At 71.0% G+C, this 46959-nt stretch carries 36 protein-coding genes (1 of these 36 only partly in view); 25 read left to right on the forward strand and 11 right to left on the reverse strand.

Annotated features, from left to right (window positions below):
• From ACH4U8_RS31480 to ACH4U8_RS31490, 3 genes are all read right to left on the reverse strand, one after another.
• Positions 1 to 583: the 5' portion of an aldo/keto reductase gene (locus ACH4U8_RS31480; RefSeq protein ID WP_395781738.1), read on the reverse strand. It extends 410 nt beyond the left edge of the window; 583 of the gene's 993 nt are visible here — the first part of the coding sequence; its start codon is at positions 581 to 583; its stop codon lies off the left edge, out of view.
• A gap of 67 nt (positions 584 to 650) precedes the next feature.
• Complete coding sequence (locus ACH4U8_RS31485; protein ID WP_360315522.1) at positions 651 to 893, reverse strand: hypothetical protein; 243 nt, start codon at positions 891 to 893, stop codon at positions 651 to 653.
• On the reverse strand, positions 890 to 1165 hold the full coding sequence (locus ACH4U8_RS31490) for a hypothetical protein (RefSeq protein ID WP_360315521.1): 276 nt from the start codon (positions 1163 to 1165) through the stop codon (positions 890 to 892). Before ACH4U8_RS31490 ends, ACH4U8_RS31485 begins: the two co-directional genes overlap by 4 nt.
• 266 nt (positions 1166 to 1431) lie before the next feature.
• Here ACH4U8_RS31490 and ACH4U8_RS31495 point away from each other — a divergent pair, with 266 nt between their 5' ends.
• From ACH4U8_RS31495 to ACH4U8_RS31525, 7 genes are all read left to right on the forward strand, one after another.
• Positions 1432 to 2904, forward strand: coding sequence for an MFS transporter (locus ACH4U8_RS31495; protein WP_360315519.1), 1473 nt, complete (start codon positions 1432 to 1434; stop codon positions 2902 to 2904).
• Positions 2905 to 2972: 68 nt separating this feature from the next.
• Positions 2973 to 4505, forward strand: coding sequence for an FGGY family carbohydrate kinase (locus tag ACH4U8_RS31500; RefSeq protein WP_379991161.1), 1533 nt, complete (start codon positions 2973 to 2975; stop codon positions 4503 to 4505).
• Between the two features lie 95 nt (positions 4506 to 4600).
• Positions 4601 to 6319, forward strand: a complete 1719-nt coding sequence (locus ACH4U8_RS31505) for an FAD-dependent oxidoreductase (RefSeq protein ID WP_395781740.1) — start codon at positions 4601 to 4603, stop codon at positions 6317 to 6319.
• 79 nt (positions 6320 to 6398) lie between these two features.
• Positions 6399 to 7940 carry an FAD-binding oxidoreductase gene (locus ACH4U8_RS31510; RefSeq protein WP_395781742.1) on the forward strand — a complete coding sequence of 514 codons (1542 nt, stop codon included), beginning with the start codon at positions 6399 to 6401 and terminating at the stop codon, positions 7938 to 7940.
• A 28-nt stretch (positions 7941 to 7968) separates the two neighbouring features.
• Positions 7969 to 8640, forward strand: coding sequence for a glycerol-3-phosphate responsive antiterminator (locus ACH4U8_RS31515; RefSeq protein WP_395781744.1), 672 nt, complete (start codon positions 7969 to 7971; stop codon positions 8638 to 8640).
• Entirely contained in the window at positions 8637 to 8948 is a 312-nt protein-coding gene (locus ACH4U8_RS31520; RefSeq protein WP_395781746.1) for a putative quinol monooxygenase, read from the forward strand. The genes ACH4U8_RS31515 and ACH4U8_RS31520 overlap by 4 nt, the downstream gene beginning before the upstream one ends.
• Complete coding sequence (locus ACH4U8_RS31525) at positions 8945 to 10087, forward strand: zinc-binding dehydrogenase (RefSeq protein WP_395781748.1); 1143 nt, start codon at positions 8945 to 8947, stop codon at positions 10085 to 10087. The genes ACH4U8_RS31520 and ACH4U8_RS31525 overlap by 4 nt, the downstream gene beginning before the upstream one ends.
• A 131-nt stretch (positions 10088 to 10218) precedes the next feature.
• Here ACH4U8_RS31525 and ACH4U8_RS31530 read toward each other — a convergent pair whose 3' ends face one another.
• Positions 10219 to 10887: a DivIVA domain-containing protein gene (locus tag ACH4U8_RS31530; RefSeq protein WP_395781750.1), complete on the reverse strand. Its 669-nt coding sequence runs from the start codon at positions 10885 to 10887 to the stop codon at positions 10219 to 10221.
• Between the two features lie 695 nt (positions 10888 to 11582).
• Here ACH4U8_RS31530 and ACH4U8_RS31535 point away from each other — a divergent pair.
• Positions 11583 to 23180 carry a LamG-like jellyroll fold domain-containing protein gene (locus tag ACH4U8_RS31535; RefSeq protein ID WP_395781752.1) on the forward strand — a complete coding sequence of 3866 codons (11598 nt, stop codon included), beginning with the start codon at positions 11583 to 11585 and terminating at the stop codon, positions 23178 to 23180.
• The gene (locus ACH4U8_RS31540; protein WP_395781754.1) at positions 23158 to 23673 is read left to right on the forward strand and encodes an SMI1/KNR4 family protein; all 516 of its coding nucleotides are present in this window, start codon (positions 23158 to 23160) and stop codon (positions 23671 to 23673) included. The genes ACH4U8_RS31535 and ACH4U8_RS31540 overlap by 23 nt, the downstream gene beginning before the upstream one ends.
• A 318-nt stretch (positions 23674 to 23991) precedes the next feature.
• Here the strand turns inward: ACH4U8_RS31540 and ACH4U8_RS31545 are convergent, their stop codons facing one another.
• A complete protein-coding gene (locus ACH4U8_RS31545; RefSeq protein WP_395781756.1) occupies positions 23992 to 24783 on the reverse strand; it encodes a GNAT family N-acetyltransferase in 792 nt (263 codons plus the stop codon).
• Between the two features lie 145 nt (positions 24784 to 24928).
• A complete protein-coding gene (locus ACH4U8_RS31550; protein WP_395781758.1) occupies positions 24929 to 25747 on the reverse strand; it encodes a tyrosine-protein phosphatase in 819 nt (272 codons plus the stop codon).
• A gap of 369 nt (positions 25748 to 26116) precedes the next feature.
• Here ACH4U8_RS31550 and ACH4U8_RS31555 point away from each other — a divergent pair, with 369 nt between their 5' ends.
• From ACH4U8_RS31555 to ACH4U8_RS31570, 4 genes are all read left to right on the forward strand, one after another.
• Positions 26117 to 26911: a hypothetical protein gene (locus ACH4U8_RS31555; RefSeq protein ID WP_360315497.1), complete on the forward strand. Its 795-nt coding sequence runs from the start codon at positions 26117 to 26119 to the stop codon at positions 26909 to 26911.
• Positions 26908 to 27549 (forward strand): hypothetical protein, encoded by a 642-nt coding sequence (locus tag ACH4U8_RS31560; RefSeq protein WP_395781760.1) that lies wholly within the window; start codon positions 26908 to 26910, stop codon positions 27547 to 27549. Before ACH4U8_RS31555 ends, ACH4U8_RS31560 begins: the two co-directional genes overlap by 4 nt.
• Positions 27550 to 28124: 575 nt before the next feature.
• The gene (locus tag ACH4U8_RS31565) at positions 28125 to 28478 is read left to right on the forward strand and encodes an ATP-binding protein (protein ID WP_355529903.1); all 354 of its coding nucleotides are present in this window, start codon (positions 28125 to 28127) and stop codon (positions 28476 to 28478) included.
• Between the two features lie 194 nt (positions 28479 to 28672).
• Positions 28673 to 29272, forward strand: a complete 600-nt coding sequence (locus ACH4U8_RS31570; protein WP_395781762.1) for a hypothetical protein — start codon at positions 28673 to 28675, stop codon at positions 29270 to 29272.
• Between the two features lie 148 nt (positions 29273 to 29420).
• On the opposite strand, the gene ACH4U8_RS31575 is transcribed toward ACH4U8_RS31570, so the two are convergent.
• Positions 29421 to 30257 (reverse strand): undecaprenyl-diphosphate phosphatase, encoded by an 837-nt coding sequence (locus tag ACH4U8_RS31575; protein WP_360315634.1) that lies wholly within the window; start codon positions 30255 to 30257, stop codon positions 29421 to 29423.
• A gap of 378 nt (positions 30258 to 30635) precedes the next feature.
• Between ACH4U8_RS31575 and ACH4U8_RS31580 the strand changes: the two genes are divergently transcribed.
• The 3 genes from ACH4U8_RS31580 (at position 30636) to ACH4U8_RS31590 (ending at position 32936) form a co-directional block, all read left to right on the forward strand.
• The gene (locus tag ACH4U8_RS31580) at positions 30636 to 31613 is read left to right on the forward strand and encodes an aminoglycoside phosphotransferase family protein (RefSeq protein ID WP_360315491.1); all 978 of its coding nucleotides are present in this window, start codon (positions 30636 to 30638) and stop codon (positions 31611 to 31613) included.
• 64 nt (positions 31614 to 31677) lie between these two features.
• Positions 31678 to 32019 carry an STAS domain-containing protein gene (locus ACH4U8_RS31585; RefSeq protein WP_395781764.1) on the forward strand — a complete coding sequence of 114 codons (342 nt, stop codon included), beginning with the start codon at positions 31678 to 31680 and terminating at the stop codon, positions 32017 to 32019.
• Positions 32016 to 32936, forward strand: coding sequence for an anti-sigma factor RsbA family regulatory protein (locus ACH4U8_RS31590; RefSeq protein WP_360315487.1), 921 nt, complete (start codon positions 32016 to 32018; stop codon positions 32934 to 32936). The genes ACH4U8_RS31585 and ACH4U8_RS31590 overlap by 4 nt, the downstream gene beginning before the upstream one ends.
• A 159-nt stretch (positions 32937 to 33095) precedes the next feature.
• Here ACH4U8_RS31590 and ACH4U8_RS31595 read toward each other — a convergent pair whose 3' ends face one another.
• Positions 33096 to 33626 carry a hypothetical protein gene (locus ACH4U8_RS31595; RefSeq protein ID WP_360315485.1) on the reverse strand — a complete coding sequence of 177 codons (531 nt, stop codon included), beginning with the start codon at positions 33624 to 33626 and terminating at the stop codon, positions 33096 to 33098.
• A 125-nt stretch (positions 33627 to 33751) separates the two neighbouring features.
• On the opposite strand from ACH4U8_RS31595, the gene ACH4U8_RS31600 reads away from it, so the two are divergent.
• Positions 33752 to 34183, forward strand: a complete 432-nt coding sequence (locus ACH4U8_RS31600; RefSeq protein WP_360315483.1) for a DUF3995 domain-containing protein — start codon at positions 33752 to 33754, stop codon at positions 34181 to 34183.
• Entirely contained in the window at positions 34180 to 34587 is a 408-nt protein-coding gene (locus ACH4U8_RS31605; RefSeq protein ID WP_360315481.1) for a VOC family protein, read from the forward strand. Before ACH4U8_RS31600 ends, ACH4U8_RS31605 begins: the two co-directional genes overlap by 4 nt.
• Positions 34588 to 34653: 66 nt before the next feature.
• Here ACH4U8_RS31605 and ACH4U8_RS31610 read toward each other — a convergent pair whose 3' ends face one another.
• Positions 34654 to 35418: a ZIP family metal transporter gene (locus tag ACH4U8_RS31610; RefSeq protein WP_360315479.1), complete on the reverse strand. Its 765-nt coding sequence runs from the start codon at positions 35416 to 35418 to the stop codon at positions 34654 to 34656.
• A 488-nt stretch (positions 35419 to 35906) separates the two neighbouring features.
• Between ACH4U8_RS31610 and ACH4U8_RS31615 the strand changes: the two genes are divergently transcribed.
• The 4 genes from ACH4U8_RS31615 (at position 35907) to ACH4U8_RS31630 (ending at position 39572) form a co-directional block, all read left to right on the forward strand.
• Positions 35907 to 36110: a hypothetical protein gene (locus ACH4U8_RS31615; protein WP_360315477.1), complete on the forward strand. Its 204-nt coding sequence runs from the start codon at positions 35907 to 35909 to the stop codon at positions 36108 to 36110.
• Between the two features lie 210 nt (positions 36111 to 36320).
• Positions 36321 to 38336: a hypothetical protein gene (locus ACH4U8_RS31620; protein WP_395781766.1), complete on the forward strand. Its 2016-nt coding sequence runs from the start codon at positions 36321 to 36323 to the stop codon at positions 38334 to 38336.
• A gap of 84 nt (positions 38337 to 38420) precedes the next feature.
• A complete protein-coding gene (locus tag ACH4U8_RS31625; protein WP_395781768.1) occupies positions 38421 to 38993 on the forward strand; it encodes a cupin domain-containing protein in 573 nt (190 codons plus the stop codon).
• A 72-nt stretch (positions 38994 to 39065) separates the two neighbouring features.
• Positions 39066 to 39572: a MarR family transcriptional regulator gene (locus ACH4U8_RS31630; protein ID WP_360315471.1), complete on the forward strand. Its 507-nt coding sequence runs from the start codon at positions 39066 to 39068 to the stop codon at positions 39570 to 39572.
• 77 nt (positions 39573 to 39649) lie between these two features.
• Here the strand turns inward: ACH4U8_RS31630 and ACH4U8_RS31635 are convergent, their stop codons facing one another.
• Positions 39650 to 40198: a CGNR zinc finger domain-containing protein gene (locus ACH4U8_RS31635; protein ID WP_395781770.1), complete on the reverse strand. Its 549-nt coding sequence runs from the start codon at positions 40196 to 40198 to the stop codon at positions 39650 to 39652.
• Between the two features lie 265 nt (positions 40199 to 40463).
• Here ACH4U8_RS31635 and ACH4U8_RS31640 point away from each other — a divergent pair, with 265 nt between their 5' ends.
• Positions 40464 to 41348 (forward strand): DMT family transporter, encoded by an 885-nt coding sequence (locus ACH4U8_RS31640; RefSeq protein WP_395781772.1) that lies wholly within the window; start codon positions 40464 to 40466, stop codon positions 41346 to 41348.
• A gap of 65 nt (positions 41349 to 41413) precedes the next feature.
• On the opposite strand, the gene ACH4U8_RS31645 is transcribed toward ACH4U8_RS31640, so the two are convergent.
• Complete coding sequence (locus ACH4U8_RS31645) at positions 41414 to 42193, reverse strand: alpha/beta fold hydrolase (protein WP_395781774.1); 780 nt, start codon at positions 42191 to 42193, stop codon at positions 41414 to 41416.
• Positions 42194 to 42618: 425 nt separating this feature from the next.
• Between ACH4U8_RS31645 and ACH4U8_RS31650 the strand changes: the two genes are divergently transcribed.
• Together ACH4U8_RS31650 and ACH4U8_RS31655 are read left to right on the forward strand one after the other, a co-directional pair.
• Positions 42619 to 43155, forward strand: a complete 537-nt coding sequence (locus ACH4U8_RS31650; protein ID WP_395781776.1) for an excalibur calcium-binding domain-containing protein — start codon at positions 42619 to 42621, stop codon at positions 43153 to 43155.
• Between the two features lie 666 nt (positions 43156 to 43821).
• Positions 43822 to 45912: a restriction endonuclease gene (locus ACH4U8_RS31655; protein WP_395781778.1), complete on the forward strand. Its 2091-nt coding sequence runs from the start codon at positions 43822 to 43824 to the stop codon at positions 45910 to 45912.
• The last annotated feature ends 1047 nt before the right edge of the window (positions 45913 to 46959 follow it).

Genomic DNA, 46959 nt, shown 5'->3' on the forward strand with positions numbered 1-46959 from the left:
CCGACTGGTTGAGCAGCACCGGTGTGCCCAGATCGCGCAGGATCTCGACCGCCCGACGGTGCTCCTGCGGACCGTAGTTGGAAATGCCGGCGTACAGCGCGCGTCCGGAGCGAACCGCCGTGTCCAGCGCGCCCATCGTCTCTTCGAGCGGGGTCTCCGGGTCGTACCGGTGCGAGTAGAAGACGTCGACGTAGTCGAGCCCCATCCGGGCGAGCGACTGGTCCAGACTCGCGAGCAGATACTTGCGCGACCCGCCGTCGCCGTACGGCCCCGGCCACATGTCCCAGCCGGCCTTGGACGCGATGAACAACTCGTCGCGGTACGGCCGGAAGTCGGCCCGGAAGTGCACCCCGAAGTTCGCCTCGGCCGACCCGTACGGCGGCCCGTAGTTGTTCGCCAGGTCGAAGTGCGTCACCCCCAGATCGAAGGCCCGCCGCAACACCGCCCGTTGCACCTCCATCGGCTGGGTGTCCCCGAAGTTGTGCCACAACCCGAGCGACACGGCGGGCAACCGCACCCCGCTGCGCCCGGCCCGGCGATAGCGCATCGACTCGTAACGATCATCGGAAGCTTTGTGGATCATGGCCCCATCTTCGCCCGATTCCCTGGTCGGCGGCTATGCCGCCGCGCGGTCGGCATCCGACCTCGACTCACAGGCCGCGCACGTGGAGCATGGTGACCACGAGGACGCCGGAGCTGACCTCGTATTCGGTGATCACCCCGGCCAATACCGCGGTGCGCCGGTCGGGGTTGCCGCGGATCGCGTCCCCGTGGGTGCGCGGCGAGTGCGACATGGCATCGACGGCTCGGTCGAATTCCCGGCGAGTGGAGGCGGTCAGGGCGTTGTACCCGGCGAGCGCGTTGTCGGTGTACTGCACGCGGTATTTGCTCATGGCTCGACCGGTGTGCCATCGGGGTGGTACAGGCCGCGGTGGTCGCCGGTCGCGACTCGGGCGGCGACGGCGTCGTCGTGGTCACGCATCTCGGGAGTCTTGGCCCAGGCGGAGGCGACCGCCGGCAGGTTGTCGATGGCGGCGTGCTGGATGTCGTGGTCGAACGCGGCCCGCTCGTGCTCGGGGAGGGCGGCGCGGATGTCCGCCAGGGTGCCGGGCAGCTCGACCACACGGCCGTTGTGGTGGGCGTGGATGACTGGGCGATCACTCATGGCGCCAGCGTGACACGGGGCGGCGCGGCGCCGGTAGCCGGCGGGCGGCGGCGGACCCGGTGAGCCGGTCGCGCGCCGTGCCGCCTCGGGGGTGGGCGGTGGATCGGTCCTTTACGGACCCTTGACAGCCCAAAATGTCCCTCGTAGGGTCCAGATCATTCTTTGGCAGGAACAGACGAAGACCACCTGTCGGTGGCTTCGCTGTGCCCTCCTACGCGTTAGCGCTCGCGTGTCGCCGACTGGTCCTTTTTTCCGAGGACGGGTACATGGCACAGCAGCAGAGCGTCAGAGGCGTCAAGGACGTCGTCGCGCTCATCGACCGACTGGGGAGAATCTCCGGTCGGGCCAAGGTCATCTGGTTCCTCGTGTTCGGGGGCCTTTTCCTCGACGCGTATTCCAATGCCGCGCTCGGCGCCGGGCTCGCCCCGATGACGAAGCAGATGGACCTGAGCAGTACCCAGGTCTCCATCCTCACCGCCACCGCGCCGGCCCTCGCGATCCTGTTCAACCCGATCGGCGGGTGGCTGGCCACCCGGATCGGCCGGGTGCCCCCACTGTTGCTGGCCAAGCTGTTCGCGCTGGCCGGCGCGGTGATCGCGGCCACTGCGGACGACTTCACCGTGGTGTGGATCGGCCGGGTCCTGGTCGGCGTCGCCTACGGGATCGACTTCGCGGTGGCGATGGCGCTGCTCGCCGAGTACACCCCCAAGTCGCTGCGCGGCCGGCTCAACCTGTGGCAGGGCATCTGGTACATCGCCACCACCGGCAACCTGCTGCTCACCCTGATCTGCTTCAAGTTCGACGTCGGCGCGGACATCTGGCGCTGGTCGGTCGGCTCGGCCGGGGTGATCGCGTTGTCGTTGTTCCTGCTCCAGTGGGCCTTCCTCGTGGAGAGTCCCACCTGGCTGGCCACCAAGGGTCGGCTGGAGGACGCGGCGCGCAACCTGCACCGGATCTACGGGATCGAGGCCGTCGCCGCCAAACCGGCCGCCGCCGGCGCCGCGCACGACGACGCGGACGCGGACGAGGTGCCGCCGAACGTGGGCATGAAGCAGGCCGGAATCCTGTTCCGCGGCAAGTACCTGCCCCGCACCCTGCTGTCCTCGGCCATCTCGCTCGGCCAGTCCATGCAGTACTTCGCGGTCGGCTGGTACCTGCCGGTGATCAGCCTGGCGATCTTCGGCAACAGCTTCGAGAAGGCCACCATCGGCTCGATGGTGTTCAACGCCTTCGGCATCGTCGGCGGCATCCTCTCCGCGTACTTCGCCCGCAAGCTGGGCCTTCGGGTCAGCTCGGCGCTCGGCTTCGGCGGCGTGTTCGTGATGCTGGTCGGGATGGGGCTGACCTTCGACCGGGTGCCGACCTGGATCGCGTTCATCCTCCCGGCGCTGTTCATCTTCTGTCACTCGGCCGGCCCGGGCGCGAACGGCAAGTCGATCGCCGCACTGTCCTACCGCAGTGAGGTGCGCACCCTGGGCACCGGCGTCACCGGGATGATCGGCAGCTTCGGCAGCGTGGCGGGGCTCTACCTGTTCCCGCAGATCAAGGACGGCATCGGCCTGGACAAGACGTTCCTGGTCCTGGCGATCGTCCCGCTGCTGGGCCTGCTCACGTGCATCGCGATCAAGTGGGACCCGACCCGGGCGATCTCGCCGGACGAGGACCCGGACGTGCCCACGCTCACCGCGTCGCCCACCGATTCGGCCGGCCCCGCGAACCCCGCGTTGCTCGCCCGCTGACGCAGACCTCCCGCGAAAGACTCGCACGCGGAGATCGCAATCGCATATTTCGGACCGAAAGGGCTGTGATGACGAAGACGTTGCACGCTCCCGGACGGCGCCTCGGCATCCTGTCCGTCGACGAGGGCACCACGGGGACCCGGGCCGGAGTCGTGCTGGACTCCGGGACGGTGGGCCACGTGGCGTACCGGCAGATCGCGGTGCGGCATCCCGACGAACACTCGGTCGAACAGGACCCGGTGGAGATCTGGACGGCCACCCTGACCGTCTGCCGCGAGGCGCTGGCCTGGGCGCACGCGAACGACGTCGAGATCGCCGCACTCGCGCTGTCCACCCAGCGGGCCACCGCGATGTTGTGGGACGCGCGCACCGGCCGGCCGCTGGTGCCGGCCTGTGTGTGGCAGGACCGGCGGTACGCCCGGGACCTGCTCGCCTACGAGGCCGAATGGGACGAGCCGCTCACCGCCAGGCTCGGTCGCCCGGTGGGCAGCCGGGCGCCGTTCCTGTGGGCCGCCCGGCAACTTGCCGAGCAGCCCGAGGTGGCCGCCGCCCACGCGGCCGGGACGCTGCGGTTCGGCACCGTGGACACCTGGCTGGCCTGGAAGTTCACCGGCGGGGCCGCGCACGCCGTCTCGGCGAGCAACGCCGGTTCGGTCGGCGCCTACCTGCTCCGCGAACACGCCTGGGACCACGAGTGGGTCGGGCAACTGGGCTACCCGCTCGACCTGTTGCCCGACCTGTTCGCCGACGACGACCCCGGCTACGGCCGGATCGACCCCGAACTCCTGGGCCTCGACCTGCCGTTGGCTGCGGTCATGGGCGACCAGCACGCGGCGCTGATCGCGCTCGGCGGGCTGGCCGCCGGGCAGGGGATGTGCGTGTACGGCACCGGCACGTTCGTGGACGCGGCCACCGGGGACACCCCCGCGCTGCCGATCCCGGGCGTGACCGGGGTCCTGGCCCAACCCGGCTGGCGGCAGGGCGAGACCACGCACTTCAGCCTGGAGGCGTACTGCTCCACCACCGGGTCCGCGCTGCGCTGGTTGTGTGACGACCTGGGCTTCTTCGCCTCGCCCGCGGAGATCGGCGAACTCGCCGCGCAGGCCCGGGGAACGGCCGAGTCGGGCCGGCGCGAGTGGTTCGTGCCCGCGCTGGCCGGGATCCGCACCCCCGCATGGCGACCCGAGGCGCGCGCCGCGCTCAGCGGCCTGACCCTGGCCACCACCCGGGCCGATGTGGCCCGCGCCGTGCTGGACGGGATCGCCCACTCGGTCTGCGACCTGATCGACGGCGTCGCCGAGACCATGCGCGCCCCCTTCGGGCGGTTGCGGGTGGGCGGCGGCGTGGCCGGCAGCGACACGCTGATGCAGATCCAGGCGGACGTCGTCGGCCTGCCGCTGGAGCGCGCCGCCGACTCGGCGACCGCGAGCCTGCGCGGCACCGCCTATCTGGCGGGCGTGCGCGAGGGCCTGTGGTCCTCGCTCGAAGAGGTGGTCGAGGCGCAACCGCGCGGCCGGGTCTTCGCGCCGACCACCACTCCCGGACAACGCGAGGAACAACGGGCCGCCTGGCGGACCGTGCTCGCACCGCACCTCGACTGAGGCGCGGACCCGCAGTCGGCCGCGAGGCCACCCGCAACACGTACCACCCGGCGGCCGGTCATCGAACCGCCGGACAGATTCCAGGAGTTGATGTTGTGATCACCTTGCCCGCCCGCAAGCCTCGGCGTGCGTCAGCGGCGGCCACGAGAGGGAAGCCGCTGCTTCTCGACCGGAGCCGGGCCAAGCGCCGGCTGGCGGACCACGTGTTCGACGTGCTCGTGATCGGCGGCGGCGTCACCGGCGCGTACGCCGCACTCGACGCGGCCTCGCGCGGTCTGGACGTGGCCCTGGTGGAGAAGGACGACTTCGCCTCCGGTACCTCCTCCAAGTCGTCCAAGATGGTGCACGGCGGCCTGCGCTACATCGAGCAGGGCAACGTGAACCTGGTCCGGCACTCGTTGCTGGAGCGGCACCGCTTCCGCAAGAACGCACCGCACCTGGTGCACCGGCTGCCGTTCCTGTTCCCGATCCTGGAGAAGGAGGGCATCTTCGATGCCCGGCTGGCCAAGGGCTTCGAGGGTCTGCTGTGGACCTACGACCTGGTCGGCGGCTGGCGGATCGGCAAGCTGCACCAGCGGCTGACCGTCGACGAGGTGCTCGCGCACGCGCCCACGCTGCGGGCCGACCACCTCAAGGGTGGGCTGATGTACTTCGACGGCCGCGCCGACGACGCGCGGCTCGTGCTGACCATCGTGCGCACCGCCGCCGCGCTCGGCGCCACCGTGCTCAACGGTGCCAAGGTGGATCGGGTCCTGGACGAACGCGGTCGGGCGGCGGGCGCCCGGATCGAGGTGGACGGCGAGCGGTTCGACGTGCGCTCGTCGGCGGTGGTCAACGCGACCGGCGTCTGGAGCGACGCGGTCGACTCGATGGCCGACGGCACACACGAGCCGCAGGTACGACCCGCCAAGGGCGTACACATCGTGGTCCCGTGGAGCAAGGTCCGGATCGACTGCACGGTCACCGTGCCCATCCCCGGCCGGGCACGCCGCGCGACCTGCACCCGCTGGGGCGACTCGGTCGTGTTGGGCACCACCGACGAGGACTACCGCGGCTCCGTCGACGACGTGCACTGCACCCGCCCGGAGATGGAGTTCCTGCTCGAAGGCGCCAACACCGCCTTCGAGGGCAAGCTCACCCCGGACGACGTGGTCGGCAGCATCGGCGGGCTGCGTCCGTTGGTCGGCAAGAAGGAGGGCGCCACCCTCGACATGAGCCGCGACCACCACATCGCCGTCGGTCGCGGCGGCATGGTCACCGTCACCGGCGGCAAGCTCACCACCAGCCGGCACATGGGCGAGCTGGTGATCGACAAGGTGATGCAGGTGCTCGGCCGCAAGGGCCGCAGCCGCACCGCGAACCTGCCGCTGATCGGCGGCGCCGGCTACGACGCCGAGGCGGTCGCCGCCTCCGGCGGGCTGGCCGCGCACCTGGGCGAGCGCTACGGCACCGAGGCGCGCTTCGTCTCCGACCTGCTCGCCGAGGACGCCACGCTGGCCGAACCGGTGGTCGCGGGCATGCCGTACATCCGGGCCGAGGTGGTCTACGCGGCCCGCTCGGAGCTGGCCCGCTCGGTGGACGACGTGCTCTCGCGCCGGACCCGATCGCGCCTGTTCGCCCGCGACGCCTCGGCCGCCGCGGCGCCCGAGGTGGGCCGGCTGCTCGGTGCCGAACTGGGCCTGTCCGAGCCGGAGATCGAACGCCAGGTCGCCGACTACCTGGCCGCCGTGCGGCACGAGAAGGCGGTGCTGCTGGGCGACTTCGAGCCGGCCGAGGCAGCGCACGCGTCCGCCGGGGCCGGCCGACGGGCGTGACACACACGGCGGATCGTGCCGCCCGCCCCCACGACACCCGGCGTACCCCACAACTCGCTCGACCCGAAGGAGCAGACCAGTGATCAGCAGGCAGACCATCACCAACCCGTTCAACCGAGGCGACTACATCGTCGGCGCGCCCACGCCGCCCAAATGGGCCCGCAACACCCCCGTCGGCACCGGCGACGCTTCGCTGCAGGGCGCCGTGGTCGAGGTCCCCGCGTCGGTGATCACCGACCTGCAGGGCGTCGCCAAGGCCGTGTACACCGACCGCGAGGACGTCGTCACCCGCACCCGCGACTGGTGGGCCGGCACCATGATCGGCGAAACCGACGGCCGCCCGGCCACCCCGGACGCGGTCGTGGTCGAGGTCGTCGACGCCGACCAGGTCGCCGCCGTACTGCGGATCTGCAACGCGGCCGGCGTCCCGGTCACCGCCTCCGCCGGCCGCAGCAACGTCACCGGCGCGGCCCTGCCCGTGCACGGCGGCGTCGTGCTCGACCTGTGCGGACTGAACCGGATCCGCTCCTTCGACGCCGAATCGCTCGTCGTGGACGTCGAAGCCGGCATGTTCGGCGACCTGTTCGAGCAGGAACTCCAGGAGACCTACGGCGCCACCACCGGCCACTGGCCGTCCGCGTTCGCCGTCTCCACGGTCGGCGGCTGGATCGCCTGCCGCGGCGCCGGCCAACTCTCCACGCGCTACGGCAAGATCGAGGACATGGTCGTCGGCATCGACGTCGTGCACGCCGACGGCACGCGCGCCACCTACGGCGACTACCCGCGCGCCGCCACCGGCCCCGACCTGCGGCAGATCTTCATCGGCTCGGAGGGCACGCTCGGCGTGATCACCTCCGCCCGGATCCGGGTGCACCCGCTGCCCACCTACGCCAAGGCGCTCGCGTTCGGCTTCGAGACCTTCGCCGAGGGCCTGGACGCGTGCCGCAAGATCATGCAGCGCGGCGCGACCCCGGCCGTGCTGCGCCTGTACGACAAGCTGGAGAGCGGGGTGCACTTCGGCCACCCCGAGACCAACCTGCTGCTGATCGCGGACGAGGGCGACCCGATCCTGGTCGACGCGATGCTGAAGGTCAGCGAGGAGGTCTGCCTGGAGTACGGCCCCGAACTGGACAGCGACGCGGTGTTCGAGCGCTGGCTCAAGGAGCGGATGCTGGTCGGCAAGTCCTCCGACGGCTTCACCCCCGGCCCCGGCTTCGTCGCCGACACGCTGGAGATCGCCGGATCCTGGACCGCGCTGGCCGAGGTGTACGACGAGGTGGTCGCGGCGATCCAGTCGGTGCCGGGCACGCTGGCCGCGTCCGCGCACCAGTCGCACGCGTACACCGACGGCGCGTGTGTGTACTTCTCGCTGCGCGGCGACGTGGACCGGCCCAGGCGGCGCGAGTGGTACCGCGCGGTGTGGGACGCGGCCAACGAGGTGCTGATCCGCCAGGGCGCGGCGCTGAGCCACCACCACGGCTGCGGCCTGCTGCGCGGTCCGTACCTGCCCGCCGCGCTCGGCACCGGTTTCGACACGTTCGTCAAGGTCAAGGAGACCCTGGACCCGGTCGGAATACTCAATCCTGGCAAACTGGGCCTCCCCAACCGCTTCGATGCGTGAGGCGGCCGAGACCCAGCGCAGGTAGGTCATGAACGCCAGTCAACGCCCCGCGAGCGGGCCCCGGATGTCCTCCGTGTTGTCGTCCGCCTTCGCCGAGGTACCGGTCATCGCGTCGATCATCGGACCCCAGCGCCTGCAGAACTTCCTCGGCGCGCCGGCGAAGGTGTGCATCCTCGCGTCCATCCCGGTCGGGCAATTGCCGAACATCGTGCAATTGCTCGGCAAGGCGGGCAAGACGGTATTCGTCAACGTGGACAGTTGCCCGGGCCTGGCCCAGGACAAGGGCGCCCTGGAGTTCCTCAAGGCGATGGGCGCGCACGGCATGGTCAGCACCCGACTGTCGCTGATGGAGAAGGGGCGCCCGCTCGGGCTGCTGACCATGCAGAAGGTGTTCGTCACCGACCGCTCGAACATGCGCCGCAGTACCGACGCGATCGCCCGCGGCGGCCCGGACCTGGTCGAGATCATGCCGTCGCCGATCGTGGCGCGGATGACCCCCGAGGCCAAGCGCGCGATGTCGCCGTTCGTCGCGGCCGGGTTCGTGGAGACCGCCGAGGACGCGGCCGCCGCGCTCGCGCTCGGCGCGGTCGCCGTGGCCACGTCCGACCCCCGGCTGTGGGACCTGAGCCGTGATCGGCTCGCGGCGCTCGGGTCGCCGTCCCGGGCCGGCTCTCATGCAAGTAGGAGAAATACACCGTGAGTTATGTTGTCGTCGCCCGCTACCTGACCAACCCCGGCGAGCAGGAACGGGTGCTCGCGCTGCTGGACGAGATGACCCGACGTTCGCTGGCCGAACCCGGCTGTCGCGGCTACCGCGTACACCAGGGTGTCGAGGACGTCCGCACGATCGTGCTGTACGAGGAGTACGACGCCGAGGCCGACTTCACCGCGCACTGCGCCTCCGCGCACTTCGCCGAGATCGTGCTCGGGCAGGTGGTGCCGCTGCTGGCGAGCCGGGACGTGGTGCGGCTCAGCCCTCGGGACGCGGCCGCGGCGGACGCCCGGTGAAGATGCGGGCAGCCGTGCTGCGTGGGATATCGCGCGAACGTCCGTATCGGGCGAGCCGGCCCGTCGCGATCGAGGAGGTCGAACTCGGCGACCCGCGCGAGGGCGAGGTGTTGGTCCGGATCACCGCCGCGAGCCTGTGCCACTCCGACCTGTCCGTGGTCAACGGCGACCGGGTCCGGCCGCTGCCGATGGCGCTCGGACACGAGGCGGTCGGCGTGGTCGAGGCGGTCGGGCCCGGGGTGGACCGGGTCGCGCCGGGCGAGCACGTCGCGCTCGTGTTCGTGCCCAGCTGCGGCCACTGCACGCGCTGCGACGAGGGCCGCCCGGCGCTGTGCTCGGCCGCCGCGGCGGCCAACGGCTCGGGCGGGCTCCTGCACGGCCCCGCGTTGCTGCGCGATGCCGGGGGCGAGGTCGTGCACCACCAGCTCGGGGTCTCCGCGTTCGCCGAATTCGCGGTGGTGGCACAGGAATCGGTGGTGCCGATCCCGCGCGACGTGCCGTTCGCGGTGGCCTCGATGTTCGGCTGCGCGGTGCTCACCGGGGCCGGCGCCGTGATCAACACGGCGGCGGTGCGGCCCGGGCAGTCGGTCGCGGTGTTCGGCCTCGGCGGGGTCGGGCTGTCCGCGGTGCTCGGTGCGCGGGCGGCCGGCGCGTACCCGATCGTCGCGGTCGATCCGGTGCCGGCCAAACGCGACCTGGCGCTGCGGCTGGGTGCCTCGCACGCGTACGACCCGGCCGACGCGGTGGGCGCGATCCGCGACCTCACCGACGGCGGACCGGACGTCGCGATCGAGGCGGTCGGCAGCGCGGCCGTGGTCGCGGACTGCCTGGCCGCGGTGGATCGGGGCGGCCGAGTGGTCTCGGTCGGCCTGCCCGCACCGGGCCGCACGCTGGACGCGGTGCCGGCGTTGGCCTTCGCGGGCGAGGGCAAATCGTTGATCGGCTCGTACATGGGCGACGCGGTGCCGCGTCGGGACATCCCGCGCTACCTGGCGCTGTGGCGGGCCGGCCTGATGCCGGTCGAGCACCTGCACACCTCGACGGTGGAACTGGCCGACCTCAACGAGGCGATGGAGGCCCTGGCGAGCGGTGAGGCGATTCGGCAGGTGATCCGGACGGGGGCGGCCCCGGTGGGGTGAGTGCGGGTGGGCCCGGCGGTGGGGTGAGTGTGCGGTGGGCCCGGGTCGGGTGGGATGAGTGCGGGTGGGCCCGGCCCGGTTCGTCCGGCCCGGCGGCTCGTGCTCGTCTGCTTGTGCGGGCCCTGCCGCCTTCAGTCTCCGGCCGCGTCGTCCAGCCGGCGACGGATCAGCAGATCGGCGGTGCGATCGCGCCAGGCATCCACCTCGGCGCGGTCGTACCCTCGGCGGGCGATGTCGAAGCGGTCGGCGAGAACCTCCTCGGGGGTCAGCCGCACCCGGCCGCGCAGTGCCTCGGCGACCCGGCTCACCAGGGCGTCGACGGTATCCCGGGGGTAGCCGCGCCGGACCGACGCGAAGCGCTCCCCGGCGGGCCGCAGGGTCACCGCCTTCACGTCCGCCTCGGCACGTGCGTCGGCGAACCGGTCGGCCGCCGCCCGGACCTCCTCCGGGTCCGCGCCGGGATCGGTGCTCCGGCCCGGATTCCCGTCCGGACTCCGGTCCGCTCCCGGATTCGCGCCCCGGTCCGCCCTCGTGTCCGCGCCGCGGGTCCCGGCGGACCCCCACGCCCCGCCGCGCGCCGCCAATCGCGCCTCGATCTCGTCGAGCGCTGCGTCCACCTCGTCCTCGTCGTAGCCCTCGCGCAGTCGAACGGTGGTGAACTGCTGCTCGCGCACCTGAGCCGGCGTCAGCGGTACCGCGGCGGTGCCGTCCAGGCTGCTGCGCACCAAGGCCAGGAACGCGTCCACGTCGGCGATCGAGTACCCCTCACGCAGCCGCGTCCGAGTGAAGTTCCACTGCATTCCCGCCCCCAAGTACTCGCTGCCGCACGTTCTCGACACCCCTTGCCTCCACTCGACCCGCTCGCGAAGGCTACAACCGTGCCGTCGCCGCCACCCGGACGGCCAACCACCGGATCGCGACCACCCGACCCGCCCCAAGGGTGTTTGTCGTGCTCGGCGGGCGCCGCGGCGGGCCGCGCGGGCGCGGCGCCGGCGCGCCGTACCCGCGGCACGTGGGTGAGCGAGCGGGCTCCGGTGGCGGTCCCGATACCGACCCGGGTTCTGCTCCCGTCGAGCCGGCGGTGACGCTTGGAAATGCTCAAAAGTTGTACGGCCTCGCTATGATGTGAATCATCTGTCGACATAGAACCAAATAAATTGTTCAACTGCTCCGCCGGTATTTGGATATGCGCTTGTCATATCTCCAACTCCGGGGGAGCAGACCCGTGTTCGGTGGGCCGGCCCGGCTGCGCGCGCAGCGTCCGACCGCGATCCTCGCCGCAATGGCGATGACCGTGGGTCTTACCGTCGGCGGGGCGACTGTTGTGTCCGCCGCCACCCAAGGCGGGACCAAGTACGGGAAGCCGAGCCAGCAATGGGGATCGGCCGCCGGCCGTTCGCACCAGGCCGACACGGCACAGACCCGCGCGGGCGCGGGCGGCGCCGGGCGACCTGCGGGCCAGGCTCCTGGTGAACTGGGGCCCGAACAAGGGCCGTTGGTACCCACCCCAATCGAGTCGACGCCCGAGCGACCGCTCGCGGGCGCCGGCACCCAGCAGATCCGGTCGGCGCCCCAGGCCGATGGCACCAGTCTCGCAGCCGCCGCTCCGCCCGCCCCGAAGGCCGCAGGCGGCTCATCCTTCGACGAGCAGACGAGCCGAGAACTGCCGACCGAACGCGACTCGCACACCAGCGTCTACGAGAACTCCGACGGCAGTCGCACCCTCAAGGTCTCCGAAGACCCGGTCAACTACCGTCTGCCGGACGGGACGTGGGCCAAAGTCGACGACACCCTCGCGCCGATGGGCGGCAGTGCGACCGACCCTGACTGGTGGCGCACGCGGGCCGCCGCCAACCCCGTCGACGTGGCCACGAAGGCGGACGCGACCCGGCTGGCGACGCTGCATACGGGGAACGGGACCAGCGTCGGCTTCGGCCTCGACGGCGCGACTCCCAGCGTCGGCAAGACCGCGTCGGACAGCATCACCTTCACCGGTGCGCGCCCTCAATCGGACGTCAACCTCAAGGCGGGCGACGGCGAGATCAAGGAGACGATCCTCCTGAACTCGCCTTCCGCACCGGATACCTGGGACTTCCCGTTGCATCTGGCCGGGCTCACCGCGAGCCTGGACGCGAGTGGCAACGTGGCGTTGACCGATGTCACCGGCGCGGTCCAGGCGATGATCCCGCACGGCTGGATGATGGACTCCGCAGTCGATCCGGCCTCGGGCGAGGGCGCCACGTCGGGCGGCGTGACCTACGAACTCGTCGTGCGGGCCGACAGGACGCAGGTGTTGCGGGTCAAGCTCGACCGCGCCTGGCTCGACGCACCCGGACGGGTGTACCCGGTCAAGGTCGACCCTACGGTCGCGGTGACGCCGGCCTCGAACTCGGTGAGTATCGTCCAGGGCCGCAACTTCTTCCAGACGGACGTGTATCGCCTGGGGTACAACTGCGACAGCGGCTGCGCCAACGCCGCGATCCTGCTCAACACCTCTGCGGTTTCGGCCCAGTTGCAGAACAACACGATCACCGGCGCCCGACTCGCTATGTGGAACGTTCACTCCTGGGACTGCCAGGCACCGCGTACGGTCACCGTGCACGGCAACACCGGTTCCTGGAATCCGAGTTCGGTGCGGTGGCCGGGTCCCTCCTACGGACCCGCGCTGGGTTCGGCGTCGTTCGCCCTGGGCAACGAGTCGGACGGCTGCAACGACGGCTGGGGCGTCGTCGACCTCGGCACCGGCGGTCGTGATCTGATCCAGGGCTGGGTCACCGGCGCCGCGAACAACGGTCTGACCGTACGCACCGCCCAGGGCGACCCGAAGACCTGGAAGAAGTTCGACACCGCGCCCAACGGCGGCGTCAAGCTCGACATCGACTACACGCCCTTCCGGGCCGCGTACCGGTTCAACAGCCTGGTGCGTGAGGTGACGGCCACTCAGGACGGCATCGCGAGTGTCACCGTCACCAACAACGGCGCCGTGGGTTGGACCAAGGGCATCCACTCGCTGCACTACCGGCTGTTCAACGCGAGCGGCACCGAACTGAACACCGTGGCCTGGACCCAACTGCCCAACGACGTGCCGCCGGGCCAATCGGTGACGCTCGACGCCACCATCGCCAAGCTCCCCCCGGGGACGTACACTCTCGCATGGGACATGGACGGCAGCAACATCCCCAAGTTCTCCCAATTGGGCGTTCCACCACTGCCGATGGCCCTGGGCACCAGCAACAAGTGGCCCGTCATCACCTCGATGACTCCCGGGAACGGCTACGAGTCCGACAGCACGACGCCGACGTTCACGGTCGCGGGCAACGACCCCGACAACTGGCCGCGACCCTCGCTCGACTATCGCTTCGAGGTCTGCGTGGTCGAGGCACAGGACTACCGCAAGAACTGCCAGTCCTCCCTGTGGCAGACGCCGGCCTCGTTCACGGTGCCCACGAGTTGGAACCTGGCCAAGGGCGGAACCTATGCCTGGTACGCGTACATCGGTGACGGCACCGACGCCTCGCTGCGCCCGAACCCGGCCGTGTTCACCATCCCCAACCGGCCGCCGGCCGTCGACACGGCCTGGCCGCCGAGCGGGTACACGTTCTCGACGCTGACCCCGATGTTGCACGTGACCGGGCACGACCGGGACGCCTGGCCGGTGAACCAGCCGCTGCGCTACAAGTTCGAGGTCTGCGAAGTCGACGGTGCGAACACCCGCAAGGACTGCCACACTTCGGATTGGCAACCGAGTTCGCCGTGGACGGTGCCGAAGGAATGGAATCTGACCTGGGGCAAGACCTACTCCTGGTACGGCACGGTCGGTGATTCCGGCGGCGCGGACGGCACATTCGCGCGGCAGGCGGTGTTCTCCACCCAGGTCCCGCAGCCGGCGATCACCAGCCGGCTCGCGGCCGGTGCGGCGGGCAGGGAGTTCAACGAACAGGTCGGCAACTACACTACGGCCGCCACAGACGCCTCGGTGAGCGCGGTCGGCCCCGACCTGACGGTCTCGCGTACGTACAACTCGCTCGACCCGCGCACCGACACCGCGTTCGGCGCCGGCTGGGCCTCGCGCTGGGACATGCGCGCGATCCCCGACAACGACGGCTCGGGCAACGTGGTCGTGGTGCTCGCCACTGGCGGTCAGATGCGCTTCGGGCGCAACGCCGACGGCAGTTACGCCGCACCGTCAGGCGGCTTCGCCACCTTCACCGCGGTATCGGGCGGCGGCTGGCAACTGGCCGACAAGTCCGGCACCAGACAGACCTTCGACGCCGCCGGCCGACTGATCTCCGTCGCCGACTACGCCGGCCGTACCCAGCAGATCACCTATGGTCCCGACGGTCGGATCGCCCGGGCCACGGACGTGACCTCGGGCCGCTATCTCGGCTTCACCTGGACCGGCGCACACGTCACCCAGGCCGGCACGAACCCGATCGACGCCACCACCCCGGGCCCGGTGTGGACGTATGGCTACGACGGCGACCGACTGACCAGCGTGTGCCCGCCGGTCCCCGGTGGTACCGGGCCGACGGCGCCGTGCACACGCTACGACTACACGACCGGATCGCACTACCGCTCCGTCGTGATGGACGCCGGTCCGCGCTCGTACTGGCGGCTCGGCGATACCGGCCCGACGAGCAACGCGGCCGACAGCGTGCCCACCGCCGCCGCGCGCGAGGGCGCCGAATACCGCAACGTGACACTCGGTCAAGCCGGCGCGCTCGCCGGCTCCCCGGACCGGGCCGCCGGATTCAACGGCACGTCGTCGTCCGTGCGACTACCAACCGACATCGTGGGCAAGTCCACGTTCCTCAGCGTCGAGATGTGGTTCAAGACGACCGGGGCCGGGGTGCTGTTCAGTCAGCAGGCCCGTGCGCTCGACGATCCGGCGGGCGTGGGTGGAGAGTTCAACCCCGCTCTCTACATCGACGCCAACGGCAAGCTGCGCGGTCGCTTCCTCACGCGCGGTGCCACCCCGGATCCGATCACGTCCGCCGGCATCGTCACCGACGACCAATGGCACCATGTGGTGCTGTCCGCGGCGGGGACGGCGCAGACGCTCCACCTGGACGGTCAGGTCGTGGGCACGCTCTCGGGCGAGGTCTACCACCCGGCCGGCAACAACACGCTCGTCGGTGCGGGCTTCGCCCAGGGTGTCCCGCAATCGCCCGGAGCGATCGGCTATTTCAATGGCTCGATCGATGATGTCGCGCTCTACGAACGCCCGTTGGGCGCCACCGGTGTGGCCGAGCACTACGCCGCACGCGGCGTGGCCAACCAACTCACCAAGGTCACGTTGCCGTCCGGGCGGACGCACGCGGAGGTGACCTACGACGCCCGCACCGACCGCGTCACGCAGGTCACCGACGCCAACGGCGGCGCCTGGAAGGTGGCCCCACCGACCTACACCGCCTCCTCCGCCGCCTACGCGAGCGCGATCACCGCGTCCGCACCGGTCGCCTACTACCGCCTCGGTGAACAGGGCGGGACCGGCGCGAACAACGCCTTCGGCAGCGCCGGAGCAGGTACCTACCACGAGGTGATCCCGGGTCGGGCGGGTGCGTTCGCGGGCGGGGACGACACGGCGGCCGAGTTCAACGGGACCACGTCCCACGTCGAGTTGCCACAGAATCTGCTGCGGAACAACCCTCGGCTGTCCATCGAGCTGTGGTTCAGGACCGACAAGCCGGGGGTGCTGGTCGGACACCAGTCCAATGCGATCGACGATCCGGCCGGGGTCGGCGGTACGTATACTCCCGCGCTCTACATCGACACCAACGGCAAGCTGCGCGGCAAGTTCATGCAGGCGGATGCCGCGTGGGCAGCACCGGTCGCCTCGGCCCAATCGGTCACCGACAGCCGCTGGCACCACGCGGTGTTGACGGCCGACGGCAGCGTGCAGTTGCTCTACCTGGACGGCGCCAAGGCAGGCAGCATCAACGGCGCCATCAACCACGAGAGTTCGAGCCGGGTGTACCTGGGCGCCGGATTCGTCAGCGGATGGGCGGAGGCCCCCGGCACGGTCGGCCGCTTCGACGGGTCGATGGACGAAGTGGCGGTCTACGACCGGGCGATCGACGCCGCCGCGGTGACGGAGCACTTTGCGGCGCGCGGGGCGGTGGTACCGAACAGCGCACCCGCCTATCGTGCGGCGGTGGCCTCCTCGGGGCCATGGTCGTACTACCGGCTGAACGAGACCTCCGGCTCGGAGGTCACCTCGCAGCAGGGAGCGAGGGCCACGAACGGGGCGGCGCGGGCGTTCGCCACGAGCGGTAGCCCCTACGGCGCGACCTTCGACGAAGGTTCCGCAGAGTTCAACGGCACGAGCTCCTATATCGAGTTGCCGCAGGGAATGGTGCACGGATCGTCCCAGGCCACCATCGAGATGTCCTTCGAAACGTCGAAGCCGGGTGTGATCTTCGGCTACCAGTCGGCCGGCATCGGGGAATCGCAGACGACCTACACGCCGGCGCTCTACGTCGATACCGACGGGAAGTTGCGCGCCAAGTTCTTCACCACCAGTGGTACGGCGTTGCCGCAGATCGTCACCGAAACATCCGTCGACGACAGCCGATGGCACCATGTCGTGCTCACCACCGACGGCGTCGTGCAGACGCTCTACCTCGACGGCGTCGTGGCAGGCACGATCAGCGGCGCGGTGTTCCACGAGAAGAGCCTGCGCAGCTTCGTGGGTGCGGGTACCACCTCGGGCTACGAGAAAGCACCGGCCGGATCCGGGTACTTCGAGGGATGGATCGACGAGGTCGCCGTCTACCGCAAGACCCTGGACGCGGCCACCGTCGCCGCCCACGCCGATGCGGCCGACGGGCTCGCGCCCGACTACCGCAAGGCGGTTCTCGCGGCCGGTCCGACGGGATACTGGCCGCTGACGGAGAGCGACAGCGGTACGGCGCCGATCGACCTGGTACCGGGACCGGCCACCGACGCGGCCGGTTCCTGGAACGTCCGGCAGGCGGTCGAGGGTGCGTTCGGCGCCACCGGCGACCGCGCGGCCGGCTTCGACGGCACGTCGTCGCACATCCGAATGCCCAAGGATCAATTGACCGCTGTCACGCAGTTCACCACCGAGCTGTGGTTCCAGGCCGAGGGCCCCGGTGTGCTGATGGGCTACTCCACGCAGGACATGCCGTACTCGGGGGTCGACACACCGGCCACGCCGATGCTCTACGTCGGCACCGACGGCCAATTGCGGGGTGAGATCTGGAACGGCACCGCGGCACCGATCACTTCTACCGAGTCGGTGCTCGACGGGCGCTGGCACCATGCCGCGCTCAGCGTGGACGTCCCGGGGAAGACACAGCGGCTCTATCTCGACGGAAACCTGGTGGGGGCGCCGTTGGACGCGACCGCCGTCGTGGTGGACCCGTACATCACCATCGGCGCCGGACCGATCAACAACCTCGCCTGGCCCGCCAAACCGACCGACGTGCGCGGCTACTTCAAGGGCGCGATCGACGAGGTCGCGATCCATCACCAGGCGCTCAGCGCCGACACGATCGCCCGCCACTATGCGAGCGGCAACGCCGCCGAAGGCGCCGCGCTCACCACCACGACCACGGTCACCGACCCGAACAACCGTCAGGAACGGCGTACCTACGACCTGTTCCGCGGTCGAGCGCTCAGTGTCACCGACGTCGAGGGTGCGACCACGACCTACGGCTACGACAGCGGCGGCTTCCGGCACACCGTCACCGATGCCAACGGCAACTCGGTGATCAGCGGCCACGATGCGCGCGGCAACGAGATATCCCGCACCACGTGCCGGACCACGACCCAGTGCTGGACGGGTTATCAGGAGTTCTATCTGAACAAGGACAACCCGCTCGACCCGCGCAACGACCAACTGATCGCGGTGCGCGACCCACGTTCCGCGGAGGTCGGTGACAACACGTACAAGACCACGTACGCGTACACCACCACCGGCCACCCCAGCGGCGAGACCCGACCGGACGGTTCGACCACCCAGCGGGCCTACACCACCGGGACCGAACCGGCGATCGGTGGGGGCACGGTACCCGCCGGCCTGCTCGCCTCGACCACGCAACCCGGCGACCGGGTAACGACGTTCGCGTACTACGCCAACGGCGACCTCGCGGCCACCACCGACCCGGTCGGCCTGATCACCCGACAGACCCACGACGGGCTCGGCCGCAAGATCACCACCACCGAGGTCTCGGACAGCGTGCCGGCGGGCGTGACCACGACGACGACCTACGACCACGCCTCGCGGCCGACGACCGCGACCGGGCCGGGTGTACGCAACGAAATCACCGGTGTCACCCACACACTTCGCGGCAGCACCGTCTACGACGTCGACGGGCGTGTGGTCGAGGAATCGACCGCCGACTTGACCGGCGGTGACACGACCCGGACCAGCACCTACACCTACGACACCAAGGGTCGACTGGAAACCGCGACCGACCCGGAAGGCGGGGTGACGCGTACCGGCTACGACGCCTTCGGGCGCCTGGCCTCCACCATCGACCCGGTCGGCGGTGAGATCCACTACACCTACACCCCGGGCGGGCTGCCCGCCGAAACCGTGCTGATCGGCTGGGACGGCGACCCGTCCGGCACTCCGCGCGATCTGGTCGTGGAGTCCCGTGCCTACGACCCCGCAGGCCGACTGGCCTCGGTCACCGACGCGATGGGCGCGACGACGTCGTACACCTATTACGACGACGACACCAAGGCCGAGACCATCGCCCGAGGCGTGAACCGGCCGGAGGACGGCCCCCGGGACATCGTGCTGGAGCGGCTGAGCTACGACGGCGCGGGCAACGTGGCGCGCAGCATCACCGGCGGCACGACGATCACCGATTTCACCTACGACACGCAGAACCGACCGGTGCGGACCGTGCTCGACCCCGGGGGCCTGAACCGGGAAAGCTCCACGGCGTACGACCCGGCCGGCTTCGTCGCTCGTACGCAGCGCACCGGCGCGGGCATCACCACGCCCGAGGCCACCGACTTCGTGTACGACAAGGCGGGTCGCGTCGTGCGCCGGACCGCCCACAACGAGACCGGCACTCCGCGCGTGGACGACGTACTGGTCGACACCGTGCGGCGCGATCAGCGCGGCCTGGTGCTGGAGGAGGTCTCGCCGAACGGCAACGCGGCGGGCTCGACGCCGAGTACGTACGCCGTCACGCACACGTACGACGTACTGGGCCGCGAGGTCTCCACCGCGTCCCCGACCGTCGAGGTGACGGTGGGCGGCGCCGCGCCGACCAACACCCGGCCGACCACGACCGTGGGCTACAACGCGTTCGGTGAACCGGTGGTGTCCCGCGATGCGAACGGCCGCGTCACGTCGAGCGTGACCGACCGGGCCGGACGCACCACCGCTACCACGCTGCCTCCGTACACGCCGCCGGGCGCGACCCAGCCGATCACCGCCACCACACAGGTCCGCTACGACAAGGCCGGACGCGTCGTGGAGTCGACCGATGCTCTCGGCCGGACCGGCAAGGTGCGCTACGACCGGATGGGCAACATTGTCGAGAAGACGGCCCCTGAAGCGCCGGTCCAACAGAGCGCGTTGGCGATCTCGGGGACCGACGGCGGCCCGCTGCTGAACCTGCCCTTCGCGGACGCACCCCCGAAGCCCGCCACCTGGCACTACACCTACGACGCCAACGGCCGCCGGTTGTCCTCCGTCGACCCCGACGGCGCCCGCACCGAGGCGACCTACGACCAACTGGGCCGCCAACTCACCAGCACCCAGGTCGAACGCTTCCCGACGGCGAACAACTTCACCACCACGATGACCTACGACGACGCGGGCCGACCGGTGTCGACCAAGTCGCCGACAGGGCGCGAGATACGCCAGGAGTACAACCTGGCGGGCCAACCCACGCGCCGCTGGGGCGATGTCGCCGAGATGGTCACCGACTACGACGGAGTGGGGCGCCTGGTTCGGACCTATGACGGACAGGGCCGAGGCAACCGGTGGGTGTACAGCCCCCTGGGCCGAGTGGACGCGGTCCAAGACATCGTCATGCGGTACAACGGCTCCGCTCTCGGTGAAGTCTCGCTGCGTGCGTCGTCCCTCGCCTACGACGCCAACGGCAACCAGGTCTCGACGTCGAAGCCCGGCGGTGGCAGGACCGACGCGGTGTACGACGCCGCCGGCCGCCTGCTCCGGCAGACCGAGAAGGTCAATGCGACGGATTCCATCGTCTCGTCCTTTGGGTACGACGCGATGGGCAACCGAACGCGCTTCACGGACGGCAAGGGCAACTCCACGGTCTACACCCATACGGCGTGGGATCAGCCGGAGAGTGTGATCGAACCCGCCACCACGGCCCATCCGAATCCCGCGGACCGGACCTGGACCACGACGTACGACGCGGTGGGCCAGGCCACGGGCCAATCGGCGCCGGGCGGCGTGCGCTCGAACAACACGTACGACCACCTGGGCCGGTTGGTCGAGCAGACCGGCACCGGCGCCGAAGCCGTCACGGACAGGCGCGTGTTCGCCTACGACGACTCCGGGCGGCTGACCAAGGCACAAACCTTCGGCGCGGTGGCGCCCAGGTCCACGAACACCTACACCTACAACGACCGCGGCCTGCAGTTGACCGCTGCCGGCAGCTCGGGCAACGCGCAGTACACGTGGGATGCGGAGGGGCAACTCGCCGAGCGCACCGATGCGGCAGGCACCGCGCGCTTCGCCTACAACCGCCAAGGGCAGCCCTACCTCGCCTCCGACCCACAGACCGGGTACACCGTGGAGTTCGGCTACGACGGCTCCGGCAACGTGGCCGGCGAGACGTTCTGGGATCACTGGCCCGTCATCGAGTGGCCGTCGGCGAACAGGGCGGCGGCGCGCTCGATCGCGCAACCCGATCGTCGGTTCACCTACGACGACCTGGGGCGACTGACGAACGACGAAGTGGTCGGCCACGACGACGTGTCGAAATTGTCCACGTCGTACACCTACGACACCGACGACCGGATGACCGGCAAGGACGAATCAGCCACGGGCGGTCGCAACAACACCTATGCCTACGACCTTGCCGGTCGCCTGACCCAGTGGAACGACGGCACCACCGTCACTCCTTACACCTGGGACGCCGCGGGCAACCGCACCGGCGCCGGCGCCAAGACCGCCACCTACGACGAGCGCAACCGGCTGCTCACCGCGGGGGACACCGCCTACGCCTACACTCCGCGCGGTACCCGCTCCACGATCACCGTTCCGGGTCTGACGAAGTCGATGCAGTTCGACGCGTTCGAGCAACTCGCCCAGGACAGCGCCTCCTACGGCTACGACGCCCAGGGCCGGATGATCACCCGCGACGGCCAAGCCGGCTTCGCCTATGACGGCACGACCAACAACCTCGTCGCCGACGGCGGCACCAAGTTCACCCGAGCCGCCGGCGGCGACCTGATCGCCACCGGCAACGGCACCACCGCCACCCTCGCCGTCACCGACCAACACGGCGACGTCACCGCCGCCCTCGACCCCACCACCCTCGACCGCACCACCTCCACCACGTACGACCCCTTCGGCCAGGTCACCAGCCAAACCGGTGCCCGCCCCGGCCTCGGCTACCAAGGCGCCTGGACCGACCCCACCACCGGCCAGGTCAACATGGCCAGCCGCTGGTACGACCCGGCAAGCGGCGGCTTCGACTCCCGAGACACCTGGACCCTCGCCCCGAGCCCTTCCGGCAACGCAAACCGCTACGCCTACGGGGGCGGCAACCCGCTGGGGAACACGGACCCGAGTGGGCACTGCATCGACGGTTGTGTGGTGGAGGCGATCGCGCTCAGCATGCTGGTCGCGTGGGCAGGTACGACCCTTGCCGACCAATGTCGTAGGAGTTGCGGCGCTCTCGGCCAATCCCTCTCCGGCGCCGTTTCGGGAGCGTGGTCCGGAGCAAAGAGCGCCGGATCCAGCCTCAAGAACAAGTGGAATTCCTGGACCGGCAGCGGCGGCGGAACCGTCACCGGGGTTGCCGTGCTGTCCACTTGGTGGTTGACCCGCTCGACGACTGCGAACAACACGGCCGCCAGTTCGGCCGCGGCGGGCACTCGCGCCGGCGACCTGAACGCCTGGGCCTGCCGCACGTATGGCGCCTGCGGATCCAGCGGCGGCTCCGGCACCGGCCCGGGAACCGGTGGCCCCGGTGCCGGCCCGGGAACCGGCGGCCCCGGCGGCCGCTGTGTCATCGGATGCCGAGGCGGAAACACCAAGGGCCCAGGCAAGGGCCCCACCGGCAAACCCCCGATCAAGCCCAAGCCCAAGCCCCCACACCGTCCCACCGCCCCGAAGAACCGCCCGCCGACTACCGCCACGCCCATTACGGATCCGATGGTCTCCATCATCAAGGGTCTCCTGGACGGCACCCGGACCTTCGACACGCTTCAGAGCGCCACCAATTCGCAGCCAAACCCGGTATACGATCCGGACCAGGTGGCACAGGATGAGCACTCGCTGGAGATGCTGAAAGCCTTCTTCCCTGAAGAGGGAATCGACACCGACATGGGGTTCGGTGATTCCGGTGCCGATATCAATCGACGGCGAACCGGAAATAAATGTCAGCGTGATCTCCCTTCCAAGGAGGCGGGATACTTCTATGCGCCCATGACAAAATTCGGCCCCGATGATGAAGACTGTCGAGCGACCGGGGCAGTCGCCATAATTGATGGGGACGACGTGCGAACCGGCCTGACTCGCCGGGACCCGAAGTGGAAACCGGCGGGCTACACGACCTTGCCCGCAGACAACCGGGCGGCTCTCCACCTCATCGCGGATAATGCCGGTGGTGCGCGTTACACGCTCCGGAATTTCGTGGCCGGATATCAAAATCCGGCCAATAGCCCCGATATGTCAGGCCTTGAGCGGGACATTCAGAACGCCGCAACCGGGGGGCAGGTGGTATCCGTTGGAGTTCTACCGATCTACGGAGACCCAACGCGACACGCCGGGGTGCCGGATCGGATCAGGATGGTAGCTTACGGCAGTGGTGGGTATGCATTGAATTGCACGGTGTACAACCGACCGCAAGGCGGATACGACTGTACGCAAAGGACATCAGGTGGAGCTCTCACGCATCCTTAGCGAACCGCAATTGAACCATGATGTCGATTTCGACTGGAGGGATTTCGAAAACGAATTCGGAGTCGACCTTCCGCTCGACTACAAAAAGTTTATATCAGCGTACGGCCCGTGTGTGATCAGTGACACCTTGACACTTTTTCATCCGCGGGCGCCCGAAGCGGACGACAGTCTCAGTCTACGGCGGAAAATCAGAACCACTTCCTCCATGTATGAACGCACTGAACCGTCACTTGTGCCGTATCGGATCTTCCCGGCAGCGGGAGGAATCTTCCCGATCGGACACACGCCCTTTGGGAATCAGGTTTTCTTGAGATCCAGGGCTCATATGAAGATCGGTGGGTGGTCGGTTCTCGTCGACTGGGACAGCACGTGGGTCGATTATCAGATGGGTTTTGAGGAATTTCTATCCGGAGCCCTGACCGGAGACGTCTATTTCTTCCACGAGTCGGTCCTGGAAGAACCGTCCTATGAATTGGTGGGCCGCGTGGTGTGATCTTCCGGCCACCCGGAGCACGACGTCCCTGTGGGGATCCGCAGCCGGCCGCCCACGGCGTCAGCCGCCACGAACGGCCCGGACGGCCTTGAGTCGCAGGCCTGATGTGGTCGGCGGCACGGTGAGGGCGCCTGCGAAGAATCTGCCGGGAGATGTCGATGGCGCTGCGCTCGTCCCGCAGTCGGTCTCGGATAGCCGTGGTCTCGGAGCAACGCCGGGGTGATCGCGAAACTTGGCGATATGGCTGTCCCGGGTGGGACTTGATGCCTGTCATGGCGATGTAGTGCCCGCATGTGGGCATTTGGCGTGGCTTGCGGGTCAGGTTGCGTCAGCGCTGAGTTGGACTTGGGATTCGGTGTCGGTGAAGGCGAGAGCGCGGTAGAGGTTGATGGCGAGGTAGGTGGGGTCGGCGACGATTACCAGGGTTTCGGCCGACCAGTGGGATTGGGCGTGTCGGGCTGCGGTGTGGACCAGGGTGGTGGCGAGGCCCTGGTTGCGGTGGGCCGGGTGGGTGGTGACGGTTTGGTAGCGGGCGAGGCCGTGGCCGTCGGTGAACAGGCCCAGACCGGCGCGGAGTCGGTTGTCTTCGAAGGCGCCGAACCAGGCTCCGTGGCCGCGGGCCTGGAGGTTGCGGAAGCCGGCCAGGCGGTGGGTGGCGAATTCGCGGTAGGCGGCCGGGGCGTAGCCGGGGTTGGTGGCCTCGGTGAGGGCCACGGCCTGGGCCCAGTCGTCGTCGGATTCGGCCATGCGGAAGGTCGCGGTGGTGTTGGGTCGCGGGGGCGCGTTCAGGGTCGTCGCGGTCAGGACGGTGCTGCGCTCGGCGGCCAGGCCGGCGGCGGCCAGGTCGGTCGGGTCGCCGGCCGCGCCGGTCGTGCCGTCGACGCCGAGCGCGACGTGGGTCGCGTCGGGGAATTCGCGCCGGAAGGTGTCGATCCAGGCGGCGGCCGTGCCGGGAGCGGGGGGCGCGGCCAGGAGAAGGAAGTTGCCCCAGTGGAAGGTGGGGTTGGCCGGGGTCCGGACGACGAGGTAGCCGTCACGTTCCTCGATGTGGCTGCCCTGGAGGGTGAGCAACATCAGGTCGGTGCGGAAGCCCAGGGAGGTCACGTTCATCCGGCCACCCCACCACATCGGGCCGGGACCGGGGCAGACATTTTCGGCTGCGCGGCGCGCCCGACTGCGGCTGTGGGCTGCGCGCCCGAGGAGGGCCCGGGGGAGCGCCGGGCCGCGCGGCAGACGCAGCCGCGCGGCTACCGGGTCACGGGGTGACGGGTGCGCCCAGGGTGTCGGAGGTGACCGGAGCGCCCCCGACAACCGGGCCGGTAGGGGCGTCGGCCGATTCGAGGAGGGCCTCGCGGAGGGCTTCGATCTCGGCTTCGGTGAAGCCGAGATGGTCGGTGACGTACGTGTGCAGGGAGCCGTACGTCTTCGCCAGGTCCGCCAGGAACAGCTCCATCACCTCCGCCGGTGCGCGGCCGAAGGCCGGCCAGCGGGGCGTCGCGCCGTCGTGTTCGGCCTGCCAGTCGGCGAGCAACCGGGCCGTGGCCAGCTCGGTCAGCGCGAAGTCGGCGACGATGTCCTCGTCGGGGACGCCGAGCAGGGCCAGGACCAGAGCGGCGATCAGGCCGGTGCGGTCCTTGCCGGAGGCGCAGTGGAAGACCACCGGCGCGGATTCGGCCGCCGCGATCACCGCGAGCGCCTCGCGGATCTCACGCACGCCGTCCTCGGCGACCTCGGCGAACCTGGCCGCCAGGTACGGGCCGGGCAGTACGTCCTCGGCCAAGTCGGGCTGGTTGTACGGGCGGTGCTCGATGCTGAGGTTGTGGTAGGTCAACGACTCGTGGGCCGGGACACGACCTCGGTACGCGATCTCCTGGGGGTAGCGCAGGTCGATCACCGTGCGGACCCCGATCGCCAGGAACGTCTCCCAGTCCGCGCCTTCGAGCTTGCCGAGCGAGTCGGAGCGGTACAGCGCGCCCCAACGCACCGTGCGGCCGTCGGCGGTCCGGTATCCGCCCATGTCGCGGAAGTTGTGCAGGCGGGCGAAGTCGACGTGGCGTCGCGTCGGTTGGTTCATCGCATGATCCTATGTCGACCTACCGATCGACGCCCCGCCCCGTGCACCCGCCCAGCACCGAGGCAACCTCCGCCCACCTTCCACGCTGCGCGCCCGCAACTTCCATCGGCGCCTGCCCGGCGCCCACGCCACTGCCGCCCGCCCCTGTTCGGCGCCCGCGCGACCTCTGCCCGCCGTTCGGCCGGGCTGCGCGATCTCCGGCCGCTGCCCCGAGCCGCTCGGTTTTCGTTCCGGGCTCCTGTTGCTTCCGTTCAGCACCTTGCGTTCGTGGGCTCCGCGCACCCCCGACTCGACTCGTGGCAGGCGCGGGGAACGGTGTGGGATGTGGCAGGCTCGTGGGTCCACACCCCGCGATCCGAAAGCAGGACCATGTCCGGCATTGACCACCTCGCCCAGGCCGACCAAGCTATGCGCGAGGGACGCATGGATGCCGCCGTCAAGCTCTACCTCGACGCCGCCGATTCCGGCGTGCCCGAGGCTCGGCGCAAGGCCGGCGAGCTGATGTTCGCGGGAGGTGACGAGACCGCCGAGGCGATCCTGCGGGAGGCGTTGGCGGAGGGGGACGCCGAGGCGGTGGACGCGCTCAGCGAGCTGCTGGAGGTCACCGGCCGGGCGGACGCCGCCGTCGATCTGCTGATCGATCGGCATCGGCTCGGCGAGACGCAGTGGGCGCTGCCGATCGCCAACCTGCTGGCGGACGCGCTGGACGAGCCCGAGGCGGCCGAGCGCTGGTACACCTCCGCGCTCGAAGCCGGTGACCCCGACGCGCCGAACGACTTCGCCGCCTTCCTCCAGGACTTCGACCGCGACGCGGAGGCGGAGGCGCTGCTGCGTCCGCCGGCCGAGGCGGGCGACGAGTTCGCGATGGCCAACCTCGGCCGGCTGCTGCTCAACGGCGACGCGATCGAGGACGGCATCGCGTGGCTGACCCGGGCGGTCGAGGCGGGCCAGGAGGACGCGCTGGTCGACCTCGGCGACGCCGAACTCGACGCGGGTCGGTTGCACGCCGCGCGTGAGCACATCCGGCGGGCGCTCGACTCGGGCATCGACGGCTCGCGCCTGCTGTACGCGCACCTGCTGGACCGCGAGGGCGCGGACCGGAGCGAGGTCGAGGCGGCCTACCGCGCGGCGGTCGAGGCGGGCGACGTGGAGGTCGAGGGATGAGGCGGGCGGCGCTCGGGGTGACCGTGGCCGCACTGATAGCCGTCGGCGCGTGCGGCCCGGCCGACGACGGGGATGCCAAGGCCGAGCCGTCCGCGACGCCGTCGCCCACGCAGCCGGCCCGGCCCGGCGAGATCCGCGACCCCAAGGCGCACGTGTCGTACGTGCTGCCCCAGGGCTGGTACGCCAAGCCACCGGACACCGTGGTCGGCCTGTACTCCTCGGTCGCCTCCACGGTCGATCCCAAGGCCACCGACCCCACCGCCAAGCCCACCGCCGACCCGAAGAACCCGCTCGGGACGTTCATGGTCGGCGTGGTGGACACCAAGGTGTACGTGGCCAAACCGCGCTCGATGCCGGAGATGGCCGAGACCGTGGGCCGGACCCAGCTCGAACTGATCTACCCGGCCAAGGCCCAGGACTCGGTCCGCTCCAGCGAGGCGGCCCGACTCGACGGCCGCAACGCGTGGTTGATGGACATCGAGTGCGCGCCCGAGGACAAGAAGGTGGCGCCGTTCCGGCTGCGGGTCACCGTGATCGACACCGGGGCGGTACCGATCTACATGTTGTCCTCGGCCCCGAGCAGCGCCACCGAACGGTTCGCCGAGATCGAGTCGATCGAGCGGTCGGTCCGGTTCTGACCGATCGTGCCCCGCAGGCCCTTTCCGGACCTGCGGGGCACGACCACCCGCCGCGCCCGCAACCCCGCCGCACCCACCCGCCGCGCCCGCCACCTGGGCACCATCACTCCGCAGAGTGGATCCGCACGCCCCAGACGCGCCCATCGCCTCGCCCGACGCGCGCCGTTCCACGCCCATTCACGCCTGCCCGGCACGCCCGACCCATTCCGTGATTTCGCCACCGCTCCGCCACCGCCCGCTTCCGTCGTATCGTCGGTAAGGTGGCCGTGACCTGCGGATTCGGTGAACTGCCGGGCGCCGATGGCCGGTTGACGTGATACGTGCGGGTTGTCCGATCCGAATCGCGGTTTTCTTTGCCAAGCGATCCGCCCGGAAGGCGCTCGGATTCGGTAACTTCCAAGTGGTTCACCGATCTTGCCGCGGTTCCTACCGGATCGCGGACGTTCGGCGACCGATAATCGCAGTTCGGGCCCGTTTCCAGGGTGTATTCGATCACGGTGCTCTCGGCAGCCCGACCGACCGGAGGGGGAGACGTGGCCACCACCGTGTCCAGAACGCGCTCGACTGTGCGACTCGTGTCGAAACCGCAGACCGTCTCCGCCGCCCGCGCGCATGTGCGGCGTTTCTGCGAGCGGGTCGGCTTCGAATCCGACGACCCGGTCCGCGTCACCTCCGAGCTGGCCTCGAACGCCGTCGAACACGCCGGCGACTACGGCGACTACGAGGTCTCCGCGTCGTTGCACGGCCGGGTGTTGTGGGTGGAGGTACTCGACTGTCTGCCGTGCTCGTTGCCCTCTCCCGTCGAGGTACTGGAGGACGCCGAGGCCGGCCGCGGCCTGCTCGTGGTCGCCGCGCTCACCCAGCGGTTCAAGGTGGAGCTGCGCAGCAGTGGCCGCAAGGCGGTGTGTGCCGGCTTCGAGGAGGACTGAGCGCTCCCGATACGGTCGGACGCGTACCGGCGCACAGCGCCCATCGACGTGTCGTGACGCGGGAGGACGGGGCTCGGATGGTGTTCGGCAGGCGCAGGGGGCAACCCGATGCGGTGCGACCCCCGACGACACCGGGTGACGCGACACCCGACGCGGACGCGCCGACGAGGGTCGACCCGACCGACTGGCGGAGCGTGAGCGCGTTCACCTACGGCCCGCTCGCCTCGTCCCCCGCACGCGCCGCCGCGAAGTCCGCGCTCGATACGAAGGTCGGCATCCGCGTCCTCCGGGGCGGTGGGTCGGGCGCCTTCTTCACCCCGTGTGCGTTCGCCGGCGACGACCGCCGCTCGCTCCACCTGCCGGACGGCGACCTGCTCTGCACTGTGGACGCCGCCGAGACGATCGACGGCGTACGCCACGACCGGGTCCGGGCCGCCGACGGCGAACCGGTCGGCACCATTCGCCGGATCCCGCCCGCCCGTCGGCCGCTCAAGCACACGTGGCGGATCGACCAACCCGGCCGGCCCGAGATCGTCGGCCGCAACCTCTTCACCACGAGCGATCCACGCAGGTTGGCCGCGCACACGGCGGACACCGCGCTCAGCCTCACCTTCGACACCCTGCTCTCCGGCCCCGACGGTTCACTCGGCCCGGTCCGCCCACGTGTGCTGGGCTGGAAGGCCGCCGGCGAACTCGTGATGACCACGGACGGCCGCCGGCTACCGGTCCGTGTCCTGGTTCCCTGGGTGGACCGTCGTCTGGCCTTCGCCTTCGCCATGCTCGGCGACGAGTGAGAGCGGCGGAGGGCGATCCGCGCATCCGAGTCCGGCGAACGCCCCGACGCCCGGGCTCGCCGCAGGCGGATACGCGGCGAGCCCGGGCGTCGGACCGGCGGAACGGGTTCGGGTCGGGCGGCGCCGACGGCCGAAGGTGGGTGGGCGGTTATTCGGTCGCGCCCGCCGTCGGCTCCAGCACGCCGAAGATCACCAGGCCCAGGACGACCAGGCCCAGCGCCACCCGGTAGGCGACGAACACCGTGAAGCTGTGCGTGCTGATGTACTTCAGGAACCACGCGATCGCCGCGTAGCCGACCACGAACGCGACCACGGTGGCCAGGATCGTCGGCCCCCACGCCGGTGCCGGACCCTCGCCGATCTTGAACAACTCCAGGCCACCCGAGGCCAGCACGGCCGGAATGGCCAGCAGGAACGAGTAGCGCGCCGCAACCTCGCGCCGGTAGCCCATCAGCAGACCCGCCGTGACCGTACCGCCCGAACGCGAGACGCCGGGGATGAGCGCGAGCGACTGTGCGAAGCCGTAGATCAACGACTCCTTGCCGTTGAGCTTGTCCATCCCCCGGTTGTTCAGCGCCATCCGGTCCGCGACCAGCAGGATCAGACCGAACACGATCAGCGTCGTGCCGATCAGCCGCAGGTCGCGGAACGTGGTCTCGATGGTGTCCTGGAACACCAGGCCCAGGACCCCGATCGGCAACGTGCCGACGATGATGTACCAGCCCATGCGCGCGTCGAGTTCACCGCGCAGGGACGGGGTGTACAGCGACTTCACCCAGGTGCCGATGATGTTGCCGATGTCCTTGCGGAAATAGATCAGGACGGCGGTCTCCGTCCCGATCTGGGTCACGGCGGTGAACGCCGAGCCCGGGTCCTCCCAGCCGGCGAACGCCGACACGATGCGCAGATGCGCGCTGGAGGAGATCGGCAGGAACTCGGTGAGCCCCTGGACCAAGCCGAGTACAACGGCCTCGAACCAACCGATCACCGGACGACTCCGAGGGACGAAAGAGGGATGCGGATCATGCCGGCAACGGTAGCGGCGGTCCACGGTGCGTCAGGTGGACATCACATGGCCGAAGTTGGACGGAACGGTAACGGCCGAACCGCCGATACGAATCCCCTGCCTGGTGGGCCGGGTGCGCCCCCGCCGGCGCGTCACCGCGTACCGGCTCGTCGCCCGACGCCGGGCGCCGGCCCGCGCGCCGATCGTCGATAACGTCGGCCCGGTGCCGCGCCGGTCGGAGGTCGAGCATCGGCCCCGAGGCGCGTGATGCCCGGCGGTGGGCAGGGGTGGCGGGCAGGGATGGTGGGCGCTGATAAGGGTTTGCCCGGGAGTGGGTGCGATCGAAATCCTGGTGGCATGAGCGATCAGGGCGCTGTCGAGACCCCGTCCACCCCGCCGACCGCGTCGTCGCCTCCCGAGGCCGCCGGCGTCCGGATGGCCTGGGAGGCCGCGCCGGCCGGACTGCGGGCCGCCGTCGAGGCACGGCTCGGCGCCCCGGTCACCCGCGCCGTGACCCAGCGCGGCGGATTCTCCCCCGGCGTCGCCGCCCGCGTCGAACTCGCGGACGGCCGGCGCGCGTTCGTCAAGGCCGTCGGGGCCGAGGCCAACCCCGACGCCCCCGATCTGCACCGCGCCGAGGCCCGGATCACCGCCGCGCTGCCGGCCGCCGTCCCCGTACCGCGCCTGCTCGCCGAGGTCGACCTGGACGGCTGGGTCGCGTTGGCGTTCGAGGACGTCGACGGGCACACCCCGGCCCAGCCGTGGCGCCCCGAGGACCTCGAACGTGTCCTGACCGCCCAGCGCGAACTCACCGCCGCGCTGGATCCGTCCCCCGTCGAGGTACCCCCGGTGGTCGACGCGTTCGGCCGCACCTTCGGGGCCTGGACACGCGGCGTGGACCCCGAGTCGTTCGGGCCGTGGACGCGTGCCCACCTGGACCGGCTCGCCGCGCACGAGGCGCACTGGCCGAGCGCCGCCGAGGGAACCGCGCTCGTGCACTGCGACCTGCGGGCGGACAACATTCTGCTCACCCCGGACCGGGTGGTGTTCGTCGATTGGCCGTGGGCGGTCCGCGGCGCCGCGTGGTTCGACGTGGTCCTGATGGCGCCGAGCGTGATCATGCACAACGGCGAGCCGGCCGTCGACCTGATCGAGGCCCACCTGGCGGCCCGAGGGGTGGACCCGGACCGGATCACCGCCGTACTGGCCGCCGCCGCCGGATTCTTCGCCGCGAGCTGCCTGCGGCCCGCCCCGCCCGGGCTGCCGACGCTGCGTCCGTTCCAACGGGCCCAGGCACACGGTGCACTGCTGTGGTTGCGGCGACGTCTGAGGTGAGCGGTGTCGGACGGGCGGTGTTGGGTAGCTTGCTCACGACGATCGGCGGGTGGGAGGGACGAGCATGGGTGTCGACTATGCGGACGGTGTGCTCCGGGTGGAGCGGACCTGGCCGCCACCGGGCGTGCGCCTGCTCGGCGAGGTCGACCTGGACAACTGTGCGCACGTGCGTTCGGCCCTGGTCGAGCAGACCGCCGGCGGCACCGGTGATTTCTACGTGGACGTGTCTTCGCTGCGCTTCATCGACGTCGCCGGCATACGTACGTTGGTCGAGGCCGCGGTGCGGATCCAGCCGGGGAGGCGCCTGGTCGTGCATCGTGCGTCCGAGGAACTGTGTGTGCTCGTTCGGCTCGCCGGATGGGACCGGGTCCCGGGTTTGGTATTGGAGAAGGTGAAGACCCGATGACGACGGCGACGATGTTCCGGCACGACGCCTTGCTCTACGCGGGCATCGAAGAGTTCGTCGAGCGCACCGCCGACTTCGTCCGGGCCGGCCTGGCCGCCGACGAGGCGGTCGGCGTCGCGGTGATCGAACCGCGGGCCGGCGCGCTGCGCGACGAACTGGGCGCGGACGCCGACCGGGTGGCCTGGATCGACATGGAGCGGGTGGGCCGCAATCCGGCCCGGATCATCCCGGTCTGGCAGGACTGGACGGAGCGCAACGGGGCCCGCGTGTTCCGCGGCATCGGCGAGCCGATCTGGGCCGGCCGGTCCGCCCAGGAGATCGTCGAGTGCCGACACCACGAGGCGCTGCTCAACCTCGCGTTCGACGACCTGGCCTGGCAGCTCCTGTGTCCGTACGACGTCTCCGCACTCGACCGGGAAGTGATCGACGGCGTACGGCAGTCGCATCCGCGGGTGCTGACCGGTGCGGTCGAGCGGGACGGGATACAGCTCGCCGCGACGGACTTCGCCGCGACCCTGATCGGCCCGGAGCTGCCGGCGGTGCCCCGGCACGCCGACCGCCTGGCGTTCCGCTCCGGCGAACTGGCCGAGGTGCGCTCGCTGGTCCGCCGCGCCATGGCCGACGCGTCGCGGGCGCAGGTCAACCACGCGATCCTGGCGGTGAGCGAGATCGCGGGCAACAGCATCGTGCACGGCGGTGGCCGCGGCACGGTCGCGGTCTGGACCGAGGGCGCCTCGTTCGTCTGCGAGATCCGCGACGCCGGTCACATCGTCGACCCGCTCGCCGGCCGCCACCGCCCCACGCCCGAGCAGGACGGCGGCCGCGGGTTGTGGATGGCCAACCAGATCTGCGACCTCGTGCAAATCCGCTCGACGGAGGCAACGGGCACGACGGTCCGGTTGCGGCTGGCGCGCTAGGCATCCGGCCCCGGCTGGTCTCGGTGGGAGCGGCGGGGAGGCGCCTCGCCCGCCGCCGGGCCGGGCTTCGTGCACCGGCCTCGCCCGCCGGATCGCGACGAACCGAGGGCGGCGGCACCGGACGGCCCGGTGGCGCCGCCCTCGTGTGGGTGCCCGGCGTTACTCGGCGGGGGTGGTGTCGGGGCCCTGGGTGCGGATGCGTTCGACGGTTTCCAGGGACTCGCGCAGGTCGGTGAGCCAGGTGTCGGTGTTGCGTTGCACGAGGCGTACGCACCAGGCCAGCGCGTCGCTGCGGCTGCGGGCGACGCCGCCGGCGACCAGGGTGTCCAGGACCTGGCGTTCGGGCTGGCGCAGCCGGGTCATCACCGGCACGGAGACCGTGGTGTACAGGGCCCGGGTGCCGCCGCATTCCACGCCCCAGGAGACCTTGCGGCCGAAGCGACGCTCGGCCTCGCGGGCCACGGCCATCCGGTCCTCGCGGGTACGTTCGCGGAATTCGGCGATCCGGCCGTCCCGCGCCGCGTCGCGTTCGTCGGTGGAGACGTCGTCGGCGAGATCCGGCTCGGGGATGCGACCGATCACGGTGATCTCCTCGCGATCGACGATCACGTCGACGAGCGCGGTGAACAGTGCCTCGGGGAGGCGTCCGGTGAACCAGCCTCGGACTGCTTCCTGCTTCGTTGTAATCATGTAATTCAACTTACGCCGATGTGGCTCGAAGGCAAGGAGGTCCGCCCACAGCGGAATCCGGCGCGACGAGCCGGGCGCCGACCCGTGGCCGAGGGGTGTGGGTGGCGCCGGGTAGCTTGGGGCGCATGACGATCGAGGGTGTTGCCGCGCGGATGTCGGCGGGGAGTCTGACCGCGCTCGCCGGGCTGCATGTGGCGTGGGGGCTGGGGTCGTCGTGGCCGCTGCCCGATCGGGAGTCGTTGTCGGACGCGGTGGTCGGACGGGGGAGCGTGCCCGGGCCGGCGGCGTGCTTCGCCGTCGCGGGGGCGCTGGGCGCGGCGGCGCTGTTGGTCGCGGGCCGACCGAGGAGTCGGCCGGCGGTGGCTCGGCTCGGGGCGTTCGGGGTGGCCGGCGTACTGGGTCTGCGTGGGGTGCTCGGCCTGGCCGGGCGCACCGATCTCGCGTCGCCGGGATCGTCCTCGGTGCGCTTTCGCCGATTGGACCGGGTGGCCTACTCACCGCTGTGCCTCGCGCTCGCGGCCGGTTCGGCGGTTGCGGCCGGCGGGAGTGGGCGATGAATCGGCTCGGGCTGGTGGCGGTGGTGGTGCGGGACTACGACGAGGCCATCGCGTTCTACACCGGCGCCCTCGGGTTCGACCTGCGCGAGGACACCCCGATGGAGGACGGCAAGCGGTGGGTCGTGGTCGCGCCGCCGGGCACGGGGCCGAACGAGGCGGCGGTGCTGCTGGCCCGGGCCGTGGACGAGGAGCAGCGCTCCCGGGTGGGGGATCAGACCGGTGGGCGGGTCGGACTGTTCCTGTACACCGACGACTTCGCCCGGGAGCACGCCCGGATGCTCGCCGCCGGCGTGATCTTCGAGGAGCCGCCGCGGCAGGAGAAGTACGGCGTCGTCGCGGTCTTCCGCGACCTCTACGGCAATCGCTGGGACCTGATCGAGCGCACCGGCCCGCTGTCGCGCTGAACGACGGCCCGCGCCACCGGCCCGGCACGAACACGCCGGCGCCACCGGCCCCGCAGGACGCCCCGGCTACTGCGCCAGCCAGATCGCCCACCACAGGAAGCCCACGCCCGCGATCGTGCACAGCAGGGTCGAGCCCGAGGGGTGTGGGCTGTGCGCTTCGGGGAGGATGTCGGCGGTGGCGAGGTAGAGCAGGAAGCCCGCGAAGAAGCCCAGGTAGAGGCCGAGGGCGTGTTCCGGGATGGTGAAGGCGAGCGTGATGGCCGCGCCCGTCACCGGCGCCAGGGCGTCCGCCCCCAGCAGGGCCAGCGCCCGGCGGCGGTCGTTGCCGTACAGGCGGGTGACCGTGTAGGTGTTGAAGCCGTCCGCGAAGTCGTGCGCCACCACCGCGATCGCCACCGTGGTGCCCACCGTCGTACCGGCCTGGAAGGCCGCGCCGATCGCGAAGCCGTCCATCACGCTGTGCCCCACCAGCGCGGCGGCGGCGGTCAGGCCGATGCCCTTGGCCCGTCCGTCCGCGCCCACGGTCGGGGCGTGCTGGTGTGCGTGTGGCGCGTACTCGCCCTCGTGCCCCCGGTGGATCGCCACCGAGCGCTCGATCACGTGCAGGACCAGGAAGCCGAGGACGAACATCAACAACGCCTCGGGCACGCCGGCCAGCCGTTCGCCGGCCGCGGCCAGCGCCTCGGGCAACAGGTCGAAGGCGACCACACCGAGCATCAGCCCGGCGGCGAAGCCCAGGACGAGGTGTCGGCGATCGCCGATGCGCTGCGCCACCCAACCGCCGAGCAGGGTCATCAAGAAGGCGCCGGCGGCGACCAGTACGGCGGTCATGCCCGTGGCTGCCCGGAACCCGGCGGCTGCATTCGCGACGGCGTCATCGATCAATCGTCGGCCGGCGGATGGGCGAACGCGCCGGTGGCTGCGCCGTACGAGTGAGCCTCCGCACCGCGCCCGGCGCACGCCGGTGCGATGACCGCGGGCGACGGCAAGTCGGTTGCCATCGAGCCGAGTCGATCACCCGTACGCCGCGAAAGCGGCGATCGCACACGCACCGTACCCGGGCCGTCCACGCTCGGCGACAAACGGGACTTCCACCATGAAACCCAGGTGTCTCGACCCGATATTCAGGCGCCAAGGCGCGACGTCCGCCGTATTCTGGTGCCGGCTGCCGCTACGACCCCGCCCGGCACGCATGCCGATGGCCGGGTCCCAGGCGAGCCGTACTCCGTGACATCCCGCCGCCGCGCGACTTCGGCGACCCGGTAAGGCGCGCGGCGTGTGGGCGACCCATGCAGGTACGCAACGGGGAGAACGGAACGATGAATATGAAGGTAGGCGACAAGGTCACGGCGAAGCAGTCACTCGGCGGCTTCACCAAGCAGACCGTCCCGGTAGGCGCACCGGGAGTGGTCGTGCGCACCACGATGGGCCGTGCGGACGTGTGCTTCACGCTGCGCGGCGTGGCCGGCGGCTTCCGTACGGTCGAGGTATCGGTCGACCCCGGCGCGCTCGCCAAGGTCTGACCGACCGACAGCCCGATCCCGATCCGACATCCACCCACCATCGCGTTCCCCGCCACGGGCTCCCCGTGACGGGGAACGTTCGCGCTCCCGACCGGGTGCGCGATTCCCACTCGTCACCTCCGCTCCCCGTTCCCCTTGCGCCGCAAGCGCTGCAAGATGTCGGTGGATATTCCTGCACAGCCCTCGCTCGCCGTAGGAGTTGGAGGAATAGTGAGCCGAACCGCGCACCGTCCCCGCCGCCGGCTGCCGGCCGCGGTGGTCGCCGTCGTGGCCGCCCTGTCGTTGTCGTTCCTGGTCCCACCCGCCGCGGAAGCGCACCCGAACCACCCGGGCCGCGAACCCGGTTGCGATCCGATCGACCCGGCCGCGTGTCTCCTGCCGTTCCCGAACAACTGGTACACGCAGGCCGATCGGCACACCGACACCGGACGCCGGGTCGCGTTCACGGCGGCGATGATGCCGCACGGCGCCACGCCCGACGCCTGGAACCGCAACGACGGCTTCTCGCCCGGCTCGACGCTGATCACCCGGATCCCCGGCGTCGACCTCGGTCGCAGCGGCGCGGCGCCGGTCACCGACGTCGGCGCATCGCTCGCCCGGAACGCGCCGATCGTCATCGTGGACACCGAGACCGGCGAACGCTGGCCCCACTGGGCCGAACTCGACGCCAACGCCACGGACCCGACCCGCCGAGCGTTATTGGTGCACCCGGCCAGGAACTTCGTCCCCGGCCACCGCTACGTCGTCGGCCTGCGCAACCTGCGCGACGCGGACGGACGGGTGATCGCCGCGCCGGAGACCTTCGCCCGGATCGCGGGCCGGACCCTGCCGCGCCGCGACCCATCGGCCGCTCGGCAGGCGCAACTGCGCCCGGCGCTGGATCGCCTCGATCGCGCCGGCATCGAGCGTCGCGACCTGTACCTGGCCTGGGACTTCACCGTCGCGAGTGAGCGAAACCTCACCGCCGGCATGCTCCGAATGCGCGACGACGCGTTCGGCCGACTCGGGGACCGGGCGCCGCAGTTCACCGTGACCGGAGTGAAGAACCCGACTCCGGAGCAGGATTCGCGGATCGCCCGCGAGGTCACCGGCACGGTCACCGTACCCAGCTACCTGAACCGCCCCGGCGGTCCCACCGGTTCCACCCTCAACCTCGGCCGGGACGGGCTGCCGCGACAGTTGCCCGGGAACACCCAGGCGGCGCAGTTCCGTTGCGAGATCCCGCGGGTCGCGTTCGACCGGCCATCGCAGGCATCGTTGTACGGACACGGCCTGCTCGGCAGCAACAACGAGGTGGGCGGCGGGAACGTCAAGGCGATGGCCGCCGAGCACGACATCACCTTCTGTGCCACCAAGTGGATCGGCATGGCGGACGAGGACCTGCCCACCGTGGCCCGCGCCCTGGCCGACCCGGGCAGCTTCGGCGCTGTGCCGGACCGCACCCAACAGGGCTTCCTGAACGCGCTGTTCCTGGGCCGGGGGATGATCCACGAACAGGGCTTCGGCGCCGACCCGGCGTTTCGGACCGACGACGGGCGGCCGTTGATCGACACCGCCAAGGGCCTGGTCTACGACGGCAACAGCCAGGGCGGCATTCTCGGCGGGTCGCTGCTCGCGGTGTCCCAGGACGCGAAGCGTGGTGTGCTCGGGGTGACCGGGATGAACTACAGCGTCCTGCTCAACCGCAGCTCCGACTTCGGGCCGTACGGACGGATCCTGGACGCCGGTTTCCCGGACAAGCTCGATCAGCAGGTGGTGTTGTCGCTGTTCCAGATGTTGTGGGATCGGGGCGAGACGAACGGCTACGCGAGCGGCCTGGACCGCAGTCCGCTGCCGCGTACACCGCGCCACCAGGTGCTCATGCAGATCGCGTTCGGCGACCACCAGGTCTCCACGGTGACCGCCGAGACCGAGGCGCGCACGATCGGGGCGCGCATCCACGAGCCCGCGATCGCGCCCGGGCGCAACCCCGACCGGGATCCCTACTGGGGGATTCGACCGCTGCCGCGCGAGCCTTACCGGGGGTCCGCGCTGGTGGTCTGGGACAGCGGGTCGCCCGCGCCGCCGGTGAGCAATACGCCGCCGATCGGACCCGAGTACGGGCGTGATCCGCACTCGGACCCGCGCAACTCGCCGGTGGCCCGCCGACAGAAGGCGGAATTCCTGGCCACCGGTCGGGTCGTGGACGTGTGCGGCGGCGCGCCGTGCACGGCACCTGCGGGATAGGCCCGGTTCGGGCGCCCGTTCGTGTGAGGGTGTGGGTTCCGGCCGCGTCCGGCGCCGGAACCGACACCAACCGAGGGAGCACCCATGTCCTCCGCATCCGACGCCGTATCCGGCGCCGCATTCGATGCCGACTCCACGTTCGACTCCGTTTCCGATTCCGTTTCCGACTCCGCTTCCCGCTCCGCGTCCGAGACCCGGGGCGGTCCCACCGTTTCCGCGGCGCGGCTCGATCCGCCGGAACTGGCCCGGGTGATGGGGCTCGTGCCGCATGCCGAAGGGGGCTGGTACCGGGAGACCTGGCGCAGCCGGGTGAATGTGACCCCGCCCGGATACCCGGGCTCGCGGGAGACCGCGAGCGCCATCTACTACCTGCTCTGCCCGGGCGAGGAGTCCATCTGGCATGTCGTCAGGTCCGCCGAGGTGTGGCTCTGGCATCGCGGCGGACCGCTCGAACTGCGCCTGGGCGGCGACGGCACGACGCCCGAGGCCCGGCCGCGCCGGGTGATTCTCGGCCCGGACGTGGAGGCGGGCGAGCAGCCGCAGGTGGTGATTCCGCCGGGGGTGTGGCAGGCGGCTCGGCCGGCGGCCGGGGAGGCGGTGCTGGTGTCGTGCGTGGTCTCGCCCGCGTTCTCGTTCGAGGACTTTCGGACGCTGTGAGCCGGCGGCGGGTCGCCGATACTACGGTGGCGACCCGGGACCAAGCGGGCGCGGGCTGTCAGGGAGTACGACGTGAGCGATGCACAGACCGACTACGCCGATTCCGTGGTGTCGGCATGGTCGGCGGTACTGCCGGACGTGGAGGCGTCCTCGGTGGGCTTCGTGGTGCGCCTGCATCAGGCGATGATCGCGATGGAGGACTTCGACCGGCGCAGCATCGGCGCGTTGGGGCTGACCGCGCCGGAGTACATGGTGCTGGTCGTCCTCGCGACCCGGCCGGATCGGCCGGGTCTGACGCTGCGTGAGCTGCAACCGCTGGTGATGTACTCGTCGGGCGGGATGACGCACTGCGTGGACCGGCTCGCCCGCAAGGACCTGATCGAGCGCCGGCCCAACCCCGAGGACGGCCGCTCGGTCCTGGTCTGCCTCACCGAGTCGGGGCGCGAGGGCGCGCGGGCGGCGATGCGCGCGCGGATCGACGCGCTCGACGGGTTGCTGAAGCCGATCGCGGAGGCGGACCGGGACGTGGTCGACAAGGCGCTGCGGATCCTCGCCTCGGCGTTGGGCGCGCCCGGGTAGGGCTGCGCGAAAAGCGTTCGTCGGTGGGCCGGGGCGGTCCGGTGGGCGGCCCCGGCCCACGCCGAGGGGCGGCCGGGTCAGGCGTCGGCGGCGCGGTGGCGGGCGCGGAAGCTTGCCGCCTTGGCGCGATTTCCGCAGGCCCGCATGTCGCACCAGCGCCGGCTGCCGTGCCGGGACGAGTCGACGTACAGGCGGGTGCACGTCGGCGCCTCGCATTCGCGGACGTGCGCCGCGTCCGCGCCGCCGAACAGGACGACCGCCGAGCGCGCGACCGTGGCCAGGACGGCGGCGATGTCGCCGGTACGCCGTACCCGACCGTCGGCGGCCAGCGCCACCGTGACCGGAGCGCCGGCGGCGAGGTCGTTCAGCGTCGCGCGATCACGCGCGCCGTGCCCCTGCGCCGTGTCCCGGGCGCACGCGAGCCGGTACAGCGCTTCGCGCAGCTCGATCGTGGTCGCCAGTGCGTCCTCGTCGACGGGCGGCGCGGTGTCCACGAGGCCGGCGGCGACCGCCCACGCCCCGAGCGCGGCCGGCGTGTCCAGCAGGTCGCGGGGTTCGGTGCGGCGCTTTTGCAGTGTTCCGACCAGGTCGAGCGCGAGGTCGCCGCCGATGAAGGTGAAGGTCACCCCGCCAGCATAACCGGATTGACAGGTTACGACTGGGCGCGCCATGGTGAGTAACCGGATTGGGTAGTTACTCGCTCGATGCTGTGACCCGGGAGGGACCTCGATGACCACCGCACGCACGGCACATGCCGCACACGCCGGAAGCGGAAGCACCGAAAGCGGCGGGACCGGCGGAGATACCGGAAGCGGCGGAAGCAGCGGGAGTCCCGGAACCGCGTCGGAGGCCGGAGGCGGCGCAGGTGCCGCCCCCCGGTCCGTCGCCGGCGTGCAGTCGCCCGATTCGGGCGACCGGGGCGCGCGAGCCGCCGTGGTCGGCAAGGCGATACCGCCCGTGTTCGTGCTGCTGTGGAGCAGCGCGTTCATCGTCGGAGCGATCGGCGTGGACGCCGCGCCGCCGCTCCTGCTGACCTTCGCCCGATTCGCGCTCGCCGGGTTGTTGCTCGGCGCGTTCGCGCTCGCGGTTCGCGCGCCGTGGCCGCGCGGGCGTCGACTCGGCCACGTCATGGTGGCCGGACTGCTCTTCCAGGCGCTGCAGTTCGGCGCGTTGTACACGGCGCTCTCGATGGGGCTACCCGCTGCGGTGGTGGCTCTCGTGCAGGGGCTCAATCCGGTGCTGATCGCGCTCCTGGCCGGGCGCTTCCTCGGCGAGCGGGTGAGTGTGCGGCAGTGGCTGGGCTTCGGCCTGGGCACGCTCGGCGTGATTCTCGCGGTCGCGGATCCCGGCCGGCTGTCGGTCCCGGCGCTGGTCCTGGCCGTGCTGGGGCTGCTCGGGTTGAGCGCGGGCACCGTGTACCAGAAGCGCTACGTGCACGACGTCGACCTGCGCACCGGTACGGCGGTGCAGTTCCTGGTCAGCGCGCCGTTCATCGGGCTGGCTTCGTTGTTGTTCGAGACGCCGCACGTGAGCGCGTGGGGGCCGTTCGTGGGCACGCTCGGGTGGATGGTGCTGGTCAATTCGATCGGCGTGTTCACGTTGCTCAATCTGATGTTGCGGCAATCCTCGGCGAGCCGGGTCGGCACGCTGTTCTTCCTGACCCCGGCCGCCACGGCGATCCTCGCGTGGCTCCTGCTCGACCAGGCGCTGCGACCGGCCGCGCTCGCCGGGATCGTGATCGGCGGGATCGGCGTACTTCTGGCCAATCGGCGATAGCGGCCCGTCGCGCGTACGGCGACCGGCCGCCATCCATGCTCCGCCGTCGGCCCCGATCGGCCGCGTCAGCCCGCCAGTTCCGCGACCGCCCGGACGACCTCCGGCCAGGCCGCCGAGAGCGGGTCGACCGGCTCGAAGTGGCCGACGCCGGCCAACACCCGCAACGGCGCGCCCGATACCGCCGCGAAGGTCCGACCCAGGGCGATCGGCACCTGTTCGTCGGCGTCGCCGTGCAGCAGGATCAGCCCCCGCCCGACCACGCCGCCCGTCGCCAACCGCGTCGGGTCCGCCTGGGCCAGTACCGCCTCGGAGCGGTCCTCGCCCAGGAACTCCGCCGCCGCCCCGTCGTCCAGGTCCAGGTCCAGGGCCGCGTCCAGATCCAGTACGCCCGCCAACGACACCACGCCCGCGAGCGGCGGCGCCGCCGGCAACCGGCCCGCGCCACCCGCCGGCACCCGATCGCGCAGCGCCGCCCAGACCGCCAGGTGTCCGCCCGCCGAGTGCCCCAGCAGGACCACGGGCCGATCGGCCTCCGCGCACAGCAGATCCAGCGCGGCGGCGACATCCTCGAACGTGCCGGGCAGGCCGCCCCCCGGTTGCCCGGCACGGCGATACTCGATGCCGGCGACCGCGTAGCCGTCGGCCGCCAGCGCTACGCACATCGGATATGTGTACTTGCGGTCGTACTCGGCCCGCCAATATCCGCCGTGCACGACCACCACGAGCGCGCGCGGGTCGGCCGTCGGTTGCCAGAGGTCGACGAGTTGATCCGCCGCCGGTCCGTACCGCAGCGTGCGATCGGGCCCGGCGGCCGGGCGCGTGAGGATGTCGCGGGAAGCACTCATCCGAACATTCTCCCGGGACCCGGGCCCGGCTCGGCGTCGACCCACCCGGCCACGCGAGACCGGCCCTCACGCGGGACCGGCTCGGTGACCCGCTTCGGGCGGTCCGCGTCCACGCCGGGGCGAGGGTGCCGCCACGAACCGACGAAGGCCAACCACCGTGCCACGCCCTTCGGTTCGCGCGACTGCTCGATGTCGGCGACCGGATGCCGGGTGGTGTTCGTTCTCGGGCCGGATGTCCGGTGCGCGTGGGACCGCTCGGTTCGGGTCGTGCGCTGTCGGGCGCGGCACCCGGACACCTTCGACGGAACCCCGGCACCTCGCGACGGAATCGGTGGTTGCCTGCAGCGGCGGCCCCGAAGGGGACTAGAGTCCCGGGCGGCACATCTCGAGGGGGGAACTCGCACATGCGCATATCGGCTTTTCGCATGCCGAAAACCGGGTCGGTCCTGCGTCCCGGAGTCGCCACGGCGACACTGGCGGTCACGTTGACCCTGACCCTGAGCGGTTGCGGTGGGGACGACGGGGGGTCCGACAGCCCCAAGCCGTCGCCGAGCGGTGGTACGGCGTCCGCCACGGCGCCGGCGACATCCGCACCGGTGACGTCCGCGCCGCCGAGTTCGGCGCCGCCGTCCACCCAGGCCGCGACCAGTGCGCCGCCGACGACCACGCGCCCGAGCACTCCGGCGCCGGGCACGAGCGGTGGCACCAGCGGAAGCGGCAGCAACGGCGGCTCTGCGGTGGGCGGTTCGTCGTCCGGGGGCTCGTCCGGTACCGGGACGTCGGGCGGTGACCCGGGCGCCGGCAGCAGCACGAGCGACGGCAGCAGCACCGGCGGTGGCGGCCCGGCGTACTACAAGAACTGCACCGCCGTCCGGGCCGCGGGCGCTGCGCCGATCCACCGCGGCGACCCCGGCTACGGCAAACACCTGGACCGCGACGGAGACGGAGTCGGCTGCGAGTAGCGCGGGGGTCCGGCCGCCGTGGGGGAGGGGCGCAAGGGAGGGGATTCCCCGCTGCGGCGGCCGGTGGTCCGGTCTGGAGTCCCTCGAAACTCGACCACGGGGGCGTGTATGCGAGGCGGACGGAAACCGGGTATTCGGACGGGCGCGACGGCTGTGGCCGGGGTGTTGGCGGGTGTCCTGATCCTGTCGGGCTGTGGCGGTGACGGCAAGAAGACGACGAAGCCGCCGGGAATATCGCTCACGGAGAGCGCGACGGCCGGCCCGACGCCCACGTCGACCTCGACGCGACTGTGGCCTCTGCTGCCGGGAGCCACCTCCGGCGGCGGGTCGCGTTCGTCTTCGACCGCAGGTTCCTCGTCGGGTTCTTCGTCCGGTTCCTTGTCCGGTTCCACGTCCGGTAGTTCGTCGGGAACGAGCGGCGGGGTCGGTGGGGTTTCGTCGCGGGGCTCGTCCGGTGGCTCGAAGGGTGGGTCGTCGAGCGGTTCGTCCGGAGGTTCGAAGGGCGGTGGTTCGCGCGGTGGGCGCTGAGGCCCACGACGATCCGTCCCGAACCCGCCGACCGCCTTCGCGTAGGTCGGTCCGACACGGCAGGATGTGATCCGGCGCGGGGGGCGGACGGGTGCAGGGCGGAAGGGCGATAGCGTGGCGAGTCGGCGGAGCACCGGCGTGCTGGGGGCATGGGCCGAGCTGCAGCGGCAACAACAACGGCAACGCGAGGCCGAGTTGCGGGTGCACCAGCAACAACTCAGGGCCGACGAACGCAACCGGCGCGAGGCGCAGAAGGCCGCCGCGCGGGCCGACCGCGAGGCGCAGCGCGCCTATCAACAGTCCCGCGAGGCCGAAGTGGTTCGCCGGACCGCCGAGATCGAGGATCGGGTCGCCGAACTGCAAGGCGTGCTGCGGGCCCGGCTGAGTGCGCCGGGCTTTCGGATCGAGCGGTTGCGCAGCGCCGTGGAGATCCCACCGTTCCAACCCGGTGAACTGTCTCGGCCGATCCCGATGCCGGACCCGGCGCGCTATCAGCCGGCCGCGCCGTCGGGGCTGGGCAGCTTCGCGCCCGGCGCCCAGTCGCGCTACGAGCAGGACCGGGCGCAGGCGCAGGCGCGCTACGCCCACGACCTGCGGGCCGCGCAGGCCGCCGAATACGAGCGGCAGCAGCGATACAACGACTACCACCGGCAGTTCGAGGACTGGGCGAACGGGCAGCGGGCGCTGGCCGCGCAGCGCAACCAACAGGTGGACGACCTCGTGCGGCGGCTCGCGGCGCGCGATCCCGAGGCGATCGAGGACTACTTCGAGGGCGTCCTGCTGGCGTCGCCGGATTGGCCCGAGGGCTTCTCCGACCATTCGACGGTGGCCTTCGACGCCGTCGCACGGCAGTTGGTGGTCGACCACGAACTGCCGACCACCGAGGTGGTGCCGGCCGTGGCGCGCGTGCGCTACGTGAAGACCGACGACCAGGAGAAGGAGGTCGCGCGCACCGCGACCGACCGACGGACGATCCACCGCGACGTGCTGGCGCAGAGCGCGATCCGGATCCTGGCCGAGGTCTTCTTCGCCGACCACGAGAGCATCCTCGATTCGGTGGTGCTCAACGGCTTCGTCCAGGCGGTGAATCCGGCCACCGGTCGACACGGGCGCACGTACCTGCTCACGGTGACCGCGCAGGCCGGGGAGTTTCGGCAGATCAGCCTCGATCGGGTGGACGCGGTCGCGTGTCTGGAGGCGATGAGCGGGACCCTGTCCGCGCGTCCGGATCGGCCCACCCCGGTACAGCCGATCCGGCTCGCGGACAGCGTCGCGTCGGCGCCGACCCCGGCGCCGGCACCGACCATCACCCCGGCGCCCGCGCGTGCCGGCGACGACGACCCGGACCTGTTCGTGATGGACCCGATCGAGTTCGAGAACCTGATCGCCGAACTCTTCAAGCGCATGGGCATGCAGGTCGAGACCACCGCGCGCAGCGGCGACCAGGGGGTGGACGTGGTCGCGGTGGATCCGGACCCGATCCGCGGCGGCAAGATCGTCGTGCAGGTCAAGCGCTACCGCAACACGGTCCCGCCCACGGCGGTGCGGGACCTGGCCGGCACGGTGCAACACCACGGCGCGAACAAGGGTTTGCTGGTGACCACCTCCGGGTTCGGGCCCGGCAGCCACGAGTTCATCCGGAACAAGCCGCTGGGCCTGATCACCGGCCCCGAACTGGTCGGCCTGCTCGGACAACACGGCCTGCGCGGTCGGCTCGGCCCCGGTGCGGGCGGCACCGCGCCGGCCGCGCCCGGCAGCCGGATCCTGGTGCAACTCGCGTGGGAACCGGGCAACGCGCCGGCCCTGGACCCGTGCGCCTTCGTCTGTCGTCGTGGCCGAGTGCTCGGCGACGAACACTTCGTGTTCTTCAACAACCCGGCCAGCCCCGAAGGCGCGGTCCGGATCGGCGACGGCGTGGCCTTCCTGGTCGACCTGACCCTGCTGCCCCGCGAGGCCGACCGCCTGGTCCTGGCCGCCGCCGTCGACCAGGAACGCGCCCCCAACGGCGACCTGGCCGCCCTCCGCGGAGCCAGGCTCACCCGCCTCGACCAGGCCGACGGCCGCCGGCTCGGCGACAACCCGGTCCCCACCCGCCGCCCGGGCGAAACCGCCATGGTCCTGGGCGCATTCGTCCGCACCGACGACACCTGGACCTTCTCCCCCACCACCAACGGCTTCCGCAACGGCCTCCTGGGCGTCGCCGAGTCCCACGGGGTGGAGGTGGAGTAGGGCTCCTCGGGGCCCAACGCCACCGCCACGCATGGGACATAGGGGGCGGATCGGCTCGGATCGGCTCGGATCGGTTTGGGCTGGATCGGCTCGGATCGGATCGGGACGCGGATGTCGGGGCCGGCAGCCGGGCGGGACGGCGGGTCATGGGCGCGGCGAGCCGGTGGGGCGGAGGCGTGGGCGCAGCGGGGCCGGTGGACCAAGTTGCAGACGTGGCGAGCCGACGGGCGGAGTTGTGGGCACAGGCGGCCGACCGGCCTGGTCGCGGGCGCAGCGGGCCGGCGGAACGAAGCCGTGGGCGCAGCAGACAGGCCGACCGGAGTTGTGGGCGCGGCGAGCCGGTGGCCGGAGTCGTGGACACGGCGGGTAGGCCGACGCGAGTCGCGAGTGTGGGGGTCGGCGGCGTGGGGTCGCGAGCGTAGTGATCCGGTGAGCCGGAGTCGCAGGCTCAGCGTACGGGCTGACGCAATTCGTAGGCGGAGCGAGCCGGTGGGGGGAGTTCTGGAGGGGGTGGGTAGGCCGACGCGAGTCGCGAGTGTGGGGAGTTGGCGGCGTCGGGTCGCGAGCGTAGTGATCCGGTGAGCCGGAGTCGCAAGCTCAGCGTACGGGCTGACGCAAGTCGCAAGCGGAGTGAGCCGGTGGGGGGAGTTCTGGAGGGGGCGGGTAGGCCGACGCGAGTCGCGAGTGTGGGGAGTTGGCGGCGTGGGGTCGCGAGCGTAGTGATCCGGTGAGCCGGAGTCGCAGGCTCAGCGTACGGGCTGACGCAAGTCGCAAGCGGAGTGAGCCGGTGGGGGGAGTCGTGGGCGCGGCGAGCCGGTGGCCGGTGTCGTGGACGGGGGCGGGTAGGCCGACCCAAGTCGCAAGTGCAGGGAGCGGTGGGCCGGGGTCGTGAGCGTAGCGAGCAGGGTGGGCGGCTTTCGGCGATGCAGCGCTGCTTTTATTGGGCGCCTTTGGCGCCGGCTCGCGAGGCACCACTTTTTGCTCCCCCGCTGACGCTCCTCCGCAAAAAGTGGCCCCTCGCTCGTGACTTCGTGTCCCTTCGCTTCG

Origin of the sequence: Embleya sp. NPDC020886 (assembly GCF_044333915.1) — a bacterium.
Classification (GTDB): domain Bacteria; phylum Actinomycetota; class Actinomycetes; order Streptomycetales; family Streptomycetaceae; genus Embleya.

Bases quoted from the DNA above. Each gene is read 5' to 3' on its own strand.
- ACH4U8_RS31485 (WP_360315522.1), bottom strand. From the start codon at position 893: ATGAGCAAATACCGCGTGCAGTACACCGACAACGCGCTCGCCGGGTAC.
- ACH4U8_RS31490 (WP_360315521.1), bottom strand. From the start codon at position 1,165: ATGAGTGATCGCCCAGTCATCCACGCCCACCACAACGGCCGTGTGGTC.
- ACH4U8_RS31495 (WP_360315519.1), top strand. From the start codon at position 1,432: ATGGCACAGCAGCAGAGCGTCAGAGGCGTCAAGGACGTCGTCGCGCTC.
- ACH4U8_RS31500 (WP_379991161.1), top strand. From the start codon at position 2,973: ATGACGAAGACGTTGCACGCTCCCGGACGGCGCCTCGGCATCCTGTCC.
- ACH4U8_RS31515 (WP_395781744.1), top strand. From the start codon at position 7,969: ATGAACGCCAGTCAACGCCCCGCGAGCGGGCCCCGGATGTCCTCCGTG.
- ACH4U8_RS31530 (WP_395781750.1), bottom strand. From the start codon at position 10,887: ATGCAGTGGAACTTCACTCGGACGCGGCTGCGTGAGGGGTACTCGATC.
- ACH4U8_RS31545 (WP_395781756.1), bottom strand. From the start codon at position 24,783: ATGAACGTGACCTCCCTGGGCTTCCGCACCGACCTGATGTTGCTCACC.
- ACH4U8_RS31550 (WP_395781758.1), bottom strand. From the start codon at position 25,747: ATGAACCAACCGACGCGACGCCACGTCGACTTCGCCCGCCTGCACAAC.
- ACH4U8_RS31555 (WP_360315497.1), top strand. From the start codon at position 26,117: ATGTCCGGCATTGACCACCTCGCCCAGGCCGACCAAGCTATGCGCGAG.
- ACH4U8_RS31560 (WP_395781760.1), top strand. From the start codon at position 26,908: ATGAGGCGGGCGGCGCTCGGGGTGACCGTGGCCGCACTGATAGCCGTC.
- ACH4U8_RS31580 (WP_360315491.1), top strand. From the start codon at position 30,636: ATGAGCGATCAGGGCGCTGTCGAGACCCCGTCCACCCCGCCGACCGCG.
- ACH4U8_RS31585 (WP_395781764.1), top strand. From the start codon at position 31,678: ATGGGTGTCGACTATGCGGACGGTGTGCTCCGGGTGGAGCGGACCTGG.
- ACH4U8_RS31590 (WP_360315487.1), top strand. From the start codon at position 32,016: ATGACGACGGCGACGATGTTCCGGCACGACGCCTTGCTCTACGCGGGC.
- ACH4U8_RS31595 (WP_360315485.1), bottom strand. From the start codon at position 33,626: ATGATTACAACGAAGCAGGAAGCAGTCCGAGGCTGGTTCACCGGACGC.
- ACH4U8_RS31600 (WP_360315483.1), top strand. From the start codon at position 33,752: ATGACGATCGAGGGTGTTGCCGCGCGGATGTCGGCGGGGAGTCTGACC.
- ACH4U8_RS31605 (WP_360315481.1), top strand. From the start codon at position 34,180: ATGAATCGGCTCGGGCTGGTGGCGGTGGTGGTGCGGGACTACGACGAG.
- ACH4U8_RS31610 (WP_360315479.1), bottom strand. From the start codon at position 35,418: ATGACCGCCGTACTGGTCGCCGCCGGCGCCTTCTTGATGACCCTGCTC.
- ACH4U8_RS31615 (WP_360315477.1), top strand. From the start codon at position 35,907: ATGAATATGAAGGTAGGCGACAAGGTCACGGCGAAGCAGTCACTCGGC.
- ACH4U8_RS31625 (WP_395781768.1), top strand. From the start codon at position 38,421: ATGTCCTCCGCATCCGACGCCGTATCCGGCGCCGCATTCGATGCCGAC.
- ACH4U8_RS31645 (WP_395781774.1), bottom strand. From the start codon at position 42,193: ATGAGTGCTTCCCGCGACATCCTCACGCGCCCGGCCGCCGGGCCCGAT.
- ACH4U8_RS31650 (WP_395781776.1), top strand. From the start codon at position 42,619: ATGCCGAAAACCGGGTCGGTCCTGCGTCCCGGAGTCGCCACGGCGACA.